This is a genomic window from Mucilaginibacter antarcticus (assembly GCF_042686155.1).
GTDB classification, from domain to species: domain Bacteria; phylum Bacteroidota; class Bacteroidia; order Sphingobacteriales; family Sphingobacteriaceae; genus Mucilaginibacter; species Mucilaginibacter antarcticus.
Genome location: NZ_JBHUON010000023.1, coordinates 1 through 57,671 on the forward strand (window position 1 = coordinate 1; position 57,671 = coordinate 57,671).

50 protein-coding genes and 1 tRNA gene (1 of these 51 running past the window's edge) are annotated in these 57,671 nt (G+C 42.2%); 27 read left to right on the top strand and 24 right to left on the bottom strand.

What is annotated here, in order from left to right; all coding sequences use genetic code 11:
* Positions 1-326: 326 nt before the first annotated feature.
* Both xylA and ACFSYC_RS16085 read right to left on the bottom strand, forming a co-directional pair.
* Positions 327-1,655, bottom strand: coding sequence for a xylose isomerase (xylA, locus tag ACFSYC_RS16080; RefSeq protein ID WP_377129661.1), 1,329 nt, complete (start codon positions 1,653-1,655; stop codon positions 327-329).
* Positions 1,656-1,730: 75 nt separating this feature from the next.
* Positions 1,731-3,215 carry a xylulokinase gene (locus ACFSYC_RS16085; protein WP_377129663.1) on the bottom strand — a complete coding sequence of 495 codons (1,485 nt, stop codon included), beginning with the start codon at positions 3,213-3,215 and terminating at the stop codon, positions 1,731-1,733.
* 277 nt (positions 3,216-3,492) lie between these two features.
* Here ACFSYC_RS16085 and ACFSYC_RS16090 point away from each other — a divergent pair, with 277 nt between their 5' ends.
* From ACFSYC_RS16090 to ACFSYC_RS16110, 5 genes are all read left to right on the top strand, one after another.
* Positions 3,493-3,843, top strand: coding sequence for a hypothetical protein (locus tag ACFSYC_RS16090; RefSeq protein ID WP_377129665.1), 351 nt, complete (start codon positions 3,493-3,495; stop codon positions 3,841-3,843).
* Positions 3,844-3,986: 143 nt separating this feature from the next.
* On the top strand, positions 3,987-5,660 hold the full coding sequence (locus ACFSYC_RS16095) for a sodium/sugar symporter (protein ID WP_377129667.1): 1,674 nt from the start codon (positions 3,987-3,989) through the stop codon (positions 5,658-5,660).
* A gap of 113 nt (positions 5,661-5,773) precedes the next feature.
* Positions 5,774-6,961, top strand: coding sequence for a mannonate dehydratase (gene uxuA / locus ACFSYC_RS16100; protein WP_377129669.1), 1,188 nt, complete (start codon positions 5,774-5,776; stop codon positions 6,959-6,961).
* 191 nt (positions 6,962-7,152) lie between these two features.
* Positions 7,153-8,211, top strand: a complete 1,059-nt coding sequence (locus ACFSYC_RS16105; protein WP_377129671.1) for a type III polyketide synthase — start codon at positions 7,153-7,155, stop codon at positions 8,209-8,211.
* A gap of 7 nt (positions 8,212-8,218) precedes the next feature.
* Positions 8,219-8,710: an isoprenylcysteine carboxyl methyltransferase family protein gene (locus ACFSYC_RS16110; RefSeq protein WP_377129673.1), complete on the top strand. Its 492-nt coding sequence runs from the start codon at positions 8,219-8,221 to the stop codon at positions 8,708-8,710.
* An 18-nt stretch (positions 8,711-8,728) separates the two neighbouring features.
* Here the strand turns inward: ACFSYC_RS16110 and ACFSYC_RS16115 are convergent, their stop codons facing one another.
* The 3 genes from ACFSYC_RS16115 to ACFSYC_RS16125 form a co-directional block, all read right to left on the bottom strand.
* Positions 8,729-8,926, bottom strand: coding sequence for a hypothetical protein (locus ACFSYC_RS16115; protein ID WP_377129675.1), 198 nt, complete (start codon positions 8,924-8,926; stop codon positions 8,729-8,731).
* A gap of 187 nt (positions 8,927-9,113) precedes the next feature.
* Positions 9,114-11,198 carry a 1,4-alpha-glucan branching protein GlgB gene (glgB, locus tag ACFSYC_RS16120; RefSeq protein WP_377129677.1) on the bottom strand — a complete coding sequence of 695 codons (2,085 nt, stop codon included), beginning with the start codon at positions 11,196-11,198 and terminating at the stop codon, positions 9,114-9,116.
* Positions 11,199-11,433: 235 nt separating this feature from the next.
* Positions 11,434-13,878, bottom strand: coding sequence for a glycoside hydrolase family 31 protein (locus ACFSYC_RS16125; RefSeq protein ID WP_377129679.1), 2,445 nt, complete (start codon positions 13,876-13,878; stop codon positions 11,434-11,436).
* 322 nt (positions 13,879-14,200) lie between these two features.
* On the opposite strand from ACFSYC_RS16125, the gene ACFSYC_RS16130 reads away from it, so the two are divergent.
* Entirely contained in the window at positions 14,201-15,184 is a 984-nt protein-coding gene (locus tag ACFSYC_RS16130) for a LuxE/PaaK family acyltransferase (RefSeq protein ID WP_377129681.1), read from the top strand.
* 50 nt (positions 15,185-15,234) lie between these two features.
* The gene (locus tag ACFSYC_RS16135) at positions 15,235-15,885 is read left to right on the top strand and encodes a PH domain-containing protein (RefSeq protein ID WP_377129683.1); all 651 of its coding nucleotides are present in this window, start codon (positions 15,235-15,237) and stop codon (positions 15,883-15,885) included.
* 69 nt (positions 15,886-15,954) lie between these two features.
* On the opposite strand, the gene tyrS is transcribed toward ACFSYC_RS16135, so the two are convergent.
* Complete coding sequence (tyrS, locus tag ACFSYC_RS16140; protein ID WP_377129685.1) at positions 15,955-17,238, bottom strand: tyrosine--tRNA ligase; 1,284 nt, start codon at positions 17,236-17,238, stop codon at positions 15,955-15,957.
* 193 nt (positions 17,239-17,431) lie between these two features.
* Here tyrS and ACFSYC_RS16145 point away from each other — a divergent pair, with 193 nt between their 5' ends.
* The 5 genes from ACFSYC_RS16145 to ACFSYC_RS16165 all read left to right on the top strand — a co-directional run bounded on the left by ACFSYC_RS16145 (position 17,432) and on the right by ACFSYC_RS16165 (position 23,457).
* Positions 17,432-18,103: a hypothetical protein gene (locus ACFSYC_RS16145; RefSeq protein ID WP_377129687.1), complete on the top strand. Its 672-nt coding sequence runs from the start codon at positions 17,432-17,434 to the stop codon at positions 18,101-18,103.
* 178 nt (positions 18,104-18,281) lie between these two features.
* Positions 18,282-20,255 (top strand): 30S ribosomal protein S1, encoded by a 1,974-nt coding sequence (gene rpsA, locus ACFSYC_RS16150; protein WP_377129688.1) that lies wholly within the window; start codon positions 18,282-18,284, stop codon positions 20,253-20,255.
* 174 nt (positions 20,256-20,429) lie between these two features.
* Positions 20,430-20,978, top strand: coding sequence for a bifunctional pyr operon transcriptional regulator/uracil phosphoribosyltransferase PyrR (gene pyrR / locus ACFSYC_RS16155; RefSeq protein ID WP_377129690.1), 549 nt, complete (start codon positions 20,430-20,432; stop codon positions 20,976-20,978).
* Positions 20,979-21,084: 106 nt separating this feature from the next.
* On the top strand, positions 21,085-22,017 hold the full coding sequence (locus tag ACFSYC_RS16160) for an aspartate carbamoyltransferase catalytic subunit (RefSeq protein ID WP_377129691.1): 933 nt from the start codon (positions 21,085-21,087) through the stop codon (positions 22,015-22,017).
* A 9-nt stretch (positions 22,018-22,026) separates the two neighbouring features.
* Positions 22,027-23,457 (top strand): serine hydrolase domain-containing protein, encoded by a 1,431-nt coding sequence (locus ACFSYC_RS16165; protein WP_377129692.1) that lies wholly within the window; start codon positions 22,027-22,029, stop codon positions 23,455-23,457.
* Between the two features lie 65 nt (positions 23,458-23,522).
* Here the strand turns inward: ACFSYC_RS16165 and ACFSYC_RS16170 are convergent, their stop codons facing one another.
* The 3 genes from ACFSYC_RS16170 to ACFSYC_RS16180 form a co-directional block, all read right to left on the bottom strand.
* Positions 23,523-24,182, bottom strand: coding sequence for an MBL fold metallo-hydrolase (locus ACFSYC_RS16170; protein ID WP_377129694.1), 660 nt, complete (start codon positions 24,180-24,182; stop codon positions 23,523-23,525).
* A gap of 87 nt (positions 24,183-24,269) precedes the next feature.
* Positions 24,270-24,914 (bottom strand): HAD family hydrolase, encoded by a 645-nt coding sequence (locus tag ACFSYC_RS16175; RefSeq protein ID WP_377129696.1) that lies wholly within the window; start codon positions 24,912-24,914, stop codon positions 24,270-24,272.
* A 20-nt stretch (positions 24,915-24,934) separates the two neighbouring features.
* A complete protein-coding gene (locus ACFSYC_RS16180) occupies positions 24,935-26,605 on the bottom strand; it encodes an ArnT family glycosyltransferase (RefSeq protein ID WP_377129697.1) in 1,671 nt (556 codons plus the stop codon).
* 112 nt (positions 26,606-26,717) lie between these two features.
* Between ACFSYC_RS16180 and ACFSYC_RS16185 the strand changes: the two genes are divergently transcribed.
* A complete protein-coding gene (locus tag ACFSYC_RS16185; RefSeq protein ID WP_377129698.1) occupies positions 26,718-27,581 on the top strand; it encodes an alpha/beta hydrolase in 864 nt (287 codons plus the stop codon).
* Between the two features lie 38 nt (positions 27,582-27,619).
* On the opposite strand, the gene ACFSYC_RS16190 is transcribed toward ACFSYC_RS16185, so the two are convergent.
* From ACFSYC_RS16190 to ACFSYC_RS16205, 4 genes are all read right to left on the bottom strand, one after another.
* Positions 27,620-29,338: an ABC transporter ATP-binding protein gene (locus tag ACFSYC_RS16190; RefSeq protein WP_377129699.1), complete on the bottom strand. Its 1,719-nt coding sequence runs from the start codon at positions 29,336-29,338 to the stop codon at positions 27,620-27,622.
* A gap of 206 nt (positions 29,339-29,544) precedes the next feature.
* The gene (locus ACFSYC_RS16195) at positions 29,545-30,804 is read right to left on the bottom strand and encodes a type IX secretion system plug protein (RefSeq protein WP_377129700.1); all 1,260 of its coding nucleotides are present in this window, start codon (positions 30,802-30,804) and stop codon (positions 29,545-29,547) included.
* A gap of 120 nt (positions 30,805-30,924) precedes the next feature.
* Positions 30,925-32,844, bottom strand: a complete 1,920-nt coding sequence (abc-f, locus tag ACFSYC_RS16200) for a ribosomal protection-like ABC-F family protein (RefSeq protein WP_377129701.1) — start codon at positions 32,842-32,844, stop codon at positions 30,925-30,927.
* A gap of 124 nt (positions 32,845-32,968) precedes the next feature.
* Positions 32,969-33,739, bottom strand: coding sequence for an SGNH/GDSL hydrolase family protein (locus ACFSYC_RS16205; RefSeq protein WP_377129702.1), 771 nt, complete (start codon positions 33,737-33,739; stop codon positions 32,969-32,971).
* A gap of 119 nt (positions 33,740-33,858) precedes the next feature.
* Between ACFSYC_RS16205 and ACFSYC_RS16210 the strand changes: the two genes are divergently transcribed.
* Positions 33,859-34,902 carry a quinone-dependent dihydroorotate dehydrogenase gene (locus ACFSYC_RS16210; protein ID WP_377129703.1) on the top strand — a complete coding sequence of 348 codons (1,044 nt, stop codon included), beginning with the start codon at positions 33,859-33,861 and terminating at the stop codon, positions 34,900-34,902.
* A gap of 90 nt (positions 34,903-34,992) precedes the next feature.
* Here ACFSYC_RS16210 and ACFSYC_RS16215 read toward each other — a convergent pair whose 3' ends face one another.
* The 3 genes from ACFSYC_RS16215 to ACFSYC_RS16225 form a co-directional block, all read right to left on the bottom strand.
* Positions 34,993-35,172, bottom strand: a complete 180-nt coding sequence (locus ACFSYC_RS16215) for a spore protein (RefSeq protein ID WP_377129705.1) — start codon at positions 35,170-35,172, stop codon at positions 34,993-34,995.
* 36 nt (positions 35,173-35,208) lie between these two features.
* Positions 35,209-35,279 (bottom strand) — tRNA-Cys (locus ACFSYC_RS16220).
* Between the two features lie 50 nt (positions 35,280-35,329).
* Positions 35,330-36,079, bottom strand: a complete 750-nt coding sequence (locus tag ACFSYC_RS16225) for a TrmH family RNA methyltransferase (RefSeq protein ID WP_377129706.1) — start codon at positions 36,077-36,079, stop codon at positions 35,330-35,332.
* On the opposite strand from ACFSYC_RS16225, the gene tamL reads away from it, so the two are divergent.
* Complete coding sequence (gene tamL, locus ACFSYC_RS16230; RefSeq protein WP_377129707.1) at positions 36,070-38,463, top strand: translocation and assembly module lipoprotein TamL; 2,394 nt, start codon at positions 36,070-36,072, stop codon at positions 38,461-38,463. The genes ACFSYC_RS16225 and tamL overlap by 10 nt on opposite strands.
* 111 nt (positions 38,464-38,574) lie before the next feature.
* Here the strand turns inward: tamL and ACFSYC_RS16235 are convergent, their stop codons facing one another.
* On the bottom strand, positions 38,575-39,108 hold the full coding sequence (locus ACFSYC_RS16235; protein WP_377129709.1) for a hypothetical protein: 534 nt from the start codon (positions 39,106-39,108) through the stop codon (positions 38,575-38,577).
* 97 nt (positions 39,109-39,205) lie between these two features.
* On the opposite strand from ACFSYC_RS16235, the gene ACFSYC_RS16240 reads away from it, so the two are divergent.
* Entirely contained in the window at positions 39,206-39,685 is a 480-nt protein-coding gene (locus tag ACFSYC_RS16240; protein ID WP_377129711.1) for a DUF2147 domain-containing protein, read from the top strand.
* A gap of 90 nt (positions 39,686-39,775) precedes the next feature.
* Here the strand turns inward: ACFSYC_RS16240 and ACFSYC_RS16245 are convergent, their stop codons facing one another.
* Entirely contained in the window at positions 39,776-40,351 is a 576-nt protein-coding gene (locus ACFSYC_RS16245; RefSeq protein WP_377129713.1) for a YceI family protein, read from the bottom strand.
* 218 nt (positions 40,352-40,569) lie between these two features.
* Here ACFSYC_RS16245 and ACFSYC_RS16250 point away from each other — a divergent pair, with 218 nt between their 5' ends.
* Positions 40,570-41,091, top strand: a complete 522-nt coding sequence (locus tag ACFSYC_RS16250) for an acyl-CoA thioesterase (protein WP_377129715.1) — start codon at positions 40,570-40,572, stop codon at positions 41,089-41,091.
* Between the two features lie 53 nt (positions 41,092-41,144).
* Complete coding sequence (locus ACFSYC_RS16255) at positions 41,145-41,486, top strand: adenosylhomocysteinase (protein WP_377129717.1); 342 nt, start codon at positions 41,145-41,147, stop codon at positions 41,484-41,486.
* Between the two features lie 15 nt (positions 41,487-41,501).
* Here the strand turns inward: ACFSYC_RS16255 and ACFSYC_RS16260 are convergent, their stop codons facing one another.
* Positions 41,502-41,906, bottom strand: coding sequence for an EVE domain-containing protein (locus ACFSYC_RS16260; protein WP_377129719.1), 405 nt, complete (start codon positions 41,904-41,906; stop codon positions 41,502-41,504).
* A 107-nt stretch (positions 41,907-42,013) separates the two neighbouring features.
* On the opposite strand from ACFSYC_RS16260, the gene ACFSYC_RS16265 reads away from it, so the two are divergent.
* Positions 42,014-42,400, top strand: coding sequence for a hypothetical protein (locus ACFSYC_RS16265; protein ID WP_377129721.1), 387 nt, complete (start codon positions 42,014-42,016; stop codon positions 42,398-42,400).
* A 162-nt stretch (positions 42,401-42,562) separates the two neighbouring features.
* On the opposite strand, the gene ACFSYC_RS16270 is transcribed toward ACFSYC_RS16265, so the two are convergent.
* Entirely contained in the window at positions 42,563-42,688 is a 126-nt protein-coding gene (locus tag ACFSYC_RS16270) for a hypothetical protein (protein WP_377129723.1), read from the bottom strand.
* 439 nt (positions 42,689-43,127) lie between these two features.
* Here ACFSYC_RS16270 and ACFSYC_RS16275 point away from each other — a divergent pair, with 439 nt between their 5' ends.
* Positions 43,128-43,790 carry an SGNH/GDSL hydrolase family protein gene (locus ACFSYC_RS16275; protein WP_377129725.1) on the top strand — a complete coding sequence of 221 codons (663 nt, stop codon included), beginning with the start codon at positions 43,128-43,130 and terminating at the stop codon, positions 43,788-43,790.
* 16 nt (positions 43,791-43,806) lie between these two features.
* Here the strand turns inward: ACFSYC_RS16275 and holA are convergent, their stop codons facing one another.
* A complete protein-coding gene (gene holA, locus ACFSYC_RS16280; RefSeq protein WP_377129727.1) occupies positions 43,807-44,829 on the bottom strand; it encodes a DNA polymerase III subunit delta in 1,023 nt (340 codons plus the stop codon).
* A 92-nt stretch (positions 44,830-44,921) separates the two neighbouring features.
* Between holA and ACFSYC_RS16285 the strand changes: the two genes are divergently transcribed.
* Positions 44,922-45,374 (top strand): type I restriction enzyme HsdR N-terminal domain-containing protein, encoded by a 453-nt coding sequence (locus tag ACFSYC_RS16285; protein WP_377129729.1) that lies wholly within the window; start codon positions 44,922-44,924, stop codon positions 45,372-45,374.
* On the opposite strand, the gene ACFSYC_RS16290 is transcribed toward ACFSYC_RS16285, so the two are convergent.
* Together ACFSYC_RS16290 and ACFSYC_RS16295 are read right to left on the bottom strand one after the other, a co-directional pair.
* Positions 45,340-47,187 (bottom strand): ATP-binding protein, encoded by a 1,848-nt coding sequence (locus tag ACFSYC_RS16290; protein WP_377129731.1) that lies wholly within the window; start codon positions 47,185-47,187, stop codon positions 45,340-45,342. The genes ACFSYC_RS16285 and ACFSYC_RS16290 overlap by 35 nt on opposite strands.
* A gap of 114 nt (positions 47,188-47,301) precedes the next feature.
* Positions 47,302-49,926, bottom strand: coding sequence for a valine--tRNA ligase (locus ACFSYC_RS16295; protein WP_377129733.1), 2,625 nt, complete (start codon positions 49,924-49,926; stop codon positions 47,302-47,304).
* A 252-nt stretch (positions 49,927-50,178) separates the two neighbouring features.
* Here ACFSYC_RS16295 and ACFSYC_RS16300 point away from each other — a divergent pair, with 252 nt between their 5' ends.
* The 5 genes from ACFSYC_RS16300 to ACFSYC_RS16320 all read left to right on the top strand — a co-directional run bounded on the left by ACFSYC_RS16300 (position 50,179) and on the right by ACFSYC_RS16320 (position 55,727).
* Complete coding sequence (locus ACFSYC_RS16300) at positions 50,179-52,224, top strand: M13 family metallopeptidase (protein ID WP_377129735.1); 2,046 nt, start codon at positions 50,179-50,181, stop codon at positions 52,222-52,224.
* Positions 52,225-52,376: 152 nt separating this feature from the next.
* Positions 52,377-53,717 carry a rhodanese-like domain-containing protein gene (locus ACFSYC_RS16305; RefSeq protein WP_377129737.1) on the top strand — a complete coding sequence of 447 codons (1,341 nt, stop codon included), beginning with the start codon at positions 52,377-52,379 and terminating at the stop codon, positions 53,715-53,717.
* Between the two features lie 2 nt (positions 53,718-53,719).
* The gene (mnmD, locus tag ACFSYC_RS16310; RefSeq protein WP_377129739.1) at positions 53,720-54,394 is read left to right on the top strand and encodes a tRNA (5-methylaminomethyl-2-thiouridine)(34)-methyltransferase MnmD; all 675 of its coding nucleotides are present in this window, start codon (positions 53,720-53,722) and stop codon (positions 54,392-54,394) included.
* 47 nt (positions 54,395-54,441) lie between these two features.
* Positions 54,442-55,248: a nucleoside triphosphate pyrophosphohydrolase gene (gene mazG / locus ACFSYC_RS16315; protein WP_377129741.1), complete on the top strand. Its 807-nt coding sequence runs from the start codon at positions 54,442-54,444 to the stop codon at positions 55,246-55,248.
* Positions 55,249-55,259: 11 nt separating this feature from the next.
* Entirely contained in the window at positions 55,260-55,727 is a 468-nt protein-coding gene (locus tag ACFSYC_RS16320) for a hypothetical protein (protein WP_377129743.1), read from the top strand.
* Between the two features lie 5 nt (positions 55,728-55,732).
* Here ACFSYC_RS16320 and ACFSYC_RS16325 read toward each other — a convergent pair whose 3' ends face one another.
* A complete protein-coding gene (locus tag ACFSYC_RS16325; RefSeq protein ID WP_377129745.1) occupies positions 55,733-56,953 on the bottom strand; it encodes an ABC transporter permease in 1,221 nt (406 codons plus the stop codon).
* An 85-nt stretch (positions 56,954-57,038) separates the two neighbouring features.
* Here ACFSYC_RS16325 and ACFSYC_RS16330 point away from each other — a divergent pair, with 85 nt between their 5' ends.
* Positions 57,039-57,671: the 5' portion of an exo-beta-N-acetylmuramidase NamZ family protein gene (locus ACFSYC_RS16330; protein ID WP_377129747.1), read on the top strand. 594 nt of this gene lie beyond the right edge of the window; 633 of the gene's 1,227 nt are visible here — the first part of the coding sequence; its start codon is at positions 57,039-57,041; the stop codon falls past the right edge of the window.

Consider the following 57,671-nt stretch of genomic DNA (forward strand, 5'->3'; position numbering starts at 1 on the left):
ACAACGCTACGCGTTCCCAACATCCTGACACGACAAACAAACAATAATTAATAACTTTATAAAAATAACTGTCAACCTTTTTCAGGACGGGTCATTTTTGTGTCATTTTTAACAAATTTTCAATCAACTCATTATCAGTTAATTAATGTAAAATCTTGTTTCATTTTGTTTCACCCTGTTTCTACAATTCACTCATTATAAAATAGTTAAGCCAAAATGTTGTTTCACTTGTTTCATCTGTGTCACACACGCGTGAAACAAACACGCTAAAACGCAAAAGGTCCCGGCCATAACAGCCGGGACCTTTACTATTTCAGCTATGTCGACTAGATATAACGGTTGATCAGGTTCTCCATATACTCTTGTTTGCCACTGATGGTCTGCGGCTCGCCGCTTTCGATGGCGTACTGGCGCAGGTCTTCTAAAGATAGTTTGCCGTCTTCAAAGGCCTTACCCTGACCGCTGTCAAACGAAGCGTAACGGTCCGTCCGTAGCTTCTTGTAGTCTGATTTCTGCAGGATGTTATCGGCAGTGATCAAGGCACGGGCAAAGATGTCCATCCCTCCAACGTGGGCGTAAAACAGGTCGGCCTGATCGGTAGAGTTACGGCGGATCTTAGCATCAAAGTTGATGCCCCCACCCTGCAAGCCACCGGCCTCCAAAATGATCAGCATAGACTCGGTAAGCTCGTTGATATCATTAGGGAACTGGTCGGTATCCCAGCCATTCTGCATATCGCCACGGTTAGCGTCTATAGAGCCTAACAGGCCGCTATCTGCAGCCACCTGCAACTCATGCTGAAACGTATGGCCGGCAAGCGTAGCGTGGTTAACCTCGATGTTCAGCTTAAAGTCGTTCAACAAGTCGTACTTCTGCAAGAAGCCCAGAACCGTTGCCGAATCGTAGTCGTACTGGTGCTTGGTAGGCTCGCAGGGTTTAGGCTCAATGAAGAACGTGCCTTTAAAGCCCTGCTTGCGTGCATAGTCCTTAGCGGTATGCAGGAAACGGGCCAGGTGCTCCTGCTCGCGCTTCATGTTAGTGTTCAACAGGCTCATGTAACCCTCACGGCCACCCCAGAACACGTAGTTCTCGCCACCTAGTTCAATAGTAGCGTCAAGTGCAGCCTTTACCTGCGCCGCGCCATGGCTAAGCACATGGAAATCGGGGTTGGTAGCGGCGCCATTCATATACCGCTTATGCGAAAACAGGTTGGCTGTGCCCCAAAGCAACTTAACGCCGCTATCGGCTTGCTTTTGCTTAGCGTAGTCAACCAGTGCTTGTAAGCGACGGTCGTTTTCGGCAATGTCGTTACCATAGTCAACCACATCCACATCGTGGAAACAGTAGTATGGCAGGTTCATCTTCGTTAAAAACTCAAAGGCCGCGTCCATTTTGTCTTTGGCACGCTCAACGGCGTCCGCCTTCTTGTCCCACTCAAAGACATGTGTGGGCCCGCCAAACGGATCGCCACCATTACCCACAAATGAGTGCCAGTAAGCCCCCGCGAAACGCAGGTGCTCTTTCATCGTTTTCCCGGCTATTACCCTCTCCGCGTCATACCAGCGAAAAGCCAGCGGGTTATCAGACTCAAGGCCTTCGTACTTGATTTGGCCAATTCCTTTAAAAAATTCTGTGTCGCCTGTTATTACTTTCATAATTGTTTGATTTCACTGATTAGTTGATGATTCCACCGATCTGGTTGCATTAGCACAGATCAACGGTTATGTATATTACTTAGTTTTCAATTGCTTGTTTAAAAGTTCTTTCCACTCTTGGTAAACAGCTTCAAAAGCAGCTGTGGCTGTTGGTTCTATGAGTTGTAGCGGCTTAGCATCATTAAACGCTTCCTTCGGCGACGCGAAGACACCTGAACCAATGCCCGCACCTAAAGCCGCCCCTACGCTGCCATCGTTATTATAAAGCTCAACCGGTATGCCGGTGGCATTAACAAAGGTTTGCGCAAACAGGTCGCTTAAAAACAAGTTGGCCCTGCCGGCACGGATAACGTTAGGGCTCATACCGTTTTCGCGCATAATGTCAACGCCATACCTAAACGCACAAGCAATACCTTCTTGAACCGCGCGGAAGATGTGTGCGGGTGTATGCAGGTTTAAATCGATATAATGAAAATGCACCCCCACCTGTTGGTTGTTCAGCATCCGCTCGGCACCGTTACCAAACGGAAGGATGCGTAAGCCATCGCTGCCCATTGGCGCTTTGATTGCCTGCTCATTCATTTGCTGATAGCTTACCGAGGAACCAAACAAGTTCTTTGTCCAGCGGTATAAGCTGCCGGTACCATTGATGCACAGCAATACGCCCAGGCTCTTTTGCTGACTGGTGTAGTTAACGTGTGCAAAGGTATTAACACGCGATTGCGGATCATATGTCAGCTCGTCGCTAACACCATAGATGACACCCGACGTACCTGCCGTAGCAGCCACCTCGCCGGGGCTGAGCACGTTTAATGATAGCGCGTTATTGGGCTGATCGCCGGCTTTATAAGCTACGGGGATACCTGTCTTTAAACCCAACTGCTGCGCCATGCTTGCAGACACGCCGCCATGATTTGAAAACACAGGCTGTACCCCTGGGAACAGGCGCTCGCTGAAACCATAGTGATCTATAATGGCTTTGGATATGCTGTTATTCTTAAAATCGAAGAAAACACCTTCAGACAAGGCAGAGATCGATGTAGTAATCTCGCCGGTCAGCTTCATGGCAATGTAGTCGCCTGGGAGCATGATCTTGTCTATCCTATCGTATATGGCTGGCTCATTTTGCTTTACCCATGCCAGCTTGCTTGCTGTAAAATTGCCCGGCGAATTAAGCAGATGAGACAGGCAGTAGTCATGACCTAGCTTGTCAAAAGCTTGTGCGCCCAGTTCTACCGCGCGGCTATCGCACCAAATGATACTATCACGCAGCAAATTTTGATCTTTGTCAACCAGTACCAGCCCGTGCATCTGGTAGGCAATGCCAATGGCGGCAATGTCTTGCGGGTTGTACTTTTTAGTACTATTACATTTGTGAATGGCCTGTTGCACCTGCTCCCACCACATATCCGGCGACTGCTCGGCCCAACCCGGTTGCAAAGCCGTTATAGGCGACTCAATATCCGGATACTGCGCCGATGCTACAGTTTGTTGCGTAACGGCATCCACAACTGATACTTTTACAGACGAAGTGCCTATATCAATTCCTAATAATAGCATGCTATTGATAGATAAGTTTGTATTAAAATTGGTTTACAGCGGTTTGAATTGCTGGCTGCAAATTAATTGTTTTTACATACTTAATGTATAAAATACACTATTAATTTTTGCTGATGTTGTAATTGATTTGGGTTTTATGCTTGTTGATGTTAAAATTGTTTAAAAGAATGCCAGTATTATTGCGCTGCTTCAATGCTTTGTAATTTCTTTGATGGTATTAAAAACACACGCCCTGATCTGGAGGTTATAAGTTAACTTTACTTGTAAATTAACAAAGATGAAAAAACTGATACTTGCCCTGATATTTACCGTTGGTTTTGCTGTAACCGGCAACGCACAAGACAAGCCAATTACCCCGGCAAATTATAAAGAAAACGCCGGCAAAGTAGTTACGCTTTGTGATACGGTCTATACTGTGAGGATCTTTAGTGATACCTTAACGTTGCTTAATATGGGCGGCGCTTATCCTAAGCAAAAATTTACCATCGCTATAAAAGGAAACAAACTGCAGATGGATTGGGCAAACCTGAAAAAGAAACACCTTTGTGTAACCGGCACTTTAGAGCTATTTAAAGGCACCTGGCAAATAGTAGCAGCGCAGCCAAACGAGATTACCGTAAGCAAATAAGCAGCTTCAAATTTCAGTTTAACTTCCTCATTATTGGGGCACCGTAAAGTGCAGGCAAATAAAATTGCAACAATCCCCCATATATTTTGGCAAAGCGTGATTTAAAGTTTATAATTGCCCAACCAATTATAAATTTTTATCAAATGAATAGGCTGACAAACGGCGACTGGATAGTTTTCGCAATTTACTTTGTTGTAGTTGCATCTTACGGATTATGGGTTTATTGGCGCAAGCGTTCCGCTGAAGCCGGATCAAAAGATTATTTCTTAGCAGAAGGTTCATTAACCTGGTGGGCCATCGGTGCATCATTAATAGCCTCAAACATATCGGCAGAGCAATTTATCGGCATGAGTGGCTCGGGCTTTAAAATGGGGCTTGCCATTGCTACCTACGAATGGATGGCAGCAGCTACCCTGATAATCGTAGCCATCTTCTTCATCCCCGTTTATCTTAAAAATAAGATTTTCACTATGCCGCAGTTTCTTAACCAGCGGTACAATGGTACGGTAGCTATGATTATGGCCATTTTTTGGCTATTGCTTTATGTTGTCGTAAACTTAACTTCTATATTATACCTAGGAGCCCTTGCGGTAAGCGCAATATCCGATGTTAGCTTAACGGCGTGTATTTGGGGCATGGCAGTATTTGCCGTGATTATCACCCTTGGTGGTATGAAGGTTATTGGCTATACCGACGTTATCCAGGTATTTTTCTTGATACTAGGCGGTTTAGTGACTACGTATATTGCTGTCAACTTGGTGGCAGAGCATTACGGGCAAACCGGTGTATTAAATGGTCTTAACATTATGAAAGACCAAGCCGGCGATCACTTTCACATGATCTTTAAAAAGGATAATGCAAATTACCTAGACCTACCGGGTTTAAGTGTATTAATTGGTGGTATGTGGATAGTTAACTTAAACTACTGGGGCTGTAACCAATACATCACCCAGCGTGCTTTAGGTGCCGATTTAAAGACTGCCCGTGGCGGTATTTTATTCGCTGCTTTCCTGAAATTGTTAATGCCGGTTATTGTGGTATTACCGGGTATAGCCGCATTTATTTTATACAAACAAGATGTATTTAGTTTCCACGATAAAATGATGGTAGCCGGCGAGGTTAATCCCGACCGCTCATATCCTATCTTGCTTAACTTACTTCCGTCAGGGTTAAAAGGACTGTCGTTCGCAGCATTAACTGCGGCGGTTGTCGCTTCGTTAGCCGGTAAAGCAAATAGTATTGCTACTATATTTACGTTGGACGTTTATAAGAAAGCTAATCCTAAGATGTCTGATAAGAAGATGGTTGTGGTTGGTAAAATAACCGTTTGTGTTGCTATGCTGATCGCCATCCTGATCTGCCGTCACTTAGGTATCGACAAAAAAGGTGGTTTTCAATACATACAAGAGTATACGGGCTTTGTGTCGCCGGGTATATTTGCCATGTTTATACTTGGTTTCTTTTGGAAAAAAACTACTTCAACCGCAGCTTTGTTTGCAACCATTGGCGGTTTCATCCTGTCAGTTGGCTTTAAAGTGTTGCCAACCTACGTTAATCTTGCCGGTTTAGAGCCTTACGGTTTCGCGGTAAGAAACGCGGCCGGCGTTTACGAAATGCCATTTATTGACCGCATGGGCTTTGTATTCCTAATTTGCGTTATAGGGATGTACATCATATCTATGATTGAAAACGCCGACGGCAAAAAGGTAAATGGCCTTGAAGTTGACCCGAGCATGTTCAAAACATCAAAAGGCTTCGCAATAGGTACGCTGTTAATTAGCGGTATATTGGTAGCATTATATTCAATGTTTTGGTAAGAAATTAAAACCTCACATACTAGTCCCGGCCTATAAACCGGGACTTTTTATTTAAACGACATCGCATCCTCCGTCAAAAAATGTTTATTTGTATCGGATAACGTCTTCATATTATGATACCTGATTTAGAACAAACCTTCCGTTGGTACGGCCCTAATGATGCCGCCACTTTACAAGCTATAAGCCATACGGGGGCCACCGGCATAGTCAACGCGCTTCACCATATCCCTACCGGCGAAGTGTGGAGCCTTGAAGAAATTCAAAAACGTAAAGCGATCATTGAAACCGGTGGTTTCAAATGGTCTGTTGTGGAAAGTGTTAACGTACACGACAGTATTAAAATTGGCACTGCAGACCGCGATCGTTATATCGGAAACTACATAGAAACGCTTAAAAATCTATCTGCCGCAGGCGTAACCGTAGTGTGCTACAACTTTATGCCCGTGTTGGATTGGACCCGCAGCGATATTGATTATCGCCTTCAAAACGGAGCTTCGGCATTACGCTTTCATGCACCTGCCTGGCGGGCTTTTGATCTGTATATACTGGAGCGACCCGAAGCAACTAATGAGTTTACCGCGGAAGAGCAACAGGAAGCAAAAGGATATTTAGACACCCTTAGCGCCGACGAAATAACACTGCTTACCAATAACATGATGGCTGGTTTGCCGGGCACCAAAGATGTGCTCACGGTTGAGCAATTTAAAGGTTTTTTAAAGCGCTATGCGGATGTTAACACCGCTAAGCTTAAAGCCAACATGGCTTATTTCCTGCAGGCCATTATCCCTGATGCTGAAAAATTGGGCATTAAGATGTGCGTACATCCTGACGATCCGCCTTTCCCTATATTTGGTTTACCAAGGATTGTATCTACGGAACATGATTTGAACGAGGTAGTAAACGCTGCCCCGTCGCAAAGCAACGGTTTAACCTTCTGTACCGGCTCCTTAGGCGCCCGTGCCGATAATGATCTGCCAGGTATAGTTGAACGCCTTGGACAGCACTTTCATTTTTTGCACCTGCGTAATGTAAAGCGCGAGGCTGACGGGAGTTTTTACGAAGACAGCCACCTTGAGGGCAGCACAGACATGTACGCCGTAATGAAGGCACTGATATTAGAACAACAAAAAAGACAAGCAGCCGGCCGTACGGATATTACCATCCCTATGCGCCCGGATCACGGGCATAAGCTTTTAGACGATTTTAACCACGATACCTTTCCAGGATACTCAGTTATTGGTCGTTTGAAAGGATTAGCAGAATTACGGGGGTTGGAATTGGGGATTAAAAGAAGTTTATAAGAACGTGGTTTGTACTTTTTGTCATTTCGAACGAAGAGAGGAATCTATACCTTATCAGTAGCTCGCGTACAGACTTCTCTCTTCGTTCGAAATGAAGCCTTGTTGGGTGGGGAATGACTTAATTTCCTCAAACAATACGCCTGTTTACTCCTTTTATAGGCAACGCCATTACAAACGCGCCGTATTATAATATGCCTCATATAGCAGCAACAGCTACCATTAATCTTCCTTACAAAATCGCTCAGCAAGATGTAAAACAACAGGCTCATGATCTGTTTTCGGCAAACTTTCCGCAAACAGACAGGTTGATCTTTGCCTTTGATAATACCGAGATAGTTACCCGAAATTTTTGCAAGCCATTATCCTATTACGCTGAGCCAAATACCTTTGAGCAGCGCAATAATGATTACATTGAAAACGCGCTGAAATATTCAGTGCAGGCCATCGAAGATTGCATAGCAAAAGCAGGCGTAACCGGAGGGGATATTACAGATATCTATTTTGTAACAACCACCGGCTTGGCTACACCAAGTATCGACGCTTTGATCATTAATCAAATGCAACTTAACCCACATGTTAACCGCAGTCCGCTTTGGGGTTTAGGTTGTGGTGGTGGCGTTTCTGGCATGGCTAAGGCATGCACAACGGCTAAGGCAAACCCCGATGCGGTGGTGTTATTAGTGGCTGTAGAATTATGCTCATTAACCTTAATCAAAAGCGACTACAGCAAGAGTAACTTCATCGGCTCAAGCCTATTTTCGGACGGTATAGCGGCAGTAATTATAAAGGGCGACAATCATATCCCGACGGGTCACAAAATTGGTTTCATAGCAGCCAGCAGCAAATTGTATTATAATTCACTTGACGTTATGGGCTGGGAGTTTAAGGATACCGGCTTTAAGGTGCTTTTCTCTAAAGATATCCCTACCTTCATCAATGAAAATGTTAAAATAGATATCACTGAATTTTTAACCAGACACCAGTTACAGCTAAGCGATATTAAAAATTTTATTTTTCACCCGGGCGGTAAAAAAGTATTAGATGCTTATACCAATGCGCTTGGTGTTGAAGGCGACTTTTTAAACAAAACCCGTGCAGTGATGAACGATAATGGTAACATGAGCAGCGCCACAGTGCTTTATGTTTTAGAACGATTTATGATTGACGATTTTGAAGATGGCTACGGTCTAATGATGGCTATGGGCCCTGGCTTTTCGAGCGAAATGGTATTGTTAAAAATGACGAATTAATAAACAAATGTATTTTATCATATTCATTTCGCTGTTAATCCTGCAGCGTCTATCCGAGCTTTACATATCGCGCCAAAACGAAAAATGGCTACTGGCAAATGGCGCCGTGCAATACGGGCAATCGCACTACCCATTTATGGTAGGCATGCACACTGCATTTATCATATCACTTCTTTTCGAATACAACTGGCGGAGTGGCACAAATATAAGTTGGGGGTTTTTAATCGCGTTTTTATTGGTGTTAGCTTTTAAATTTTGGGCGCTCTCATCATTAGGAAAATATTGGAATACCAAGATCTATCGCATACCTAATGTTTATCCCGTAAAAAAAGGACCATATAAAATTTTCAAGCACCCAAATTATATGGAAGTAGTTTGCGAGATAGCCCTTATCCCGCTGGTCTTTGGACTTTTTTTTACAGCCATAATATTCACCCTGCTTAACGCCGCAATGTTGTATGTAAGGATAAGTGCGGAGAATAAAGTGTGGGCTGAATAAGCAACAGAGAACAGCTATTTAATTATCCGCTAAGTCCTCGCTATTTCTTGATTTTCCTGTACGGTAAGCCAAATAATAGAACAGCAAAAATGCGCCGAAACCTAATAAAACCTCCGGCTCATTCAGATACGGAAAAACGGGAATAGCGTAATAAACCGAGAAGGCAAACGCTGCAAGGGCTAACAGGGTACACAAGATTGATATCAATCTTTTCATTTAAATCAGAGTTAGGGTACTCGGGACTAAAAGGGTTGCAACTAATTAATTATCAGAGACAACACTGTAATTTAAATGAAATAATTATCCAATCAAAAAAACTTCGTAAAATTTAACTGTAGGTTTTAGTTAGCCAATCGTGTGACGAAAATATTTTCGACATACGATTGACCAACCTACAAACAGCTTAATTAACACGTTTAAAGACAGCTGCAGCCAACGGAGATAAGGTAATTCGGATAGAGTTATCTTTGCCATGCCAGTTCACCAAATCGCTTTGTATAACTTTTTCATTGCTAATCCCGCTACCCCAATACTCTTGTTTATCTGAGTTAAAAATCTCTTGCCAGTTTCCCCCGGCAGGCACACCCACTCTGTAATTAGTGCGCGAAACTGGAGTCATGTTTAACACTACTACCAGATCGTTTTTAGCATCGTGACCCTTGCGTACAAATACCACTACAGAATCATTAGCGTTGCCGCCATCAATCCACTCAAAACCCTCCGGCGAAAAAGCTTTCTCGTACAAGGCCGGTTCTGATTTATACACTTCGTTAAGTGCTCTTACGGTCTCGCTTATACCTTTGTGATTAGGGTATTCAGTTACGTGCCATGGCATGGCGGTTTGATAGTTCCACTCTTCGCCCTGGCCAAATTCACTACCCATAAACAGTAGCTTTGCACCAGGGTGCATAAACATGTAACTATACACTAAACGCAGGTTTGCAAATTGCTGCCATTCGTCACCCGGCATTTTGCGCAGCATTGATCCCTTACCGTATACTACCTCATCATGACTGAAAGGCAACATAAAGTTTTCGGTAAAAGCATATATCAGACTAAATGTTAACTGGTTATGATGATATTTTCTGTTAATAGGATCTTCGCCGAAATATTTAATGGTATCGTGCATCCAGCCCATCATCCATTTCATACCAAAACCTAAACCGCCTGCAAACACCGGGCGGCTAACGCCACTAAATGAAGTTGATTCTTCGGCAATAGTTTGTACATCGGGAAAATGCGCGTAAACCGCTTCGTTAAATTCTTTTAAAAACGCTATAGCTTCAAGGTTTTCGTTACCACCATATATATTTGGCTCCCACTCGCCCACCTTACGCGAATAATCAAGGTATAGCATAGATGCAACCGCGTCTACACGTAAACCATCAACATGGTACCTATCTAACCAAAATAGCGCGTTACTGATCAGGAATGCCCTAACTTCGTTACGACCATAGTTAAATATATACGATTTCCAATCGGGATGAAAACCCTTGCGCATATCTTCGTGCTCATACAAATGCGTACCGTCAAAGTTGTACAGTGCCATAGCATCACCGGGGAAATGCGACGGCACCCAGTCCAGAATAACGCCAATGCCTTCCTGGTGAAAACGCTCTATCAACAGCATTAGCTGCTGTGGCGTACCATACCGCGATGATGCCGCGTAATAGCCGCTGACCTGATACCCCCAACTTGGATAATAAGGATGCTCGGCTATCGGCATAAACTCTACATGGGTAAAGCCCATGTGCTTAACATACGGCACCAGTATATCTGCCAATTGTTCATAGGTATAAAACTCATCGGGCTTCTCAAAGTCGCGCGCCCATGAGCCTAAATGCACTTCGTAAACAGAATAGGGCTTGTCAAGCGCGTTATGCTGATAACGGGTTGACATCCATTTACTATCGTCCCATTTATAAAAGGTATCGGCCACAATTGAGCCTGTGCGTGGCGGCACTTCCCAACGCAAAGCAAAAGGATCGCTTTTCTCCAAATCTTCGCCTGTACTTGAGTTGATGAAGTATTTGTACACCTCGCCCACCCCTACATTGGGTATGAAACCCTCCCAAATGCCTGAGCCATCCCAACGAATATAAAGCGGGTGAGAGGCATTATTCCAACCATTAAAATTAGCTATGACCGATACATAATGCGCATTTGGCGCCCAAACTGCAAAATAGGTACCTATCACGCTATTATGCTGCACCACATGCGAGCCCAATTTTTCATATAGCTTATAATGTTTACCTGACTGAAAGAGGGCGATATCAAAATCCGTAAAACGACTATACGGAATAACCGCTTTAAACTGATCGGATATCGAAAGATCGGAAATAGGTGCCCCAACTTTCCTGACAGCCGCTGTTGCCTTGGTAGCTTTTGGCGTAGTAGCTTCAGGCTTGCTTTTAGCAATTTTTGTTTTAGTAACTTTTACAGATGTTGCGTCCGCAGATTCGGGTATGGTAGTAGTTTTTTTTGCCATGATGGATAGCCTCTCGGGGCATTTAGATTTAACTCAGGTAAGTTAATGAGTTTTGTTTATAACAACCAAATATAGCATTATTGTTTGCCGCGAGGCAATAATAATAGTGATGTATTTAAGGTTTCGCCACCCTTTGCAATACGTCGCTATGCTCAGAATTAGCAAATAAAAAGAGCCTCACGAAAACTCGTGAGGCTCTTATATTATAATACTAGCAGCTCAAAAAGAGTTAGCCTTATTGTATCTCTATCTTCTTAAAGGTTTTGCTGTGTTTAAACTCAAGCACCTTATCATTTACGGTAAAATCAGTAACAGGTTTACCATCAACAATAATCTCTGTGACGTTAAACGGCAAGCCGGATACGGCAAAAGCGTAAGTTTCGTAACGTGGTGTATATAAGCCTTCCATGCTTTGCTGTATGGTGTAGCTGGTTTTGCTGCCGCTTACCGCAAACTTCTTTTCAGAATAAATGTCCTGCTCATAAGCAAAAGTTTCGCCATAATCTTCAAAGAAGAAGGAGTTCGCTTCTGTCTCAATATAATAGCAGTTTAGCTTAACTTCCTCTATTTCCTTTTCACCAACGTACTGCATCACCGGGTACTCTGGTATAACAGAGCCAGCTTTAACAAAGATCGGGATAGTCTCTAAAGGCGTTTCTACTTCGATCTCTTTACCCCCATCAACAACCTCTAATGTCCAGAAATTATACCATTTGCCTACCGGTAGGTAAACAATACGGCTTTTTTGCCCTGGCTCCAGTACCGGACAAATCAATATCTTATCGCCATAAGTAAATTCATCCTGGCGGAAGTAGTTGTCAGACTCGATCTGCTCCTGCATTACTATAGGCCTTAATATTGGAAAACCATAACGGTGGTGCTCCCAAAATGTCGAATACAGGTAAGGGATCAGTTTGTATCTTAGCTCAATAAATTTACGATTAATGGCAGTGTATGGCTCACCAAAGCTCCATGGTTCGCGTTCCTTAGTATCGCCGGCGGAGTGTGCACGCATAAATGGCGCAAAGGTTCCCAATTGTATCCAACGGGTAAATAACTCGCCGTCAGGCTCGCCGCTAAAGCCACCAATATCAGTACCGCAGAACGGCACCCCAGACATTGACAAACGTTGTAACTGGATGTTGCCTAACTTTAAATGCTCCCAGGTAGCCACGTTATCACCAGTCCATACAGACGAGTATCGTTGTACCCCCGAATAGCCCGCGCGGGTTATGGTAAACGGACGCTTGTTCTTCATGATTTTACGCAATCCTTCGTAAGTTGCGCGTACCATTTGCATGCCGTAAACGTTGTGCGCCTTACGATGCGACCCACGATAGCCGTCGTATTGATGGCGAACATCGTCTGGGAACGTGCCCGTACCAAAAACAGCCGGCTCATTCATATCATTCCAAACACCGGCGACACCGGCATCAACTAATCCCTGAAACAAACCACCCCACCACTCTCGTACTTCAGGGTTGGTAAAGTCCGGAAACTGGCAACGGCCTGGCCACACATGGCCTTCCATAAAGTAGTCGTCGCTTCGGCGGCAAAAGTATTTATTCTCTTTGCCTTCTTTAAATACCCAATAATTATCATCTACACGTATTCCAGGGTCAATAATTACTACAGTTTTAAAGCCATCGTCGGCCAATTCCTTTACCATTTTCACCGGATCAGGGAAATACTTTTTATTCCAGGTAAAACAACGGTAGCCATCCATATAATCAATATCCAGGTAAATACCATCACATGGGATTTTCTGCTCGCGGAACGTCGTAGCTATTTTACGCACTTTATTCTCTGGATAATAACTCCAGCGGCATTGGTGATAGCCAAAGGCCCATAACGGTGGCATTGGATGCGTACCGGTAAGTTTATGGTAGTTTTTAACCACGTCCATCATATGCGGGCCGTGGATATAATAATATTGCATTTCGCCACCGTCAGCCCAAAAACTGGTTTTATTGCTCTCTTCAGCGCCAAAATCAAAATGCGATTTAAACGTATTATCAAAAAAGATACCGTATGATATGCCTTCGTTAATGCTGATATAAAAAGGGATAGTACGATAGATAGGATCCTGATTCCATTGAAACGAATATGCATCCGTGTTCCAGTTTACAAAGCGTTTGCCTCTTAAATTAAGGTCGGTAGGTTTATCACCTAAACCAAAAAAGGCCTCTTTAGGGGCACTGTCTTTGGTACAGAAAACGTAGTATCCACCAGCGGCCACATTTTCCTCCCAGTGCATTGGCACAGCGTCAGCGTTGGTTACAGTACCGTCAGCGTCAGAGAACGATATAAAAAAATCGGCTTTGCGGATATGACAATTAATAATACCCGTTGATACCCTAAACTCCTGATCGTTTTCAAACAAGGTAAATGCGGTTGCCTCTTGCGGAACTTTTGGTACTCCATAAGAGAACTCGTCAAGAAAAACACCATGCGGCGCCAATCTAATCCGAATAATCTCGTCTGTAACTACAACAAGCTCAACCTTAGCCTCGCCATCTGTAAAGAAAAACTTACTTCCAATTTGGTCTGCATGGTTGGGTACACCTAAATATTTTTTTATTATTGGTTTCAGCCCTATAATGGGGTTATTGACGTGCTGCACCAAATCATCTTCTTCTGTAACCTTATTTAATTGCGGGTCTAATGTATTGTCTTCCATATATAACTAAAATTCGATCTTTGCTTGCAAACCAATTCGGCAGCAGACTCAAAAACCATCACAAATGCCTGTTTCAACAGCTAATAAACGATTTTATTTTAAATAATTAAGCGACATTGAGTGCTAAAAGATTGACAAATGTGAAAAATTATGAATGTCATAATTTTGGGTACTACATTATAATCAAATGGCAATCAGGGCTAATCATAACTATGTGCGCTTTAGCAAATTTGGGTCCACAACAGTACAAACTAGTTGTCAATTATTGACTTTACCTGCCCAAGCTTGCTAATCTGCCTGTCCTCAAGCTATCTTTGCCGTAATGAAGCCCGATAAAAAACATGTATTTTCTGTCACTAACTATAATGAGTTTAGTACAGAGGCTTTAAAAATATTCAGGCATCAGGCAATAAATTGCACCGTGTATGGTGATTTTATTTCCGGACTCGGGGTTGAAGCTGATTTGATAACTCAGGTCGATCAGATCCCATTTTTGCCTATCCAGTTTTTTAAATCGCGACGTATTTTAAGCGCTAATGATGATATACAAGTAAGTTTTACCAGTTCAGGTACTACAGGCGTAATAACCAGCAGCCATCATGTAACCGACGTAACCTGGTACGAGGAAAGCTTCCAGCGTGCTTTCTCTTTGTTTTATGGTGATATAACTAGCTTTACCATACTTGCCTTACTGCCGGCTTACTTAGAACGGCCCGGCTCATCGTTAATTTACATGGCGCAGGACCTGATTACGCAATCAAATAACCCGAATAGCGGCTTTTACCTTTATAATCATGATGACCTGCATGCGCAACTGCTTCGCCAGCAGGCATCAAAAAAGCCGACGCTATTAATAGGCGTAACCTTCGCTCTGCTGGATTTTGTTGAACAGTACAAAATGAATTTCCCCGAGCTTATTGTGATGGAAACCGGTGGCATGAAAGGCCGCCGTAAAGAAATGATCCGCGAGGAACTGCACACCATTTTATGCGATGGCTTTGGGGTTGATGCCATACATTCAGAATATGGTATGACAGAACTATTATCGCAAGCCTACTCAAAAGGCGAAGGCATATTTAACTGTCCGCCCTGGATGCGCATACTTACGCGAGACACCAACGATCCGCTTAGCTCAACTACGCAAAGTAAAACCGGCGGGATAAATGTCATTGATCTTGCCAATATCAATTCGTGCTCATTTATAGCTACGCAAGATTTAGGCAGGGTTTATGCTGATGGAAGTTTTGAAATACTGGGACGTTTTGACAATGCTGATATCCGCGGGTGTAATTTGCTTATAGCTTAGTCATCAAAACATATTTTGTATATTTTTGCAATCAAATAATAAAGATTAAAATGATCGAGAAATTTTTGCGCGATGAACAAGACCCAAAAGCGGTTGAGAAAGTGTACAGTCGCCTTGCCGACCTGCTAACCAGCGACGAAGAAGTTATATATATATCTGTACAAAAAAAGCCTTTAGTTAACATACTACCGGACTGCATTGCCATTACTAATAAACGCGTTCTCTTTTTCACCCCGGCTAACCTTGGCTTGTCTATAAAGTTTGTTGATTTTGTTTGGAAAGACATTGTTGACGTTTACACCAAAGAAGAGATCATTGGCGCTATATTCAGCGTAAAAACTACCGGTGGCGGCGAAATGGGCGTAGATTACTTACCCAAGGTGCAGGCCCGTAAATTATATCAATACGCCCAGGAACGTAAAGAGTCAGAACGCGAAGCCCGCCGCCTGCGCGACCTGGAGCAAAAACGCGCCGAGTCTGGATCTGTACAATTTGAAACACCATTGCAACCGGTAGCAGCGCAGCAGATTGTTACCCCCACTCCTACTCCTGTGCCGACAGCCGAGCCAAAACCGGAGCCTGTGGCTGTGCCGGATATTTTAACCGAAAAACTTAAAAAGCTGAAAACACTATTTGATAGTGGGCTGATATCGCAAGAAGAGTACAACCACAAAAAATTAGAATTGCTAAGCGATTTGTAATTGCAGACCACATAAAGCAGAAAGGGCCGGAGTTAACTCCGGCCCTTTCTGCTTTATGTGTAAAATTTTTTATTCTGCAATAATCAGAAAATAGTTTTTCTTACCTTTTTGAGCCACTAAAAACTTTCCACCAATCAAGCTATCAGGATTGTAAACAGACTCAACCGATTCGATCTTTATTTTATTGATGGCAACGCCACCACCCTGGATCATTTTCTTCGCCTCACCTTTTGATGCAAAAACAGCTGTATTAGCTGCCAAAAGATCAACAGAATTGATACCAGCCTGCAGATCGATCAAGGCTATCTTAAAGTTAGGTACACCTTCAAACAAGTCAATAACCTCGTTTTCATTCAGCTCATTCAAAAATTCTATACCGGTATTACCAAACAAAAACTCTGACGATTTAACGGCTTTTTCGTATTCAGCTTCATTATGTACGCGAACAGTGATCTCTTTTGCCAACGCCTTTTGCAAAGTACGTTGATGCGGTGCAGCGTCGTGCTCAAGCTCCATGGCTTCAATCACATCGCGCTCAAGTAAGGTAAATATGCGGATATATGCCTTAGCGTCCACATCGGTAGTATTTAACCAAAATTGGTAAAACTGGTAAGGCGATGTACGCGCAGGATCCAACCAAATGGCCCCGCTCTCTGTTTTACCAAATTTAGTGCCGTCGGCTTTCTTAATTAGCCGTGTGGTTAACGCGTAGGCCTCGCCGGCATCTTTACGGCGTATAAATTCGGTACCGGTTACAATGTTTCCCCATTGGTCTGAGCCGCCCATCTGCAACACACAGTTATGGTGTTTCCATAGGTAGTAAAAATCGTAGCCTTGCACTAACTGATAAGTAAACTCGGTAAAAGACATACCGGTATCGCCTTCAAGGCGTTTCTTCACCGAGTCTTTAGCCATCATATAATTAACGGTGATGTGTTTACCCACATCACGTATAAAATCAAGGAAAGTAAAGTTTTTAAACCAATCGTAGTTGTTCACCATTTGGGCGCTATTAGCGCCACTATCAAAGTTTAAAAACTGCTCCAGCTGGCTTTTTACCGCGTCCAGATTATGTTGCAGCACATCCTCAGACAATAGATTACGCTCGGCAGATTTACCTGAAGGATCGCCTACCATACCAGTAGCTCCACCAACCAGGGCATAAGGTTTATGACCCGCCCGCTGAAAGTGTATCAAGGTCATTATTTGAGTTAAGTGACCCACGTGTAACGAATCGGCAGTTGGATCAAAGCCAATATAGCCCGACGCCATACCTTTAATTAAAACATCTTCAGTTCCGGGCATAATGTCATGTAACATCCCCCGCCAGCGTAATTCTTCAACAAAGTTCATTCTGTAATTATAATATATCCCAATAACTATTGGGCGCCAAAGATAAGATAATATAACTTTTATAACAGAACCACACACTCCACATCTTTGGGAATGTTATATTTAATATCGACGCATAACTATTAATACTATATAAACGTTTTAATAAAGGTATTTACCATATTTTTCTTTATTTTAGGTTACAAACCCGGCAATGAATTTTCTATCGCATTATTATTTCGACAGTGATATAACCGACTGTTATTTTATTTTAGGTACCGTACTGCCCGACCTTTTGAAAAATGCAGATAAAACCATCGTTTTACATCCAGAAAAATTAGAACACACAGATGCACACATAAAAAGCCTGCTTTCCGGCTGGAACAAACATCTTGACGTTGACCGTTATTTCCATTCGTCTGAGTTTTTTGCAACACACTCGCATCAATTAAAATTGTTACTTGGGCCAGTTATTGAAGGCTCGCCTGTTAAACCTTTTTTTTTAGGGCATATAGCTGTAGAGTTAATTATAGATAACCTTTTAATTACAACCGGCAGACTGAAGGTCGAAAGCTTTTATGACCAGCTAAAAAGCTGCGATAACACCGTTATTGAGGAATTTTTAAAATTTGCAGGTTTGAAAGACACCACTCGATTCTTCCGTTTTTTTGAAGGATTTAAAAAAGATGGCTACCTTCACAGCTACTCAGAAACCGAGCAAATTGCCTATGCCCTTAAACGTATCTGTATGCGGGTTTGGGATAGTCCCTTCACGCCACTACATGAAAGCCGCATTACTGAAACGGTGATTGCTTATCGCCAATTATTATTACCTGAATTCATGTCGATTTTTGACGAAATTGAAGGCAAGCTTTTAGCGCGGTAGCACTGTATTACCTTTACTTAACACGCTGTAGTTTAAATATATCCGCAAAATGAGCCACTATATTAGCAAAAACCATTAAAAATCAGCATTTAAGATCAAATTAAATTTTTTGAATAAAAATATAGTTCTACCTTTGCAGTCCCAATTAACAAATTGGGAAAAGGAGATAAATTACTTAATGGCAAAAAAACAAGAAGCAGAAAAAGAATTAAAAGCTAACGAAGCAGAACTGGGTACAGTTCAAGCTCAAGGCGAAAAAGAAACTATTGAATCAGAGGCTGATTCAATATCAATCGAAGAGATCAAATCTCAAATTGCAATTGCACCCCTGGAAGATTTTGACTGGGACGCAGATGACAAGAAATTTGGTAACTACAGCGACAGCGAGCGCGAGAAAATGGAGAAATTGTATGATGGAACTTTTAGCTCTATCACCAAAGGCGAAATTATCAGCGGTACGGTTGTAAGTATCAATAACAAAGATGTGGTATTAAACGTAGGTTTTAAATCTGACGGCTTAGTATCGGTTTCTGAATTCCGTGATACACCAGATCTTAAGATCGGTGACGAGGTTGACGTATTTGTAGAGTCGCAAGAAGATGCTAACGGTCAGTTAGTTCTTTCTCGTAAACGTGCAAAAACTCAAAAATCATGGGAGAAAATTAATTCGGCACTTGATAATGATGAGATCATCACTGGCTTTGTTAAAAGCAGAACCAAAGGTGGTTTGATTGTTGATATTATGGGCGTTGAAGCCTTTTTACCAGGTTCACAAATCGACATCAAACCTATCAGGGATTATGACGTTTATGTGGGCAAAACAATGGAATTTAAAGTTGTTAAGATTAACCACGAGTTTAAAAACGTTGTGGTATCGCACAAAGTGCTTATCGAAGACGATCTTGAAAATCAAAAAACTGAAATTGTTGCCAAACTTGAAAAAGGTCAGGTATTGGAAGGTACAGTTAAAAACATTACCGACTTTGGTGTATTTATCGACCTTGGTGGTGTTGACGGTTTATTACACATTACAGATATTTCATGGGGCCGTATTGAGCATCCAAGAGAAGTGTTGGCATTGGATCAAAAAATCAACGTTGTTGTACTTGACTTTGATGACGAGAAAAAACGTATCGCTCTTGGCTTAAAACAATTAACGCCACATCCTTGGCAGTCGCTTGACGAGAACTTAGTAATAGGTTCTAAAGTTAAAGGCCGCATAGTAACTGTTGCTGATTACGGCGCGTTCCTAGAGATCATTCCGGGTGTTGAAGGTTTAATCCACGTGTCAGAAATGTCATGGTCACAAAACCTGCGCAACCCACAAGAGTTCTTAAAGGTTAGCGACGAGATTGAAGCGCAAGTATTGACATTAGATCGCGAAGAGCGTAAAATGTCATTAGGAATAAAACAATTAACTCCAGATCCTTGGCAAAACGCTGCTGATCGTTACGCAGTTGCAACGCAACACGTAGCTACAGTTAAAAACATGACCAACTTTGGTGTGTTTGTTGAGCTTGAAGACGGCATTGATGGTTTGATCCACATTAGCGACTTATCATGGTCTAAGAAAATCAACCATCCTAACGAGTTCACTAAAGTTGGTGAAAAACTAAATGTGGTTGTTTTAGAACTTGACGTTGACAATCGCAAACTAAGCTTAGGTCACAAACAATTAGAAGAAAACCCTTGGGATACTTTTGAAACCGTATTTACTCTTGATTCAATTCATGAAGGTACAATATTGAAAGTAACTGACAAAGGTGCTATTGTTGCGCTACCTTACGGTGTAGAAGGTTTCGTACCTACCAAACACTTGGTTAGAGAAGACGGCAAAAGCGTAAAAGCTGACGAAACTGCTGATTTCAAAATCATTGAGTTTAACAAAGAGAACAAGCGTATCGTTATTTCACACTCACGTATATGGGAAGAAGCTCGCGCTGACGCTCGTGTTCAAGACTTTGAAAACCGTAAAAAAGAAGCAAAATCTGCAACTAACGCGGTTAAAAAAGTGAAAGACTCGGTAGAAAAATCTACTTTGGGTGATCTTTCAGTACTGGCTCAATTAAAAGAGCAAATGGAAGGTGCAGAAACTAAAGCAGCTACTAAAAAAGCAGCAGCTAAAAAATCTGAAGAAGAAGAAGCTAAATAAGCTTTAACCAATACATTTTATTAAGCCCTGTCGAGCAATCGGCAGGGCTTTTTTTGTAGATTTTTTGTCCTCTTCTATTGTAAGATACTGATCAGTTAAACCTAACCGATATAACTAATCTTGTTGTGGCAATAATCGCCAAAATGATTACATTTGCCCAAATCCACCCATACGATGCAAAACCTTACGCTGCTAGACGGTCAAAAGTTTCAAATCACCATTCAACGCCTTTGTCGCCAGTTGATTGAAAACCATAATGATTTTTCTGACACGGTATTAATAGGTATCCAACCACGAGGTATTTACCTGGCCAAGCGAGTAGCTACTGAGCTTCGCCGCATGTTACCTGGCGTTACCATTCATCAGGGAGATATGGACATCACGTTCTACCGCGACGATTTCCGCCGCCGAAGCGCCCCCATTATTCCCAGCGAAACTAAAATGGACTTCATTATTGAAGGCAAGAAGGTTGTGTTGATGGATGATGTCCTTTGGAGCGGCCGTACTATCCGCGCAGGTATGGAGGCCATGTTAGGCTTCGGCCGCCCGCAAAAAGTAGAATTATTAGCATTGGTTGACCGCCGCTATTCTCGTCACCTACCGATTATGCCCGACTATGTAGGCATTGAGGTGGATTCCATCGCATCACAAAAAGTGGTGGTGAGCTGGAATGAAACCGACGGCGAAGACAAAGTAGTGTTGGTATCCGAGACTGAAAAATAGAATGTCGAATTCCGAGATCATAATTTCGGAGTTAGCTTACAACGAAAACTGAATAGAAATAACATAAAATCTGAAATCGAACATTCGAAATCCGATATATAAAAACATGGCAGAACTAAGCACACGGCACTTATTAGGCATTAAAGGCTTAACCTTACAGGATGTTGAATTGATTTTTGAAACGGCAGACCGTTTTAAAGATGTGCTGAACCAGCCGCAGATACGCAAGGTGCCTTCATTGCGCGATTTGACTATCGCCAATATCTTTTTTGAGAACTCAACCCGTACCCGCTTATCGTTTGAATTAGCAGAAAAGCGCCTTTCGGCAGATGTGGTAAACTTTGCCGCATCTTCATCGTCAGTAAGCAAAGGCGAAACGTTGATAGATACGGTAAATAACATCCTTGCCATGAAGGTAGACATGGTGGTAATGCGTCACCCATATGCCGGTGCTGCTACATTTTTGGCAAAACATGTAAAAGCTCAGATAGTAAACGCAGGCGATGGCGCACACGAACACCCTACTCAGGCGCTGCTCGACGCATATTCTATCCGCGAAAAACACGGCGATGTTGCCGGTAAAAAGGTGGTTATAGTGGGTGATATACTGCACTCGCGTGTGGCGCTATCTAACATACTCTGTCTGAAGTTGCTGGGCGCTGAAGTTATGGTTTGCGGCCCTACTACGCTTATACCTAAATACATAGGTGCGCTTGGCGTTAAGGTGGAATACAACCTCCGTAAAGCCCTTAACTGGTGCGATGTTGCCAATATGCTGCGCATACAATTGGAACGACAGGACATTAAATATTTCCCTTCGCTGCGAGAGTATACTATGTTATATGGCTTAAATAAGCAGATATTGGACTCGCTGGATAAAGAGATAACCGTTATGCACCCTGGCCCTATCAACCGCGGTGTGGAGATCACCAGTGATGTAGCTGACAGTAAGCAATCAATTATACTTGACCAGGTAGAGAATGGTGTTGCTGTCCGTATGGCAGTGCTTTATTTACTTGCCGGTCAAAATCCTTCTTAACTAATATTTATGAAAGCTTTGCGCTGCCTGTTTTTGTTTGTGTTTGTGATATCTTTTGCTGCCAATACTACAGCACAAAGCCGGCAATTGCAAAAAACAGACTCTGTATACAGGCTTATAAAAAGGCATATCGGCACAAACGATGCTAACGCTATTTACAACCTGGCGCATATCCGATTTAAGCAATCTATTACACTTGGCAATTTTCGGGATTTTCTTTTCAAGGAGTTATTTTCTTTAGGCGCTATCAAACAAGATTCTCTGGAAACTTTTGTAAATAACCTTACAGCTGGCTACAAAATAACTTTCGACAATGCACCAATGTTGCTTACCATAAGTTTAGCCGAAGATGATAAATTAGCCTATTTTAAGCTTGAGCCATATAAGGCCGCGCCTACCACCAGACCCATCCCGGTACCTACCAGCAACCCGCTAAAATCGCAAACTGATAAATTAATTGATCTGGTAGCCAGGCGCTATATTCAAAAATCAAACACCTTTGGTTTAGCCATAGGTACGTTAATTGATGGCAAAACAAACACCTACTTTTATGGTGAAACCAAAAATGGCAGCGGTAAACTCCCTAACGCTAATACTATTTTCGAGTTAGCCTCCATCAGCAAAACTTTTACGGCCACCCTGTTGGCATGGTATATTAATCAGGGTAAAATCCAATTGAGCGATCCTATTACAGAATACCTTCCCGATACGGTATCCGTTAATCTTGCTTTGCAAAAGGTCACTGTGTTGCAGTTAAGCAATCATACATCGGGCATACCCGGTTTACCTAATAATTTTACCAAGCAAATAAATTATACCGACGCCAATCCGTATAAAAACTACACCAAACAAATGATGTTTGCTTTCCTAAAAAGCTGCACCTTACGCAGCGAGCCAGGTAAAAGCTATGCATACTCCAATCTAGGTGTTGGTTTACTTGGCGTGATACTAGAGCGGGTTAGCAAAAAAACATACGAACAAATGGTAACAGCGATTATTTGCAAACCATTGGCGATGAAGAGCACCATGCAGCACCTACCTGCACCGTTGGCCGCTAATTTTGCTACCCTTTACGACGAAAACGGCTTACCAACCCCCGCCTGGGATTTCGATGCGCTGGCGGCCTGCGGTTCTTTAAAATCAACTATGACCGATCTGTTGTTATACGCTAAGGCAAATATGGTTAATACCGACAGCAAACTTTCGCAGGCTTTTGAGTTAACACACCAAATAACTTTTGACTGCGACGCGCCGGTTGCTTTAGGCTGGCACATCATCACGGTAGACGGTGTTAAGTACATATTCCACAATGGTGGCACCGGGGGCAGCAGCAGCTTTTTGGCGTTTAACCGCGAAAAGAATATCGGGCTGGTCATCCTGTCAAACGCTACCGCCAGTTTAGATGCAACCGGCACAGGCATTTTAAAAACTATCCAATAAAAAACACTTGAGATTTTAACTATTGATAAAACCGCAAAACAATACAGGGATACTTATTTTAAAAATCAAATAGTTATGCTATCACCAACTTTATAAACCGAGTGAAACTTAATTCCTTGTTTATCAAAATGTTTGGTATAAGCTTCATATCGCTGTTTAATAAAAAACTCTTTGGCGTAACCATCATGTACAGGTAGTATCTGCTTGGGTTGCAACCTGTCGGCGAAGTCCGTAATACGTAACTCATTGGCAAAGGGTGCCATAGTTACCATGAGTAATAGCTCTATACCCTTAAACTCTAATAGATCTTTTTCCATCGAGTCTACCGGGTGCAGTACCTTGTCATTGATGATGAAGCCGCTCATCTGCGGCAGTGGATTGTCTAATATTGGTTCATGCACTACATCTATGGCCTGCAACTTAAATGGCCCAAACTGATGTATACCCTCGTGCAATATAGTATGTGTAATATCGGCCTTAGCCAGCTCGGTACTCACTTGCGAGTTAGCGTAAATTCTAGCACCGCTCAACGCCACTATCTTATTCAAAGCATCGGTATCCAAATGATCCGGATGAATATGAGTAACAATAATAAGTTTTACGTCAGCAAACATTTCCGGCCTAACATCCCCTTCAGCAAAGCTAAATTTGCCCGGGTCGAATAGCAGTTTGTAACCGTCTAACTCAAAAACTACACACGAGTGCAGGTACTTAGTGATTTTCATATATAGCTGATAGTTACAGAATAACCTAAGTTATGAATAAAAAGTTTTAGCCTATCCCAGTCCCTCAATAGATAGACTGCAATAGGTTTACAACAACTCCTTCAACTCGTTCAGTCCAGATATGGTAGCTACCATTCCTTCTTCTACTTTCCCAAAACCAAAATCACAGAAGATAAACGGAACGCCGGCTTTTTGGGCAGCGGTAAAATCGCCCATGGTATCGCCAATATAAACCGGGGTTTGCAGGTTATGGTCCTTTACAACATCCAAAATATTCTCTGCCTTAGGCTGATTTTTAGTACCGTAGCATTGGTGCCCCTGAAAGTAATGCTCAAAGCCACTGATCTTAAAGAAAACTTCGATGTAGCCGCTTTGGCAATTGCTGACAATATAGAGTTTGTATTTTGATGAAAGATATTTCAGAGCGTCTTCTAATCCGGGATACAGATCACCGCCTTTATCGCAGAGTATCTCCAGTTCATATTTACTGGCATAGGTTTTAAATTCTTCGCGTTGTTCTTCTGTAAGGTAAGGCAGTAAAGTTTCAAAAATTGCTTTATAAGTCATCCCTGTGATGGTGTGGATCAGCTCAGGCGTAAAATCTTCTTTAATGTAATCTACATGTTGTTTGGCCGACTGCCAGGCCACAGCCACATTAGCCGAACTGTCCCAAAGCGTGCCATCCAAGTCGAAAATTATACTGTCAAATTTGTTTTTAAGCGATGTATTCATAGTGCCGCAAAGGTAGCTTTTCAACGGCTAATCAAGGCTACTTCGGTTTGGGTTAATTGGCTTTCGCGGGTGTTTTTATCCAGAAATGACAGTTTGAGACGACTGACCCAATACCGCTCAAACGTTTTTAAGGTTTTTACTTTATAACCCTGTTGAGTTAAACTTCTCATCTTATCCACAGTAGCGTACATCATAAACGTTCCGACAGGGTATACCGCTTTAACGTCATCGTTGACCGTTATTATAGGCGACGCGATATAAAAGTTCATTGCCGATACATAATCATCGTTTACCTGCACCACCGGGAAATTTGCAGGGTTATGCGCATTGATCCACATCGCCGCCTGGCTCCCCGCCTGGTATTTTAATAACGAAGCGTAGAAAACTGTATTTAGGTAAATATTGATTAAAAAAGAGGCAATCAACGTACGTAGTACTACCTGCGGGATAATTGCCGATGTTATACCTTGGGGCAGAAACACCAGTGCAAATAATAACGCAGCCAAACAAAAGCTAATGGTAATCGAAAGCGTCTCGGGTTTATAAAAAAAATGCAGGACGCCTATCACCGCTATTAACAACACGATTATTACCAACTGTGTGATCTTTATGATCTTGATACTTGTTGCAGCCTTAACCGTGTATAGATACTGCGCCGTGGTTATGGCGAAAAAAGGGAAAACTATATTTAAATAGTGCGGCAACTGAAATTTGGATGCAGAAAACAGCAGGAAGGTCAACAACGAAGCGCTGATGCAGTACCAGTCGGTAGCTTTTAAGCGCTTACTGCCATCTTTGATAAACCTGTATATCGCCACAAACAACAACAACGACCATGGCAAAAAGGCCCATAAAGTAGTATGAATAAAAAAGCTTGGATCACCATTACCTTTAATAGGCCCGGTGTTAAAGAAACGGCCAAACTGACTATCCCAAAAGAAGAAACGGATGCCCGACACGTTGTGCTGACCAAAGACAAGTTTTTCTGGATGAGCATCAAATTGCCGATACAGGCAATACAGTTCAGGCAATATGAATATAAAAATAAAAATAACTCCCACTAGCCAACGCAGGTGAAACAGCGACTTCCATTGCTGGGTGATGATGAAATGCCCGACAATGGCCCCTCCAATAGGGATAATCGCAAACATCCCCTTAGTCATTATTGCGCAGGCGATGAACATGCATCCCCATAAAAGTTGTACGTAGTTGTTGGCAATGTGGGCCTTATATAGATGGTAAACAGCCGCGATAATAAGCCCGGTTAAATAAGGCTCGGCACGTACGTCATTATTTGAAAGTACGATATGTTGAGCAGTAAGCAATATAAGGCATGCCCACAAGCCCACTTGCCTGTTATAAAGATCCTTGCCAAATAAATAGGTATAAAACGCACCTACAAATAAAAACAGAATAGCGGGCAACTTGTAAGCCCAGGTGCTAATACCAAACAATTTAAATGATAAGGCGCCAACCCAAAACGGAAAGTGGGGCTTATCCAGCCAATCTGTACCGTAAGCGTACAAATCAACAAAATTGTTACGTTGCGCCATAGTCTTGGCAATAGAGGCATACAGCGTACCGTCGGGACCGATGACAGGTACAAACAAACCGCTTAAATTGACAATAATAGCTATACCTATAAACAGGTAGAGCCATTTTTCGGCAATTGCTAAGGTGGTTTTTTGCATGTCAACGCAAATGTAAGCAGAGTTTTGCTATTGGGTGTTAATGTTTTTTTACATTAAATTTATAACGTCGATATCACCAAATGTCGAACGATAACCAAAAAATAACCGCAAGATGAAAAAATTACTGTTAGCAGCGTTCGCGCTATTACTTACCCCAGTTGTGCTACTGGCACAAACCGGCAAGGTGTTTGACAATCTAACCCTACCTAGTAAAATATTGAAAGGCGACCGCAAATTTGCGCTTTACCTGCCGCCTGACTACGAAACATCAAACCGCGCCTACCCGGTACTGTATCTTTTACATGGGTCTGGCGATAATCAGACGGGCTGGGTGACCTTTGGCGAGGTGCTACGCATTACAGACAAAGCAATTGCCGACGGCACTGCCACGCCAATGATCATAGTAATGCCTGATGCCGATAGCGGACGCCGGGGTTATTTTAATGACGTCAAGGGCGATTGGAACTACGAGGATTTCTTTTTCCAGGAGCTGATGCCCTACATAGAGAAAAAGTACCGTGTAAAGGTTGAAAAACGCTCGCGCGCGGTGGCTGGCCTGTCCATGGGTGGCGGCGGTACGTTAATGTATGCCATGCACCATCCCGAATTATTCTCATCTGCCGCACCACTTAGCGCGGCTGTGGGGCCATTAACTGTAGACGAAACTATCCGTAACGTTAAACGCTCATTACCTAATGCGCCTGATTCTGTAGCGACAAATTATTACAATCGCCACAGCGCAATAGCTTTAGTAAACAATATGCCTGATAAAGACAAAAAAGCCGTACGCTGGTATATTGATTGTGGTGATGACGACTTTTTATTTGAAGGTAATTCGCTGCTGCACATTGCTATGCGCAAAAAAGGCATTGAGCATGAGTACCGCAACCGCGACGGAGGCCACACCTGGACTTACTGGCGCACAGCTTTACCAACGGTATTGCAATTTGTGTCCGACTCGTTTCACCAGTTCTAGATTTCAAACACAAAGAGCAGCTTCAGCTGCTCTTTGTGTTACCTATACCCCTGGGCCTGCAATTCAAACAGTTCGGCGTAAATGCCGCCGTTTGACAGCAACTCTTCGTGGCTGCCTATTTCTTTCAGTTCGCCTTTCTCTAATACCAATATCCGATCAGCCATGCGTACAGTACTGAAACGGTGCGATATGAGGATCGCAGATTTGCCTTTAGTTAACTCTGCGAACCGTTGAAACACCTCATACTCCGCACGGGCATCAAGCGCAGACGTTGGTTCGTCTAAAATCAGCAACTGGGCATCGCGCATATAAGCACGTGCGAGGGCTATTTTTTGCCACTCGCCGCCTGATAGCTCTACCCCATCTGCAAAGCGTTTACCCAATTGCTGATCATAGCCTCCGGGTAACTTTTCTGTAAGTTTATCTGCGAGGCTTTGTTGGGCGGATCGCTCTATTAGTTCCCGGTCACTTATCTTGCTGATATTTCCTACGGCGATATTCTGCGCTACCGTCATTTGATAACGCAGGTAATCTTGAAAAATAATACCGACATTAAGGCGCAGATCTGCCAAATCATATTGACGCAGGTCTATACCCTCTAATAAGATCCGGCCCTCGGTAGGGTCATATAATCGAGACAGCAACTTTACCAGTGTGGTTTTACCGGCGCCGTTTTCCCCAACCAGGGCCAGCTTCTCGCCGGGTAACAGCGTAAAACTGAGGTGCCGGTTTGCCCATCGGTCTGAATTGAGATACCTAAAACCAACATTTTCAAACACAAAGCCCTGCTTTAAACTTTCGGGAAAGGGCAACGCTTTGGCAGCCTGCGTTATTTTAGGTTGGATCTCGAAAAATTCAAAGAAATCGCGCAAATAAATTGCCCCTTGAGATACGGCTGTAAACCGGGTCAAAATCCCTTCGAGTAAACTTCGTAACTGCCTGAACGAGCCTGCTAAAAATGCCAGATCACCTATGGTAACCCTACCCTCTATCGCCCTGTAAATAATGAAAACATACGCAGCATAATAACCAACACTGCCTAACATGGCAAATAAGGTCCCCCATAATGATCTCTGGATAGACAAGCGTTTGCTATCGTGATAAAAACTGTCAGACAACTTTTTGAACCGGTCTGTAATGAAACCCGACAGATCGAAGATCTTGATCTCTTTAGCCGTTTGATCGCTGGCTGCTAAATAGCGCAAATAGTCAAGCTCACGCCTTTCGGGCGTCTGGCCGCGGGTGAGTAAATAGTTTCTATCATTAAAATAAGATTCGCCCAAAAACGCCGGAATTATAGCAACTAGTAACAATACAATAAGCCATGGGTTAAAGGCCATTAAACCGGTAGCTAAAAATGCCATTGTGATGATATCCTGCACCTGGCTCATAATTTGCGATAGCAAAATGGTACGGCCGGTGGTTTGCTGGCGTGCACGCTCTAACTTATCGTAAAACACAGCATCTTCAAACTGGTCAAGATCAAGCGTTGCCGCATGGTTCATTATTTTAATAGATGTATAGTTGCCAAACCTGTCGCCAAGCAAGCTATCCATAAGGGTAATAGCACGGCTAAAGCCATCTGTTAAAATGGCTAAGGCAAACTCCACGCCTACTAATTGCCACAAGTAATGGGTATCTGTATTATGCGTTTTGCTTAACAATACAACCTCATCAATAATGAGCTTGCCCACATACAGTAAAGCCACCGGCATAGCCGAGCGGATAACCCGCAGCCCAAAACTCGCCGTCGTCATCCAGGGGTTTGTTTGCCAAACCAATTTAAAAAACGGGGGTAAATTACGTAGCGCCTGCAGGCGTTCTTTAAAAGTTAGACTGTCTTTAACTTTATTTATCTCGGGGCGGGCCAATTGATTTTATTATAGTGTAAAATAAATTAACTATCACAACAGCGATAAATGGCACAGTGCCAAATTTATGACTCACGGGCATTATCGCAGTATTATTTCTTCGCCGTATTTAACAACTTATAGCCCACCAGCTCATCCCATCGGCCGTTAATTGGGCGATAATAAACTAAAAGCTGATAGTCATTTTCGGTTTCAAAATGAGTTCCTTCAATTGGTATGTCGCTGCGGACACCGGTGCGGGCATCAACCCAGACATACTCATAATCATAAACGCCTTGTTTTATAAACTGACTGGTGAAAAAACGGCCTTTTACAGGCTCGTATTCCATTTTGCTTAGAGCATCTATTTTATAATCGTTAAACCGGCCAACCACGTAGGCTGCCCCGTCTTTGTCTGATTTGTTAGTCGCAAGGCTGAAATACACGTGGGCATAATCACCATCGCGACGAGGCTCAAAACCATCTGTGTTCAAAATAAAGTAGTTTCCGTTGTTATCAAACTGGAAGGAGTAACGTGTCTCATTACGCAACGGGTCGCCCAACAGCATTACCGTATTGGCCGTATCACGATAGATGCGACCTACCCTTTCGGTATTGACACGTAATGTGCGGAGATCAAAACGCCTAAACTCGTTACGGCCCGCAAAATCATTAATACTTACATCGTTATAAATCAGCTGCGTACCACGTATGCTGGTTGGCGTAACGTTCCACATAGCTGTCTCTGGGCGCATGTTTTGCATCAAAAGCACTTTAATATCGCGGTTGGGGTTTTGTACATTTAGCGAGCCGTAATTAACCTGATAGTTTATTTTTTGGTTGGTTTGACGATACGAGGGATTAGACGATGTAAGCACATCGCCGGACACACTTACTTTATTATTTAACACATACAATTTGCGCGTAAACAGCGGTTTTTCTTTGTTACTATCCTCATAAACCTTTAAGCTATAATTACCTGATATTTTAAAACTCATGTTTTGGTTTGGGAACTTAACCTCGTAATGTGTATATTTTTGGATGGTATTTGTTGAGTATACGTAATCAATGATTTTGTCTTCTCTGAAACCCTGCAGATACTCGGCAACGGCCACATTTGTAGGCAACCACTTACTGTCGCAATGCTCAAATGTGTAATAGTAATTGCGTACGCTGCCACGCAGATCATCAAAAGCCAACTGAAGCTGCTCGCCACTCTGAAGAACGATAATAGGAAATGAGGCTTCTTTTGCTGTGCTAGATAACTGAATAGATTTTATATACTGATTAAAAACGCTATCGGCATAAGGCTTTTGGGCAAAGCTATTAAGGGCGAAGGATAGCAATATAATAACACAAATGTATTTCCTCATATCGCAATGTATAACCAAAAATCAAAACATTTAGTATGTCATTGCCAGCGTAGCGAGGCAACCACGAACTTAACAGCGTGCGATTGCTCCGTCGCTCGCAATGATAATACTTGTTTAAAATTACGCTTCCAGTTCCATGATTTGCTCTGCCAGATATTCCCATTGTTGCTGAACCTTTGTTAGTTCGTCTTTCTTTAGGGCGTAAGCAGCATTGGTTTCTTTTAGTTTGGCGCTGTCATTATATATTTTGTCGTCCGCTAGCTTAGCTTCAAACTCTTTAATCGCTTTTTCTAAACCAGCTACCTGATCTTCCATCCTGATCAAATCCTGATTTAGTTTTTTTAACTGCTGATGCTTGTTTTCATTAGGCTGGCTCTGCTTAACCGGCTCAAGTTTCTTTTCTTCTTTTTTAGGTGCAGGTGCTTCAACTTTAGGGTCAAGTATACGCTTAGCGTTCCATTCGTCGTATTCGGCGTAAGTACCCGGGTATTGTTTGATCTTTTGGTTTTCAATAAACCAGATCTTATTAGCCACATTATCCAGGAAGTATCTATCGTGAGATACAACGATCACTGTACCTTCGTATTGCTGTAAAGCCTGTATCAGGATATTAACCGAAGCCATATCCAAGTGGTTGGTAGGCTCATCAAGTACCAGGAAGTTAGCATCGGCGGTTAAAGCCTTAGCTAAAGCCACACGAGATTTCTCGCCACCCGACAATACCTTGATCTTTTTAAATACATCATCGCCGGTAAATAAAAATGAACCCAATATGGAGCGAAGCTCGGTATCAGTATGCTTTGGAGCAAATGATTGTAACTCTGCCAGTATCTGGTTTTCCAAGTGTAAGCTCTCCAGCTGATGTTGCGCGAAAAAAGTTTGGCTAACGTTATGCCCCGTTACTGCTGTACCCTTAAATTCTTTATCGGCGCCGGCAACAATACGTAATAGCGTCGATTTACCTTTACCATTTGCACCAATCAATGCAATTTTATCCCCTTTTTCAATAATCGCTTCGGCATCTTCAAGGATATCTATATTAGGATATTTCTTGGTGATATGCTCCAGCGTTACTACGTGGCGACCTGACGGCTTACTGAATTTGAAGCTAAAGTTAACCTCAGGATTATCATCATCGACATCATCAACACGCTCCAACTTATCAAGCATTTTGATACGCGACTGTGCCATTTTTGCTTTTGAAGCCTTGGCACGAAAACGCTCAATTAAACGCTCCTCTTGTTTTATTTTTGATTGCTGATTTTTAAACTCGCCACGTTGGATCTCTGCACGTAAAGCTTTTTCTTCCAGGTAAAAAGTGTAGTTACCCGCGTAAACATTCAGCTTACCTTTACGAGATTCTACGGTACGGTTAATAACTTTATCCAGGAACCATCTATCGTGAGACACAATAATGATAGCGCCGTTAAACGCTTTCAAATAATCTTCTAACCATTGTATAGACGGTAAGTCCAGGTGATTGGTAGGCTCATCCAGTAACAGGATATCCGGTGCCTGCAGTAAAATCTTGGCTAACATTACACGCATACGCCATCCACCAGAAAAGGTACTTAGCTTACGCTGGCAATCAGCATCGGTAAAACCCAAACCCGCTAAAATCTCGTGCGCTTTATATTCGATATTATAACCGTCAAGCGCTTCAAATTCTGATTGTTTGTCACTTAGTTTGTGAATCAGGTCTTCAGTGTAGTCGGTCTCCAGCTTTTTTAATAAAACTTCAATCTCATCATGTAATTGATTTTGGCGCTCAAAAGCTTCCATAGCCACATGTACAATGCTCTTGTCAGATGAGTACGACAACAAATCCTGGTTAAGGTAGCCCATAGTAAGGTCCTTAGCCATTGATATGGTGCCTGATGTAGGTTTGAAGTCGCCTACAATTATTTTTAAAAGGGTAGTTTTGCCGGTTCCATTAGCGCCAATAAGGCCTATTTTTTCTCCCGGTTTAATATGCCAGTTAGCTTCGTCATATAATGCCCTTGCACCTATCTCGAACGTCAGATTATTTATTGCGATCATTTGGCCGCAAAGGTACGCTTTTTAAGCCGGGCTTAAAAGGGAAGATTGGCGACTGAAGATTAAAGATTTCGTCATCGCAATTTAAAAAACTGATCTCTGATCTCCAATTGCTACTCTTTATTATCTACCCCTTCACTGCCTCTAACCACGTACGCGCCATTAAAGCCGCTCCCGCTATTGACGGATGCACGCCGTCGCCTGTCCAGTAGCTTGGGGGTGCCTGAGTAATGGCTTTGTCAAACGCGGTTTGATAAGGCACAAACGGGGCGTTATATTCAGCAGCGATATCTTTGGCCGCTTTTCTATATTTATCGAATTCGGGATACCAATCTTTAGTAACAGATTTAACATTTAACACACCAAACGGCTCACAGATTATAAGCTTTACATTCGGCAGGGCCGCTTTTGTGCGGTCTAACAGCTTTCTGTAATCGCCAATGTAATCATCGATGGTGCCTTTATAGCTTCCATTTAAGGTGTGCCAGTAGTCGTTAACACCAACATGGATACTCAGGATGTTTGGCTTGATCTCCAATGCTTCAGCGTCCCACCGGGTGGCCAATTGATTAACCTTATTACCGCTGATGCCTTTGTTGTAGATCTTCAGATCTTTTTCAGGATTATTCAACAGTAACTGGCTGGCAGCCATATAAGCGTAGCCATTACCCAAAGCACCGTTATTATTTGGCGACCATGCATTACGGTTGTTACGGCCCGAATCGGTAATCGAATCTCCCTGAAAAAGTATAATATCACCTTTTTCAATACTTACTTTTTTCCCCTTAGGGGCGGCAAAAGTTTCAGAAACTATGGCCGGTATGCTAATAGCTGCGGCAGCGCCTATAGATGCATTACGGATAAAACTACGACGATTGGGTTGCGATGATTCTTTCATATAAGGAATACGGGGTGTTTTTAAGCTGATTGCGCTGCGGGCGCGAGGGTTTATAATTGTTGCCCTAAACTACAACATTCTTTTAAAAATCAAAACATTAAACAACTAACTTTGCGGCCATGTATCAGTTGATAAAACCCATCCTATTCGGTTTTGACCCCGAGAACGTCCACTACTTTGTTACACGCAACTTAAAACGTTTTAACCGCCTGCCGGGCGGGGCCGCTATAGCAAGGGCAGTATGGGATTTTAAGGACCAGAAATTAGAAAAGGAAGTTTTTGGATTGAAATTCCCTAACCCTGTTGGCTTGGCTGCAGGTTTTGACAAAAATGCCGAAGTGATAAGCGAGTTGGCTAATATCGGTTTTGGTTTTATTGAGGTGGGTACGGTTACACCTCTACCTCAACCGGGCAACGCGAAACCCAGGATGTTTAGAAGCCCGGCTGACAAAGCCATCATTAACCGTATGGGCTTTAACAACCTTGGTGTGGATGTAGCAGCCGAGCGCATAGCGGCTTATCGCAGAAACGCTCCTGCAGCGCAAAAAGGACTGATTATTGGTGGCAACATCGGCAAAAATAAAAACACCCCCAATGAGGACGCTGTAAGTGACTACATTAAATGCTTTGACCGCCTGTTTAATGTGGTTGATTATTTTGTGGTAAATGTTAGCTCGCCAAACACCCCCGGCTTGCGCGACTTGCAGGAAAAAGCGCCCCTAATGGAACTTTTAAATACTCTGCAACAACGCAACTGTAAGAACGACATCAGTCGCCCTATTCTTTTAAAAATAGCTCCCGATTTGACCAATGAGCAGCTAGATGATATTGTTGAGATTGTTCAACAAACGAAAATTGCAGGCGTTATTGCAACAAATACAACAATAGATAAATCAAACCTGACAAATGAAAACCTTAAACAAGAAGCAGGCGGATTGAGCGGCGCGCCATTAACCAAACGATCTACTGAAGTAATTCGTTACCTGTCGCAAAAATCTAACGCGTCTTTCCCTATTATCGGCGTTGGTGGCATACATTCTGAAGCCGACGCAGTAGAGAAGCTTGAGGCGGGTGCGTCCCTTATACAGCTTTATACAGGTTTTATTTATGAAGGGCCAGGGCTGATTAGCAGGATCAATAAGAGGATATTGTCATTAATGTAATATGAACCTTGATCATGGTTCATACAAAATCAAACAAAATATCCCGCCGGCAAGCCGGCAGGATTTATAAAATCACAATCTATAGATAGATTAGTTGTTTGCAGCAGCAGCTTTTGCTAATGCAATGTTGTTGATAGTTACTTGACTTCTAGGTGACTCTGCAGAACGGCTACCTGCTTCAAGGTTAGTAGCATTCTTTAAAAACTGAACTTCTAATCTTGAGAAAGTTTTGTTTCTTCTATCTTTTCTTTTTAAACGTGTTACGCCCATGATGTTTACTTTGATATTGTATGTTAATTAACCCTGAGGTCGGAAGCGGATTCGAACCGCTGTAGGAGGTTTTGCAGACCTCTGCCTAGCCACTCGGCCATCCGACCTTTTTTCTAAAGGATTGCAAAAATAATAATTATTTATTGCCGGCCAACATTTATTTAAGCTTATTTCTACTTATTTCTGAACAAAATATAGCTGTAGCTATGGCAACGTTCAATGATTCGGCCTCACCACCCCTTGGTATGGTGATAGCTTTGGTAACTAATTGCTTAACCCCATCGCTTAAACCGTTACCCTCATTACCCATAACAACCAGTCCCTCAATACCAAAATTGGTGTTGTAAATATTTTCGCCATCAAGCAAGGCGCCGTAAACGGGCAACTTTGCAGCGGCTAAAACCTGTGGTAAATTAACATAATGAACATTCATCCGCGATAGCGACCCCATGGTAGCCTGTACTACCTTTGGGTTATATACCTCTACACAATCTTCAGAACAGATGATATTTTCAATACCAAACCAGTCGGCAGTACGAATTATGGTGCCCATATTTCCCGGATCTTGAATTGCATCCAACACAATCGTAAATTTTTTGTTAAGGGTTGTAGCATTTAAAACCGGCCATTGTGGTATATTAACAACGGCAATAACATCGGGCGCGGTTTTTAAAGCAGTAATTTTTTCAATAACAGCAGATGAAATTTCCTGAGAGTTTATTTTCTGCGATAATTTGAGCATTTTTGGAGCGACGGCTGGGGTATGGTAAAGAGCTTGAATCTTGTAGGCCGAATTAGCAAATTCGGTGACAGATTTGTAGCCTTCGACCAAAAACTGTCCATGCTCCTTACGGAACTTTTTGTGTTGTAAGGATTGTAAAAAACTAATATTAGATTTTGAAAGCATATATAAGCACAAACAGATACCGTACTGCAATATTAAGTATTTTACTGCTCTTTATAGGCTCGGGCTGTAGTTTAACCCGTAATCTGAAAGATAACCAGGCATTGGTGCGCAAAATCACCATTAATGGTATGGACAAAGAATTTTCTGAACTTGCCGTTAATTATGTAGATAAAGAACAACAACCTAATAATGCGTTCAACCTGCAGCTTTATTATCTGTTTAATAAGAGTGGCAAAAAAAATATCGGAGAGCCACCTGCATTATTGGACAGCAATTTGGTTGAATTCTCTCGTTATCAAATAGAGCGTTTTATCCAAAGTAAGGGTTATTTAAAAGCTACCATTAGCGACAGCATTGTTATTAAAAAGAAAAAGGCCGAGCTAGTCTTTAATACTGTTCAGGGTCCGTTATTTAAAATACGCAAGATAAGTGACAGTATAGCTGATAAAAATGTCCGAAAACTATACCGCGAAAACCGTCCAAAGTTTTCGCACCTTCAGCCGGGCGGGCGCTTTGATACCGATAGTTTGGCATATGACCGTGATGGTTTTTACCAGGTAATGAAACGTAACGGCTATTTTGATTTTTATCGCCAATACATAAACTTTAATTATGATTCGACCTTTAACAGCAGCGTTGTTGATCTAACCCTGATTATTGACAACCCGGCGGATAAAAACACCCACCCAATTTATCATATTAATAATACCGTAATAACGATATCTAAAAGCAATGGCCGTACCGAAGGTAATGCTGATACACTTACAGTTGACTCACAATTTAGGTTTGTTGATTACTCGCAACGTTTTAAACCACACCCGGTAGTTGATTACATATTTCAAACCAAAGGCGACTTGTATAACTCTGATATGCAAACGCTGACCACATCGCGTCTATCGGAGTTAAATGTGTTTCGTAACGTACCTAACCCCACCTACACAAAAACAGCAGATAGTACTAACCGGCTAAACACGGTTATCAATATGACACCGTTGAAAAGAATGTCTGACCGTGTGGAGGGCGAGTTTCTTTTCAGCAACGGTCGCTATGGTTATAACGTGGGCAATACCTTTACCAATCGCAACATCTTTAAAAAGGCGGTAACCTTACAGATTAAGCTTAATTTAAGTGTCTTATATGATAACGGACGAAACTCGTCTGGTAGGACTAATTCGGTAGAAAATCAGGACTTTAAAGTGGGTGCCAACCTGGTATTCCCGTGGTTGGTTACGCCTTTTAATCTGGATAAACCGGGTAAATATGGTGTACCGCATACTACATTCTCTAGTAACTACTCTTTATTTTATCAAAAAGGATTAGTTGAGCGTACCAGCCTTATTAATTCGGTAACATACGATTTCCTGGAGCAGGCAAATAAGGTGCATAGCATAACGCCCATTGATATCGAATTTTCAAGAGGATCCATCGATAGGGAGGCATATGCCGAACTGTTAAAACAGAACAGATTCTCGTACATATACCTTATCGGCCGTACAGTATTCACTACTGGTAGCCAATACACCTACCAGGTTAATGGCAACAAGCTTAACACTTTTGCAGACTTTACCTATTTTAAAGGCTCTTTAGATATAGGTGGTAATATGCTATCGCTGGCGAGTAATGTCTTGAACACGCCAAAAGACACCTTGGGTAAGCGCACCATGTTTGGCTACACTTTTGCCCAATACGTTAAAACCGAACTTGATTTACGTATTTACAAAAGCTTTGGCGAGGAGCGCCAGTTTATACTGCGAATAAATCCGGGTATAGGCGTGCCGTTTGGTAACAGCACGCAACTGATTTTTGAAAAGAACTTTTATGCGGGCGGCGCCAACGATATGCGAGCCTGGTTACCCCGTACGCTCGGCCCCGGCCAGTTTAACCGTGGCACCGCTTACGGTGGCGACACGACGTTACGCAGCCGATTAAAATATATTGACCAGTTGGGCGAGATAAAATTTATCACCAATGCCGAGTACAGATTTAAACTGGCTAACAACTTCTTTGGCGCCAAGCTTAAGGGCGCTTTCTTTATGGATGCCGGTAATGTTTGGCGATTAAAGAAACAACCCGATAACCCTAATGGCGAATTTACTTTTGGCAACCTGCTAAATTCGACAGCTATTGGCGTTGGCGCCGGTTTACGGTTTGATGTTAGTTTCTTTGTATTCAGGCTAGACGCAGCATTTAAATTTAAGGACCCTCAATTTACCGGGGCAGACCAATGGGTATTGTTTAAACATGGTAATGAGCTTTTCCGCACGGGGACATTTAAACAGGCCTACCTATATAATAACCGCACAGGCCTTACAAACGATGGTCGTCCAATTGGCGACAGCTACAACTTTATGCAGCTTAACTTCGGCATAGGGATGCCTTTTTAATATGCAGATGGTTGTCTGATGCCACGATGATCACTGACTCGAGTATCGCTCGTTGCTGGTTTAACAACTAGTAACTCATTCTATCATTAAGTCATCCGCACAGCTCCGGATCTAGAATAACCCTCGCAAGCCATCAAATATACTCTCAAAGAAAGTTGGCACAGACAGGCCGTTGTGATGGTTGAAGTATAAAAAGATGCAAAAGATAACAAGGGCAATAATGATAAAACGCTTAAACATGTAACCAAGCAGCACCAGTGCCAGCGGGATGATCACCAATAATGCCCAGCTAATATGGAAGGGTTTGAGTTTACCATCTTGCTTGTAGATATAGTAAAGCATAGAATGTGTGCCATCATTGTTGATATGTTTCACATAAAAAAAAGCTGATTTTTCTAGCTTATGGCGATAAAAGGCAGTACCCTTATCAAAGCGTAATTGCTCCTGAAAACCGTTAACTGTAAAAGCAAATACACCCACTACATTTTCGGTGATATTGCCCGCAGTGTCGGTGGCCACAATAGCAACCTCACTCTCGGCAAAAGGATTTTCTTTCACCACAAAGTGATTAATAGTTATAGTGTCTGCAAATACGGATGCGCCCGTTATCAGCATCAGTGAAACAACAAGTAATAGCTTTTTCATTTTTTAGTATTAGGTTTGAACGTTACAAACAACCCGCAATAAAAATAGTTATATAATCTTACTAATCATCATTTGTGCAACCGAATCAGAATATACAATGCAGCATACACCGCTAAAGCATAAAATTTTACTGCTACTTTTTTTGTGGACTATACCCGTTGTTGCCGATGACACCCAAAAGGCTAACCTTGTATGTGGCAAATGGCTGTCAGACAATAAAGAGTTATTAGTGCTAATCTATCGCGACGGAAACACTTTTAAGGGCAAAAGCATTTGGTTCAAAAACAAAGATACAAGTAAAGACATGGGCGAATGGACAGACAAACATAATCCTAACCCTGCCCTACGCACTAGGAAGATAATGGGTATTGACATATTAACTGAACTTACCTATAACGCAGCATCAAACACGTGGGAGAACGGCAAAATTTATGATAGTAGCACTGGTAAGCTTTGGAGTACGTATGTAAAAATTGACAAAGCCGGCAAACTTAAAGCGACTGCGTATTGGGGCGTAAAATTCCTCAGCAAATCCATAACTTTTACGCGTTACAATGGCGAGAGGTTGGCTAACTAAATATTAGTGGTTTGCTTATCAAACAAAGAAGGCGATGAATAAATTCATCGCCTTCTTTGTTTGACTAATATGAATATCTGCTCTTTGAATTTAGCTTTTAGCAAATTCGCCATTAGCTTTGATCTGAACCTCGTCGCTCAACATTGGCGATTTGAATTTTGAACCAAAGTTAAATTCAGAACGTTTTATCTCGCCTGTTACCTGGAAACCTGCAATTTCTTTGCCACCCTGGCCTGCAACAGTGCCACGGTACCATAAATCAAGCACTACAGGTTTAGTAACACCATTTAAAGTAAAGTTACCTTTCAATTTATAACGGTTAGCACCTGCACCTTTAGTTATACCCGTGCTGGTAAAGTTCATGGTTGGATTTTTAGCCACATCGAAAAAGTCAGGGCTTTTTAAGTGAGCGTCGCGCTTTTCAATTTCTGTGTTGATAGATGCTGTTTGAGCCACCAGGGTAAATTTAGCATCGCTAAAATCGGGTTTAGTGTTAACTATGGTAACGTCAAAATCTTTAAATAGGCCTTCAACATCCGACACTGCTAAGTGCGTGATAGTGAACGTTAATTTTGAGTGTGCTTTGTCTACTTTCCAGGTAGATTGTGCCATTGACGCAGTAGCAGTTAATAATGCTATAGCTAAAATTGAAAAAATCTTCTTCATTGTTTTGTGTGATTTGTTGTTTTAAATTCGAATCAAATATAGATACAAAAGTCAAATTAAATGTTTAAACATTTAATTTGACTTTTGTATGTTTTTTCTGCCGAACGCGGTTTAAGGTCTAGCAAGTAACTGATATAAAACTACCATATTTAAACCGCGACTCAAAATCACGCGAAACAATTATGCGCATTTAAGGTATATTTACCAAAACCGCTACTATGACTTTTAAGCTGCCCAAAGAATCGTTAACAATTATGAACGAGTTGGTATTACCTAACGATACCAATACGTTGAACAATTTGATGGGCGGGCGATTATTGCATTGGATGGACATTGCAGCGGCTATATCGGCACAAAAACATTGTAACCGCATTGTGGTAACAGCCTCTGTTGATAACGTATCCTTCAAACACGCTATCAAACTGGGGGATGTGGTAACCATTGAAGCTAAAGTAACCCGTGCGTTCAATACATCTGTAGAAGTGCGTCTGGATGTTTGGGCGCAAAACGTACCATCGGCCACTATTGTAAAAAGTAATGAAGCTTATTACACTTTTGTAGCTTTGGATGCCGAAAGTAATAAAGTTAGGGTACCCGAACTGAAACCGGAAACAATTGTCGAAACCGAATTATACAACGGCGCACTGCACCGCCGCCAGTTACGCTTAGTGCTTGGTGGCAAAATGAAAGCCGATGATGCTACAGAGCTTAAAGCTTTATTTTTTGGCGAGCGGAAATAATTTATTGATTGGTTTAGAAATATTAATTTTACTGGATATCTAAACCATCTAACATGAAACGCCATTTGATATTATATAGCACCCTGATTGTTTTGAGCGCTTGCGCTGTAAAAAAACAAGGTGTTACTCAATCCACTAAAGCAAATACTACCGTAGTGGCCCAGGCTGACGGCTCTTCATACGAAAAAGCTATAGTAATAAATGCTTCCGGCGAAATGCAGGGCATTAAAGCTGAGTACGACTGGCTAAAGCAAAACTATCCGGGTTATACAAGAAAGGGGCAATCGTCAGGCTCATATAATAAAAGACAATACGACATGTTACAGTTTACTACTGCTGACGGAAATGCCAAAACCATTTACTTTGATATTACGTCCTTTTTCGGAAAGTTTTAGCCCACGGCTTACGGTCTAATTTCCTAATTCTAAAATACGGTCAAACTCTTCAGGCTTAAGGCTTATTACAGACAGGCGTCCCTGGCGTATCAGGCCAATATCTTTAAGCCGTTCGTCGCCTTTTATGGTGGCAAGGGTAACAGGGGTTTTCAGTGCCTCCACGGGTGATAGCTCAACGACTAGCCAGTTTGGTTCAGTCGTGGTTGGGTCTTGATATGATTCTTTAACAATTTTAGCAATACCCACAACCTCTTTACCCTCGTTACTATGATAAAATAGCACCAAGTCACCCTCTTTCATATCGCGTAGGTTATTGCGTGCCTGATAGTTGCGTACGCCATCCCAAAAGGTGCGGCCGTCCTGATTGAATTTTTCCCAGCTGTATTTAAAAGGTTCAGATTTTACTAACCAATACTTCATATGATGTTGCAATAAATGTGAGGTAAAGCTATTAAAAAGGGGACGAAATTAAACTATTGCTACTAACAAAACGACATCATTGCTGTTGAAGTAAAAAACAAAGCACAATGAGAAAGCGCATACTACCTATTATAATTTCAGTTTTAGTGTTGATCGTTATCGGCGTGGTTTACTACCGCTACTACTTCGTTTTTGGCGATGGAACAAAAGCCGGGACCATGAATTACTTTGTGCGCAAAGGTTATATGTTTAAAACTTACGAAGGACGGCTGATACAAACGGGTATTCGTACCCCTGTTCAGGGTAGTATTCAATCAAATGAGTTTATGTTTTCGGTAACGGACGAGAAGGTTGCTGATAAGTTGAACAGAAGCGCCGGCGCTTTCCTGGAGCTGCATTATAAAGAATACCTGCATACCTTGCCATGGCGCGGCGTTAGTGTTTTTGTGGTAGATAGTGTAGTTTCTGCCAGACCGATTGATCCGACACGTTAATTGTAGACCGGTCTGGTAAGCAAATCAGCACAGATATCTTTCGCTTCAATATCGTTTATCTTATGGCGTAATATTCTGATAAGTTCATCATCCAGATACTCGTATTCATCAGCAATGAATAATACACCATAGGTGGTAGTTGCAGCTGGCGGTAAATATCTTTTATTTCGACCGGTGATCTGTTTCCATAACCAATACCAGACTGGCCCAACTCAAATCGTTCTCTGAAATCTTACGGTCACTTTTAGGGCTAAGGCCCGCCGAACGGGATATTAAACCTATCGTCATTTTTGAATATGTACTCTGCAGTGCGGCTGCGGCGTTTGTTCTTACCACAAATCACTAATATATTGGGTCTCTCCGCCATTTAATTCATCTAATGCTTATCCGGTTTATCAGATAAGAGTACCAAACACCATTGATATCTCAAAGGTAAATAAATTTCATTGGTCTTACTTTATTGAAGTTTCATACTTTCAAGCCGTTTTAGGCCTTAGTGTTATTTAAACACTCGAATCACCCACTTTGGCACTGCATTTGAATAAGTGCGGTAGCATGCAAACAAGTCATTTAAATACTGATTACCATACAATATCATTAGATATGGACAGCTTGTTGTATTCATTATACAAAACGAAAAACGTCGACGATGCTTATAAAATCATATAAACTTATTCTTTTAACTTGCTGCGTTATCGGGGCAACGGGTTGTAAAAAACTTGCTAACATGGATCCGGCACCATCAGTACCCATAGGTGTTAAAGAAACGAGTACCATTGTGATCCTGGGTTCTTCGACCGCACAAGGATTTGGCGCAAGTAGCCCTGATTCTTCATGGGCTAAAAAGCTAGAGGTATTTATGAACAAAAAAAGTAAATCGAATTTCGTTAACCTTGCTTATGGCGGCTTTACTACTTATCATGTTTTACCTTCGGGATGTACAGCTCCTGAAAAAATACAGCCGGATACTGCACGCAACATTACCAAGGCGCTATCTTACAAACCAACTTTGGTGATAATCAGCTTGCCAAACAACGATGTAGCTAATAATTATACTAATAAGGAAATAGTTGAAAACTTCGGTAAATTGACTCATATACTTGATTCTTCCAAAATTCAATATATCGTTTTTAGCACACAACCACGGGATTTTACGACCTTGGAACAAAGGAGACAGATTACAACGTTAAACGATACACTAAAAGCCGTTTACGGTTACCATTTTAATGATTTTCTGGCCGCATTAAGCGATACTGATTACTTTATTAAGCCCGAAGTAGCTTATGGCGATGCTGTGCATATTAACAATGCAGGCCATACTATAATATTTAACGCCATATCGAAACATGCTTTGTTAACAAACAGCTGCAAATGTTCTGTTAGCAATTGATAGCTTGTTAGAAATATTAATGTAAAATCTTAAACATCAATTCTTTCATTAGCCCCCCATGGTCGGTAAGCGAATCTACCCCTTTGCTTTTAAGATCATATTGGCGCAAGTAGCTAATAATCTGCATGGTTTTTCCATAAGGGTAGCTACGTGCAGCAGCCTCGTAGTCCTTCACAAAAAACGGACTCACGCCTAACTCTTTCGCCAGGTTCTGCTGCGACTTGTCGCGCACGTAGTGATAAACCAGCACTTTAGTAAAAAAGTTATTAAGGTTACCCAATACCAGAACTATAGGGTTATTCTTTGGGTTAGCTTCAAAGTAGTTCAGGATCTGGTTTATCTTTAACACATCCTTTTTACCTAAAGCAGTCTGCAACTCGAATACATTATATTCTTTGCTTATACCAATATTGTCCTGAATATGTTTAAGCGTCACTTCCTGCCCGGCGGCTACGTTAAGCATCAACTTATCAAGCTCGTTGGCTATTTTAGACAGATCATTTCCAAGATACTCTGACAGCATTGCTGATGCCTGTGAACCTATTTTGTAATTACGTTCGGTAAGATATCCCTCTATCCATCCCGGTATTTTATTGTCATATAAGCTTGCCGACTCAAATACCAAGCCGCTCTTCTCAATAGCCTTGTAGGTTTTTTTTCGTTTATCAAACTTGCCGTATTTGTAGCAAAATACCAATATGGTGCTGTTTAACGGATTTTCAAGGTAAGCTAACAAGGGGTTAATGCTTTTTTTATCATCACCCTCCGTTCCCCACTTCATTTCTTGCGCTTCTTTAATCAACACAACCTGGTAGTCGGCCATCATGGGGTAACGCTTGGCCGCATTCAGCACGGTCATCACATCGGTATCCTTGCCATAAAGAACGGTCTGATTAAAGCCTTTCTCTGCATCACTCAGTAGCTTGTGCTCTACAAAACTGCTTACCATATCAATAAAATAAGGCTCCTCCCCATGTAAAAGGTAAACAGGCTTGTACTTACGACTTTTTAAGTCTTTAATAATATCAGCAGCACTCATTGAAATCAAAAGTAAAAATTCAAAAGTCAAAAAATGGGTGTGTTAACAAATAATGCTTTTAATTTTTACTTTTGACGTTTGACTTTCAATAGATGCTTCAACCACTTAACCTCCCACCGTATCCGTTTAAAATAACCGATGAGAACGGGGCCTTAAGTTTGTTTGATGAGATCCGCAAACGTAACATCATCATTACTCCCGAAGAATGGGTGCGCCAGCATTTTGTGCAATACCTTATCGGCCACAAAAATTATCCAAAAAGTTTATTAAAGTTAGAGGGCGGGCATAAACTGCATGGCAAGCAAAAAAGATCAGACATAATTGCTTTTAATACCGCCGGCGATAAAGTTTTAATGGTAGAGTGCAAAGCCCCTGGGGTACCTATTAATCAAAAAGTGTTTGACCAGGTGGCACGCTATAATATTGTACACAAAATTGGCTTACTAGCAGTTACCAATGGCCTGCAGCACTTTTACTGTCGTATTAACTTTGAGCGAAAAAATTACCAGTTTATTGAGGAACTGCCTGATTATCAAAAAATGTAAACCTCTGGCCAGGTTTGTTTGATACCAGCGACTGAATCTTGTCAAACAGCTCGCTTGGCTTAAACGGTTTAGATACGTAATCGTCCATACCAGACTCTTGTACACGCTCGCGAATGTCAAACAAAGCCGATGCAGTAAGCGCGATGATAGGGATCCTTGATTTTTGAATGTCTGCCATTTTGCGAATTTCGATCGCCGCGTCAAAGCCGTTCATCACCGGCATTTGCAGGTCCATTAAAATAATATCAAAGTTACCATATTGTACAAGCTCGACAGCACGCTCGCCATTCTCGGCTATGGTTGGCGCAATATTCCATTTTGATAATAGCTTTTTCATCAGCATAACGTTTACCGGGTTGTCCTCGGCAATTAGCATGCGTATTGAACTTAAGCTTTCGGCGTCTCCGGCAATTTGCAGAGGCTGGTTTTTAGCTGGCTCAAAAGCTTCGGTAGATACGGCTAACTCCATATTGAAAGAAAATTCAGACCCAACGCCCGGTTGGCTCATCACCCTTATTTTAAGTCCTTGTATTTCTAGCAAACGCTTAACAATAGCCAATCCCAGACCCGTACCACCATATTGCCGTGTCGTGCTCAATGACTCCTGTATAAAAGGTTCAAAGATGAGGTCCAGCTTATCTTTCTCAATACCAATTCCCGTATCCTTTACAGCAAAATTAACGGTTACTAAGTTATGCCTATCTTGTATACATGTAGCTTTGACCCATATATTACCATGAGCTGTAAATTTAATGGCATTGCTTATTAGGTTAAATATTATTTGAGTAAGACGTGTAGGGTCACCAAATAATACCTTGCGGGTAAGGCAAGGGTCGATATCAAAACTGAAATTCAAGCCTTTTGCCTGGGCTGTTAGCATTTGACCGCCGCAAATGTTGTTCAGTAGCTCAACTATGTTAAACTTTGTATTTTCAAATACCAGTTTACCCGCTTCGATCTTGTTAAAGTCAAGAACGTCATTCACAATAGATAAGAGGTTGCCAGCCGAAAATTTCAACACTTCAAGATTTTCTTTCTGGTCGGGTCGTGGATTTCCCGTTATCAGCAGGTTGCTCATTCCTATTACGGCATTAAGCGGTGTCCTGATCTCGTGCGACATTGTGGATAAAAACTCTGACTTCGCTTCAGAGGATTTTTGAGCCTTTTCCATAGCCGATTCAAATTTTGCAGTAAGGCCGCTTTGCTTATCGCTCGTTTCTTTAAGCTCCGTGATACTGCGTACAAACGCGTTATGGAAATGAGTATGTATAAATATAATTAAAGCAAAACAAGCAAACATTGCAGCAATTGCAGTGGTATCGTTAACCTTTTCTGGCTTAAACGACATGACATAGTTATTGCTGTATTGCAGCAATATCATAATTAAAACCGGCATAATGTTAACTAAGGAATAGATCATACCTATTCTTTGCCCTAACATGTAAAAACTAAAAAGCATTATGGCTATCAATACTTCAATTGTAACCACATCAACATTTTGTATAGCAATAAAAACATCAATAACATTAGCCAACGTTGCTATAACGAGTATAATATGCGAGATCAACGTCCAGCGGGGCTTATAAGTTAAAAACTTAAACAATACTGCTGCCGATAGAAACATGAGGCCGTTTGTTATTGATAAAATGGTATGTTGCTGGTACAACACATCAATAAACAATAAAAACAGCGTAAAAAACGATAATGCCAGACCATAATATAACAATCGTAAACGCGCGCTGTCTAGTATCGAAAGATTCTCAGAGAGGATCCTGCGAATAGAGAAATTAAAAAAGCCTGCGTTTTTGGTCATCTTCCGGTTTGTTAGCACTAGTGCTGTACAATGAAATATTTTTAGCATTATAAGCGTTTATTTAACACCGATAAGGCTGAAAATATCAGGGATAGTACGGTAAAGCTATTGCAATTAGTTTGCCAATCCTGCCAGGGCCTCCTCAATGATCCTGATTTTAGCTTCCGCGTCGGCTTTCTTTTTCTGCTCAGCGTCAATTACTTCGGGCTTGGCATTAGCCATAAAGCGCTCGTTATTGAGCTTAGAATTTACAGATTTTAAAAAGCCCTGCAGGTACCCCCTCTCTTTTTCTAACCTTTCTTTTTCAGCGTCAATGTCGATATCCTCATTCAAAGGCACGTAAAACTCATCTGTAAGCACCAGGAAATGACTTGCACCATTTAACTTGTCGTTAACCACCAACAGCTCATTTAGGTTAGCCAACTTAGTTAAAATCGCTTTATACGACAAATGGTTTATCCCTGAATTTGCTTTAACAGAAAGCGACAGACTTTCTTTTGGCGAAATTTGTTTGGTATTGCGAATGTTTCTTACCTGGGTAATTACTTGCTTCACGCTCTCCACATCTGCCAATAATTGAGTATTAAATTCCCCGTTTGTCGGCAGTTGTGCAACAATACAACAATCCAGTGTTTCGCGTTCGCCAAATAATTCATCATGCCACAACTCTTCGGTAATAAAGGGCATAAAGGGATGTAGGATTTTTAAAATATTCTCGAAAAATTTAATGGTACTGTTATACGTATCAATATCAATAGGATGTTGATACGTAGGCTTGATCATTTCCAGATACCAGGCGCAAAAATCATCCCAAACCAACTTATAAGTCGCCATTAACGCTTCAGACAAACGATACTGGGCAAAGTTATCCTCTATCTCCACCATTGCCTGATTAAAGCGACTGTCGAACCAATTAATGGCGACCTGGTTAGGATTTGGCAAGGTAGTATCAACCTCCCAGCCTTTTACCAGGCGGAAAGCGTTCCATAATTTATTATAAAAGTTCCGGCCCTGCTCGCAGTAGCTTTCGTCAAACATTAAATCGTTACCGGCAGGCGAGCTTAGCAGCATACCGACACGCACGCCGTCGGCACCGTATTTCTCAATCAGATCTAGCGGATCAGGAGAATTACCTAATGATTTTGACATCTTGCGGCCTAGCTTGTCTCTAACTATGCCTGTCAGATAAACATTACGAAAAGGTAACTGCCCCCTAAACTCATGGCTGGCCATGATCATGCGCGCTACCCAAAAAAACAATATCTCGGGTGCGGTAACCAAATCATTAGTTGGATAGTAATAGTTGATATCCGCATTGTTTGGATCTTTAAACCCGTCAAAAACCGATATAGGCCATAACCATGATGAGAACCAGGTATCCACAACGTCTTCTTCCTGCGTTAAATCTGCCAGAGTCAGGTTGGGATCTGTTGCTTTTGCATGTTCTAAAGCTTCTTCGATCGTTTTTGCAATAACATATTGGCCATTTGGCAAATAGTACGCAGGAATTTGCTGCCCCCACCATAATTGGCGGCTAATACACCAATCCTTTACGTTCTCCATCCAGTGGCGATAAGTATTGGTAAATTTTTCAGGGATCAGTTTTATCTCGCCATTCAACACATAATCCAGCGCAGGCTTGGCCATATCTTCCATCTTACAAAACCACTGCATAGATAGTTTGGGCTCAATAACCGCGTTAGTACGCTCGCTAAAACCAACTTGTGATTTATATTCTTCAACCTTTTCTAACTGGCCGGCCTCTTCCAGCATTGCCGCAATCTTTTTACGGGCAGTAAAACGGTCCTCACCAACTAAAATTTCGGCTTTAGCGTTCAGCGTACCATCGTCGTTCAAAATATCAATAACCTGCAGGTTGTGTTTTTGACCCAACTCATAATCATTCAAATCATGCGCCGGAGTAACCTTTAAACAGCCTGTACCAAAATCCATTTCAACGTATTCATCAAGTATAACCGGTATTTCGCGGTTAATTAGCGGTATAAATACCGTTTTGCCATGCAGATGCGTGTAACGCTCATCGTTGGGGTTAACACAGATAGCTGCATCGGCCATAATTGTTTCAGGGCGCGTAGTAGCTATTATTAAAAACTCTGAGGTACTGGCAATCGAGTATTTTATGTAGAATAATTTCTGATTAACTTCTTTGCGGATAACTTCCTCGTCGCTAACAGCGGTTTTGCCTTGCGGGTCCCAGTTTACCATGCGGATACCGCGATAAATAAGCCCCTTTTTATGCAGATGTATAAATGTATCAATAACCGCTTCCGACAAATTATCATCCATAGTAAACTTGGTACGTTCCCAATCGCAAGATGCACCCAGTTTTTTCAATTGCTCCAGGATGATCCCGCCGTATTTTTCTTTCCACTCCCACGCATAGTTTAAAAATTCGGGGCGGGTAAGGTCTTTTTTGCTGATACCGCGCTCTTTAAGCATGGCAACGACTTTAGCTTCGGTAGCTATACTGGCGTGATCTGTACCCGGCACCCAACAGGCATTTTTGCCTTTCATACGGGCGCGGCGTATCAGCACGTCTTGTATGGTATTGTTTAACATGTGGCCCATGTGTAGTACACCGGTAACGTTTGGCGGTGGTATTACAATAGTATAAGGTTCGCGATTGTCAGGTACAGACCTGAAAAAATTATTCTGCAACCAGTAACTGTACCATTTCTCTTCGGCCTCTTTTGGCAAATATGTTTTAGCAATACTCATAAGGGTACAAATTTAACGTTTTGGATTATATGTTTGGGCATGTATTGTCGGGAAAAAGGTTTGCCGGATAACAGCCTGAAAGTTAACTTTACCTGTCTCGACTTTACCCGACTAAGACACTTGAAAACCACCGCTAGCACAATAAAAACCAGTGTACGTAAGTTTTTGATTACAGCGGGGGTAAAATTTACAATTAGTTAAAAAAATGTTTACTATTGCTGCAATAACTGATACTCGCTTTATTCTTATAAAATGAAATTAAAATTTGCCCATTTAATTTTGGCGGGGGGCGTATGCCTTACTGCCAGTGCCTTTGTTAGCGATAGCAAAGATGACCCAAAACCAAAAAAATACATCGACCCGGCCAACATGAACAATGCCGTTAAACCCGGCGATGACTTTTTTGAGTACGCCAACGGCGCCTGGGTTAAAAACAACCCTATACCCGGTAAACAAACCCGCTGGGGTGCGTTCCAGATTTTAGGACAAGAAAACACAGACCGTGTAGTTGCCATCCTAAAAGAAGCTACTGCTCCAGGGCAACCAAAAGGCAGCGTAAAACAACGTGTAGGCGATATGTTTGCCAGCGGTATGGATAGCCTGGCAATTGAGAAACTAGGTTACGCACCTATGAAAGTAGACATGGAGCGTATTGCCCATATTCAAAGTTCAGACGGTGTGATTGTCGAAGCTACTTATGAGCGCGCGAATGCCATAGCCAGCCCGTTTTTCGGATTCGGTGTAGGACAGGACTCAAAGCATCCAACGGTAAACATTGTAAGCTTTGGTCAGGGCGGCACTACCCTGCCCGATCGTGATTACTACTTAAACAGCGATGCACGGACAACCAAAATTCAAGCGGCGTACAAACAGTACATTACTACCTTATTCACTTTAACCGGTACTGATGCTACTACTGCAGCAAAAAATGCAGATGTAGTTTTTGATATTGAACGCAAATTGGCCAAAGCACAGTTAAGCCGTGTAGAGATGCGCGACCCAAATAAGCTTTATAATAAATTTTCAGTAGTTGACTTTAAAAAACAGACCCCGCATTTTAATTGGGTTAAGTTAATGCCCGAAATGAAGGCTGCAGGTCAAGACAGCGTAATTGTAAGCAACCCGGGCTTCTTTAAAACTCTCGACGATTTGGTTGGATCAACCAATGTTACTGACATGAAGGCATATTTAAGCTGGGGGATTTTAAAAGGATTGGCGCCTTCATTAAGCTCCCCTTATGTAATAGCGTCTTTTGATTTTAACAGCGTGCTAAGTGGACAAAAAGTACAAACACCGCGTTACGAGCGTTTGTCGTCATCAATTGATGGTAGTATGGGCGATTTGCTTGGCCAACTATATGCCGAAAAATACTTTAAACCAGCTGCTAAAACTTATATGATTGGCTTGGTAAACAACCTAAAAGTTGTTTTGGGCGACCGTATTAAACGCCTTGACTGGATGAGCGACGAGACCAAGGCCCGTGCCTTAAAAAAGCTATCAACCTTTACTGTTAAGATTGGCTATACCGACAAATGGGAAACTTATAAAGGCCTCACCATTGAGCGTAACGACTATGCTGGCAACCTGCGCCGCATAGCGCAATGGCGTTACAACTTCAACATGGCGCAGCTTGGCAAACCGGTTGACAGGACCCGTTTCGGTATGACACCACCGACTGTAAATGCCAGCTATAGCCCTAACAAAAACGAGATCACTTTCCCGGCTGGTATATTGCAGTACCCCTTCTTTGATTTTAATGCGGATGATGCTGTAAACTATGGCGGCATAGGCGCGGTAATAGGCCATGAAATGACCCATGGCTTTGATGACCAAGGCCGACAATACGACTTTGACGGCTCACTGCATGATTGGTGGACCAAAGACGATGCGGACAAATTTAAAGCGCGCGCCGATAAAGTGGTAGAGCAATACAATGGCTACACGGTTAACGACACCCTGCACGTAAATGGCAAGCTTACATTGGGCGAAAACCTTGCCGACCTCGGCGGTGTCGCGGTAGCATACGAAGCATTTAAGAAAACAAAACAAGGCCAATCAAAAACAAAGATTGATGGATTGACGCCGGATCAGCGTTTCTTCTTATCGTTTGCGCAGGTATGGAGGGGCTCTGCCCGCCCGGAAACTGCAGCGCAGCTAGTGGTGGTAGATCCACACTCGCCGGGCCGGTACCGTGCTTATGGTGCTGCCGTAAACATGGATGCATGGTACGAAGCCTTTGACGTCAAACCTGGGGATAAACTTTATAAAAAGCCCGAGGATAGAATTAGGGTTTGGTAAACTGTTTGAAGCAAGATCTATAGGATTAAAAATTTAAGGATTTATCATTTAAATAACAAGCCCCGAACATTCGGGGCTTGTTATTTAAGGGTAATTATAAAAGTCTTCCCAACAAGGAGAATTTAAAGGGCGCTTACCTATCTTTATCGCCGATGATTATTCACCAATTTTACGACAAGGGTTTGGCCCATGCATCTTATGCTGTAATACGCGACAACAAAATGATCGTTATTGATCCTTCGCGTAACCCGCAACCTTATTATGATTTTGCGACGCTGCATGAAGCTGATTTAATTGGGGTGATCGAAACGCATCCGCATGCTGATTTTGTAAGCTCGCACCTGGAAATAAACCAAACCACCGGGGCAACGATATATTGCAGCAGATTGGTTGGCGCCGCTTATGCTCATCAAACTTTTGACGACGGAGATATTATTCATCTGGCCGACGTAAAGCTGACGGCCATTAACACGCCGGGGCATTCGCCTGACTCTATCAGCGTTTTGCTGACAGACGAACAAGGTAGAGATTGCAGCATTTTTACCGGCGATACTTTATTTGTTGGGGATGTGGGTCGCCCTGATCTGCGTGAACATGCAGGCAATATCATTGCTAAGAAAGAAGAACTGGCGCACCAGCTTTACCATTCGTTGCACGATAAATTAATGCTGTTGCCGCATCATGTTATCGTTTATCCGGCTCATGGCCCCGGATCGCTTTGCGGAAAAACTATCAGCCCGGACCTATGCAGCACTATTGGTCGCGAATTGAAGGAGAACTATGCTTTAAAGATCCACCATGAAAATGAATTTGTAAAAATGCTACTTGCCGACCAACCATTTGTACCACACTACTTTGGTTTTGATGTAGACCTGAATCAAAAAGGAGCGCCCATTTTTCAAACAAGTGTTGATACCGTGGACAGAAGCCTACAGGAATTACAACGCGGAAAAGTTATAGTAGATACCCGCCCTGCTGACCAGTTTAGTACAGGCCACATCAAAGGTGCCATCAACCTGCAAAATGGCGATAAGTTTGAAACCTGGTTAGGCTCGATTATAGAACCTTTTGAAAAATTTTACCTGCTTGCCGCTAAAGAAGACGAGCTGACCGACGTTATTGAAAAAGCGGCTAAAATAGGTTACGAGCAAAATATTAAAGCAGCGTTAATCGCATTAGGCGGCGATGAATCATCGCCGATATTAAACGTTGACGACCTTAAAACATCGCCACAAAAATACACGGTTATAGATGTCCGCAATAGTAATGAGATTACCGCAGGAAAAATCTTTAAAGATGCTTTAACTATACCGCTACCAGAGTTGCGTAACCGTTTGCACGAAATCCCGACAGGTAAACCTATTGTGGTACATTGCGCGGCAGGTTATCGGTCGGCCGCCGCTGCCAGCATGATTGCCGGGAGGATAAGCTCAACCCCGGTTTATGATTTGGGTGAAGCCATTTCAGGTTTTATGACTCAAAACAATCATTAACCATGAGCCCCGAACTCACGATAGTACAAACCGCCGACGGCTCAAACACCATTTTTAATCCCGCGTTTGGCGAAAATTACCATTCAAAAAATGGCGCGCTGCAAGAAAGCAAGCACGTATTTGTCGATGCCGGCCTGAGCTATTTTTTAGCTACATATAACGCCAAACAAGCTTCGGTTTTAGAGGTGGGCTTTGGCACCGGCCTTAACTTTTTAATGACTGCAGATTTTTGCGTCGAGCATCAGATTGAACTCAACTACACAGGTGTTGAAGCTTATCCCCTCACTCATGAGTTACTTGGCAGCACAGGTTACAATCAATATACATCTGCCGAAACATGGCAATCGCTTTTGAATGACTATCAATCGGCATTATTAAGACCCACAGCTATTAACCCCGAGTGCCGATTGCAAATTGCCAACTGTAAGCTTTTGGATTTTCAGTCGGACATTAAGTACGATGTTATATATTTCGACGCCTTTGCTTCTGCCCATCAACCCGAAATGTGGAATGAAGAAGCCATTGGTCACACTATAAAATTTTTAAAGCAGGGAGGGGTATTTGTTACCTATGCCATCACCGGTAATTTAAAACGGATGCTGAAAAGTTTAGGGCTACAGATTCAAAAAATCCCGGGCGCACATGGTAAGCGTGAAATGCTCCGTGCTATTTTATAAATACGGTAAATCAACAAAAAAAATCTGCACATCAAAAAATCCACATCATGGCTATCACTCCACCAATTACAGCACATAACCCGGCGACAGCTTTTGAGCGTCTGCTAACCATAATGGACGACCTGCGTTTAAATTGCCCCTGGGACAAAAAACAAACGCTGGAGAGCCTGCGCCACCTTACCATTGAAGAAGTTTATGAGCTGTCCGATTCTATTTTGTCTGCAGATATGCCTGAAATTAAAAAGGAACTAGGCGACATTATGCTGCACCTGGTTTTTTACGCGCGCATAGCATCCGAAGGCAACCATTTTAATATCACCGACGTACTGAACAGTATATGCGATAAGCTGATTAACCGCCACCCGCACATCTACAGTGATGTGGAGGTGAAGGACGAAGCTGATGTGAAACGCAATTGGGAGCAGATAAAACTTAAAGAAGGAAATAAATCCGTTTTAGGCGGCGTGCCTGTTTCGTTACCGGCGCTGATTAAAGCATCGCGTATACAAGAAAAAGCCCGTGGTGTTGGGTTTGACTGGGAAGAAAAAAGCCAGGTTTGGGCCAAGGTTGAAGAAGAATTGCAAGAATTTAAAAACGAGTTTAATGTTGAGAATGAAGGCGAAATAGACCGCGAAAAAGCCGAAGGTGAGTTTGGCGATCTGCTGTTCTCGTTAATCAACTACGCCCGTTTTATTGACATTAGCCCGGAGAATGCCCTTGAAAAAACCAACCGTAAGTTTATAAAACGGTTTCAGTACCTGGAAAGCAAGGCTGCCGAAAACGGGCAGCAATTACAAAACATGAGCCTTGCCGAAATGGATGTATTTTGGGACGAGGCCAAAAAACTAAAATAGCTCACACAAACATGAAAAGGGCAACAATAAAACATACGCTGATATATTTGTTGCCCGCCTTAATATTATGTTTTGACGGCTGCATTAAAACCCAGCGCGACCCCGAAAAATACCTGGCCGACAAAGGGTATCCATTAGGTACATTTGAGGGTAACTGTGTAAAATTGCATCGAAAAACTGTCTATTATCAATTTGATACCTTAAAAGTTAACTTAAGGTTGACGTTGTCAACTAATACAGGATACAACATAACGGGTGATACCACTACCTGGCATGCGGGCAGTTATGGCAGTTTTAGCGAAGACTTTGTAAATATGGTGTTTGATGATGTGACCAACCCGTCAGCATCCGCAGCAAAAAAGACCCATCTATCGGGCTTTTACACATATGACTATGACGGTACCACACTCATCATTACTCCGGGGGGCCAGCAGGCTGATACGCTGAGGTATACCTATAACTTAAAACGGGTTAAATGAACGCCCTACTTAAAACGGATGGCTTTTACGGGTAATATTTTTGCCACCAGCATGGACGGTATCGTAAGCACCAATAAACAGAGCAACATGGTGCCCAGGTTTAACAGTATTATATCCATCCAGTTAAGCTCTATTGGCACAAAAGTCATGTAGTATGCTTCGGCGTCCAACTTTAAAAAGTGAGTATTATATTGTATCCAGCTTATGCCTAAGCCGACCAGGTTACCAAAAAGCAAGCCCAGGCCAATCAAATAAGCGGCATTATATAAAAATATCTTCTGGATACTCCAGTTATTTGCGCCCATAGCCTTAAGGATACCTATCATAGCAGTGCGCTCCAGGATCATGATCAGCAAGGCCGATATCATATTAATTACGGCTACGGCCAGCATGAGCACCAGCATTACCCGGGCATTTACGTCAAGCAATGGTAGCCAATCAAATATCAGCGGATAATTCTCGTAAACCGTCGTCAGCTTTAAACGGACAGGCAAAATATTGTTAAGTTGGGCAGCTATATCGTTAACGTTTTCAAGGTTGTTTATCTTAATTTCATAGCCACCAACCTCGTTGGGCGCCCAATCGTTAAGGCGTTTAATAAGCGCCAGGTCGCCTATAACATAGGCTTTATCTATCTCCTCAATACTAGTATCAAAAATACCGGTCACCTTAAAGGGGCGACGGCGCAGCGGCTCTTGCACGTAGTACATCACCATGTTATCGCCTACTTTCAGTTTTAAGCGGTTAGCAATGATCTGCGATATCACAATTTGCCGCTTTGACCCGGTCGTATCCGCAAAGTCAATTACCCTACCGGCAACCAAATTCTTCTTTATAAAATCCCAGTTATAAGTGGCATCTACCCCTTTTAGTATTACTCCTTCTATTTCGTTATTAGCTTTGATGATACCGGGTTTGGTGGCAAAAGGCATAATGTGCAGTACTTCGGCATTTTTGCGCGCCTCAGTAACAAAAGTGTCGGCGGCGGTAAATGGCGAGTTCTCGTACGATGCATTTAGATCATACTTAACCACCTTGATATCACCATCGAAACCGCGAACTTTTTCTTTGATCTCGTTCTTAAACCCACGAATAATCGCCAGCGACAATATCATGGCGCTTACCCCCAACGTAATGGCAATAATGGCTATCCGCACAATCAGTTTCGAGAACGTGCGTTTAGATTTAAACGAGATACGTCCAGCTATAAAGGATGCAAAATTCAAATGCAGTAGTGTTAATTTTGTAACTTAGCAAATATGCGGTTTTACCGCCTAAAATTGCTGTTAATTTTAAAGCGTATTGTTATTTATGATTAGCCAAAAAACATCAACCTGTATACTGACATTATTATTTGCAGCCTGCATTAACATGGCCTGTGGCGAAACACCAACCTCAAAAAAAACTCCGCCACTTCAATCGGCTAAAGGCATAATACCGGGTGCAGACCAAACCGCCCTGTATATAAACTATTTAAAGGGAAAAAATGTTGCCATGGTGATTAATCAAACGTCAGTGATTGGTAAACGTTTAGTGCCCAGTGCCGACAGCCTTTTAGCTTTAGGTTTACCTATAAAAAAGATTTTTGGGCCGGAGCATGGTTTTAGGGGCGATGCCAGCAATGGCGCTTCGATAAATGACGCAATTGACGTCAAAACCGGGCTGCCTGTAATATCGCTTTACGGCAATAAGCATTACAAGCCAACGGCTAATGACCTAAAAGGAATTAATCTGGTGGTGTTTGATATACAAGATGTAGGCGCGCGTTTTTATACCTACATATCAACCTTGCACTACGTGATGGAGGCCTGCGCCGAAAACAATATTGAATTGCTGGTACTTGATCGTCCCAACCCTAACGGTGCCATTATTGACGGACCGATACTTGACAGTACCTTTAAATCCTTTGTGGGGATGCACCCTATCCCCATCGCCCACGGGATG

Excerpts from the sequence above, each read along its gene's own strand:
- ACFSYC_RS16090 (WP_377129665.1), top strand. The coding sequence starts at position 3,493 with ATGAAAAAACTGATACTTGCCCTGATATTTACCGTTGGTTTTGCTGTA.
- ACFSYC_RS16190 (WP_377129699.1), bottom strand. The coding sequence starts at position 29,338 with ATGACGACGGCGAGTTTTGGGCTGCGGGTTATCCGCTCGGCTATGCCG.
- ACFSYC_RS16095 (WP_377129667.1), top strand. The coding sequence starts at position 3,987 with ATGAATAGGCTGACAAACGGCGACTGGATAGTTTTCGCAATTTACTTT.
- ACFSYC_RS16270 (WP_377129723.1), bottom strand. The coding sequence starts at position 42,688 with ATGACGATAGGTTTAATATCCCGTTCGGCGGGCCTTAGCCCTAAAAGT.
- ACFSYC_RS16300 (WP_377129735.1), top strand. The coding sequence starts at position 50,179 with ATGAAATTAAAATTTGCCCATTTAATTTTGGCGGGGGGCGTATGCCTT.
- xylA (WP_377129661.1), bottom strand. The coding sequence starts at position 1,655 with ATGAAAGTAATAACAGGCGACACAGAATTTTTTAAAGGAATTGGCCAA.
- pyrR (WP_377129690.1), top strand. The coding sequence starts at position 20,430 with ATGCAAAACCTTACGCTGCTAGACGGTCAAAAGTTTCAAATCACCATT.
- ACFSYC_RS16260 (WP_377129719.1), bottom strand. The coding sequence starts at position 41,906 with ATGAAGTATTGGTTAGTAAAATCTGAACCTTTTAAATACAGCTGGGAA.
- ACFSYC_RS16165 (WP_377129692.1), top strand. The coding sequence starts at position 22,027 with ATGAAAGCTTTGCGCTGCCTGTTTTTGTTTGTGTTTGTGATATCTTTT.
- ACFSYC_RS16145 (WP_377129687.1), top strand. The coding sequence starts at position 17,432 with ATGAATTTTCTATCGCATTATTATTTCGACAGTGATATAACCGACTGT.
- ACFSYC_RS16125 (WP_377129679.1), bottom strand. The coding sequence starts at position 13,878 with ATGGAAGACAATACATTAGACCCGCAATTAAATAAGGTTACAGAAGAA.
- mazG (WP_377129741.1), top strand. The coding sequence starts at position 54,442 with ATGGCTATCACTCCACCAATTACAGCACATAACCCGGCGACAGCTTTT.
- ACFSYC_RS16225 (WP_377129706.1), bottom strand. The coding sequence starts at position 36,079 with ATGCTTTCAAAATCTAATATTAGTTTTTTACAATCCTTACAACACAAA.
- ACFSYC_RS16115 (WP_377129675.1), bottom strand. The coding sequence starts at position 8,926 with ATGAAAAGATTGATATCAATCTTGTGTACCCTGTTAGCCCTTGCAGCG.
- mnmD (WP_377129739.1), top strand. The coding sequence starts at position 53,720 with ATGAGCCCCGAACTCACGATAGTACAAACCGCCGACGGCTCAAACACC.
- ACFSYC_RS16275 (WP_377129725.1), top strand. The coding sequence starts at position 43,128 with ATGGATCCGGCACCATCAGTACCCATAGGTGTTAAAGAAACGAGTACC.
- ACFSYC_RS16235 (WP_377129709.1), bottom strand. The coding sequence starts at position 39,108 with ATGAAAAAGCTATTACTTGTTGTTTCACTGATGCTGATAACGGGCGCA.
- ACFSYC_RS16305 (WP_377129737.1), top strand. The coding sequence starts at position 52,377 with ATGATTATTCACCAATTTTACGACAAGGGTTTGGCCCATGCATCTTAT.
- ACFSYC_RS16130 (WP_377129681.1), top strand. The coding sequence starts at position 14,201 with ATGAAGCCCGATAAAAAACATGTATTTTCTGTCACTAACTATAATGAG.
- ACFSYC_RS16185 (WP_377129698.1), top strand. The coding sequence starts at position 26,718 with ATGAAAAAATTACTGTTAGCAGCGTTCGCGCTATTACTTACCCCAGTT.
- ACFSYC_RS16110 (WP_377129673.1), top strand. The coding sequence starts at position 8,219 with ATGTATTTTATCATATTCATTTCGCTGTTAATCCTGCAGCGTCTATCC.
- ACFSYC_RS16175 (WP_377129696.1), bottom strand. The coding sequence starts at position 24,914 with ATGAATACATCGCTTAAAAACAAATTTGACAGTATAATTTTCGACTTG.
- ACFSYC_RS16180 (WP_377129697.1), bottom strand. The coding sequence starts at position 26,605 with ATGCAAAAAACCACCTTAGCAATTGCCGAAAAATGGCTCTACCTGTTT.
- ACFSYC_RS16320 (WP_377129743.1), top strand. The coding sequence starts at position 55,260 with ATGAAAAGGGCAACAATAAAACATACGCTGATATATTTGTTGCCCGCC.
- ACFSYC_RS16255 (WP_377129717.1), top strand. The coding sequence starts at position 41,145 with ATGAAACGCCATTTGATATTATATAGCACCCTGATTGTTTTGAGCGCT.
- ACFSYC_RS16295 (WP_377129733.1), bottom strand. The coding sequence starts at position 49,926 with ATGAGTATTGCTAAAACATATTTGCCAAAAGAGGCCGAAGAGAAATGG.
- ACFSYC_RS16240 (WP_377129711.1), top strand. The coding sequence starts at position 39,206 with ATGCAGCATACACCGCTAAAGCATAAAATTTTACTGCTACTTTTTTTG.
- ACFSYC_RS16210 (WP_377129703.1), top strand. The coding sequence starts at position 33,859 with ATGTATCAGTTGATAAAACCCATCCTATTCGGTTTTGACCCCGAGAAC.
- abc-f (WP_377129701.1), bottom strand. The coding sequence starts at position 32,844 with ATGATCGCAATAAATAATCTGACGTTCGAGATAGGTGCAAGGGCATTA.
- ACFSYC_RS16085 (WP_377129663.1), bottom strand. The coding sequence starts at position 3,215 with ATGCTATTATTAGGAATTGATATAGGCACTTCGTCTGTAAAAGTATCA.
- tyrS (WP_377129685.1), bottom strand. The coding sequence starts at position 17,238 with ATGAACTTTGTTGAAGAATTACGCTGGCGGGGGATGTTACATGACATT.
- ACFSYC_RS16290 (WP_377129731.1), bottom strand. The coding sequence starts at position 47,187 with ATGACCAAAAACGCAGGCTTTTTTAATTTCTCTATTCGCAGGATCCTC.
- ACFSYC_RS16195 (WP_377129700.1), bottom strand. The coding sequence starts at position 30,804 with ATGAGGAAATACATTTGTGTTATTATATTGCTATCCTTCGCCCTTAAT.
- ACFSYC_RS16285 (WP_377129729.1), top strand. The coding sequence starts at position 44,922 with ATGCTTCAACCACTTAACCTCCCACCGTATCCGTTTAAAATAACCGAT.
- rpsA (WP_377129688.1), top strand. The coding sequence starts at position 18,282 with ATGGCAAAAAAACAAGAAGCAGAAAAAGAATTAAAAGCTAACGAAGCA.
- holA (WP_377129727.1), bottom strand. The coding sequence starts at position 44,829 with ATGAGTGCTGCTGATATTATTAAAGACTTAAAAAGTCGTAAGTACAAG.
- ACFSYC_RS16135 (WP_377129683.1), top strand. The coding sequence starts at position 15,235 with ATGATCGAGAAATTTTTGCGCGATGAACAAGACCCAAAAGCGGTTGAG.
- uxuA (WP_377129669.1), top strand. The coding sequence starts at position 5,774 with ATGATACCTGATTTAGAACAAACCTTCCGTTGGTACGGCCCTAATGAT.
- ACFSYC_RS16245 (WP_377129713.1), bottom strand. The coding sequence starts at position 40,351 with ATGAAGAAGATTTTTTCAATTTTAGCTATAGCATTATTAACTGCTACT.
- ACFSYC_RS16265 (WP_377129721.1), top strand. The coding sequence starts at position 42,014 with ATGAGAAAGCGCATACTACCTATTATAATTTCAGTTTTAGTGTTGATC.
- ACFSYC_RS16215 (WP_377129705.1), bottom strand. The coding sequence starts at position 35,172 with ATGGGCGTAACACGTTTAAAAAGAAAAGATAGAAGAAACAAAACTTTC.
- ACFSYC_RS16250 (WP_377129715.1), top strand. The coding sequence starts at position 40,570 with ATGACTTTTAAGCTGCCCAAAGAATCGTTAACAATTATGAACGAGTTG.
- ACFSYC_RS16170 (WP_377129694.1), bottom strand. The coding sequence starts at position 24,182 with ATGAAAATCACTAAGTACCTGCACTCGTGTGTAGTTTTTGAGTTAGAC.
- ACFSYC_RS16160 (WP_377129691.1), top strand. The coding sequence starts at position 21,085 with ATGGCAGAACTAAGCACACGGCACTTATTAGGCATTAAAGGCTTAACC.
- ACFSYC_RS16105 (WP_377129671.1), top strand. The coding sequence starts at position 7,153 with ATGCCTCATATAGCAGCAACAGCTACCATTAATCTTCCTTACAAAATC.
- glgB (WP_377129677.1), bottom strand. The coding sequence starts at position 11,198 with ATGGCAAAAAAAACTACTACCATACCCGAATCTGCGGACGCAACATCT.
- ACFSYC_RS16205 (WP_377129702.1), bottom strand. The coding sequence starts at position 33,739 with ATGAAAGAATCATCGCAACCCAATCGTCGTAGTTTTATCCGTAATGCA.